General features: G+C 65.7%; 46 protein-coding genes and 1 tRNA gene (1 of these 47 running past the window's edge). 26 read left to right on the top strand and 21 right to left on the bottom strand.

The window, feature by feature from the left end; genetic code table 11:
- The coding region annotated (locus ACFU4Z_RS31845; RefSeq protein ID WP_379070560.1) for an amino acid adenylation domain-containing protein crosses the window boundary (this coding region is incomplete at its 3' end): on the bottom strand, positions 1–8719 show 8719 of its 16759 nt. Its footprint begins 8040 nt before the window's first position.
- Between the two features lie 327 nt (positions 8720–9046).
- Positions 9047–10723, bottom strand: a complete 1677-nt coding sequence (locus tag ACFU4Z_RS31840) for a GMC oxidoreductase (RefSeq protein WP_379070557.1) — start codon at positions 10721–10723, stop codon at positions 9047–9049.
- A gap of 481 nt (positions 10724–11204) precedes the next feature.
- Between ACFU4Z_RS31840 and ACFU4Z_RS31835 the strand changes: the two genes are divergently transcribed.
- Entirely contained in the window at positions 11205–12299 is a 1095-nt protein-coding gene (locus ACFU4Z_RS31835; RefSeq protein ID WP_379070554.1) for a cytochrome P450, read from the top strand.
- Between the two features lie 157 nt (positions 12300–12456).
- On the opposite strand, the gene ACFU4Z_RS31830 is transcribed toward ACFU4Z_RS31835, so the two are convergent.
- The 3 genes from ACFU4Z_RS31830 to ACFU4Z_RS31820 form a co-directional block, all read right to left on the bottom strand.
- Positions 12457–13005, bottom strand: coding sequence for a hypothetical protein (locus tag ACFU4Z_RS31830; RefSeq protein WP_379070552.1), 549 nt, complete (start codon positions 13003–13005; stop codon positions 12457–12459).
- A gap of 609 nt (positions 13006–13614) precedes the next feature.
- A complete protein-coding gene (locus tag ACFU4Z_RS31825; protein WP_379070549.1) occupies positions 13615–14370 on the bottom strand; it encodes a Mut7-C RNAse domain-containing protein in 756 nt (251 codons plus the stop codon).
- 181 nt (positions 14371–14551) lie between these two features.
- On the bottom strand, positions 14552–14965 hold the full coding sequence (locus ACFU4Z_RS31820; protein ID WP_379070546.1) for a hypothetical protein: 414 nt from the start codon (positions 14963–14965) through the stop codon (positions 14552–14554).
- A 495-nt stretch (positions 14966–15460) separates the two neighbouring features.
- Here ACFU4Z_RS31820 and ACFU4Z_RS31815 point away from each other — a divergent pair, with 495 nt between their 5' ends.
- The 4 genes from ACFU4Z_RS31815 to ACFU4Z_RS31800 all read left to right on the top strand — a co-directional run bounded on the left by ACFU4Z_RS31815 (position 15461) and on the right by ACFU4Z_RS31800 (position 19182).
- On the top strand, positions 15461–15823 hold the full coding sequence (locus ACFU4Z_RS31815; RefSeq protein WP_379070543.1) for a DUF1304 domain-containing protein: 363 nt from the start codon (positions 15461–15463) through the stop codon (positions 15821–15823).
- Positions 15824–15916: 93 nt separating this feature from the next.
- Complete coding sequence (locus tag ACFU4Z_RS31810) at positions 15917–16597, top strand: hypothetical protein (protein WP_379070540.1); 681 nt, start codon at positions 15917–15919, stop codon at positions 16595–16597.
- A 236-nt stretch (positions 16598–16833) separates the two neighbouring features.
- Positions 16834–17748: an esterase/lipase family protein gene (locus tag ACFU4Z_RS31805; RefSeq protein WP_379070537.1), complete on the top strand. Its 915-nt coding sequence runs from the start codon at positions 16834–16836 to the stop codon at positions 17746–17748.
- A 42-nt stretch (positions 17749–17790) separates the two neighbouring features.
- Positions 17791–19182: a VWA domain-containing protein gene (locus tag ACFU4Z_RS31800; RefSeq protein ID WP_379070534.1), complete on the top strand. Its 1392-nt coding sequence runs from the start codon at positions 17791–17793 to the stop codon at positions 19180–19182.
- A gap of 42 nt (positions 19183–19224) precedes the next feature.
- Here the strand turns inward: ACFU4Z_RS31800 and ACFU4Z_RS31795 are convergent, their stop codons facing one another.
- On the bottom strand, positions 19225–19500 hold the full coding sequence (locus ACFU4Z_RS31795) for a hypothetical protein (RefSeq protein WP_366527918.1): 276 nt from the start codon (positions 19498–19500) through the stop codon (positions 19225–19227).
- A 282-nt stretch (positions 19501–19782) separates the two neighbouring features.
- On the opposite strand from ACFU4Z_RS31795, the gene ACFU4Z_RS31790 reads away from it, so the two are divergent.
- The 4 genes from ACFU4Z_RS31790 (at position 19783) to ACFU4Z_RS31775 (ending at position 23208) form a co-directional block, all read left to right on the top strand.
- On the top strand, positions 19783–20076 hold the full coding sequence (locus tag ACFU4Z_RS31790) for a hypothetical protein (RefSeq protein ID WP_379070532.1): 294 nt from the start codon (positions 19783–19785) through the stop codon (positions 20074–20076).
- 133 nt (positions 20077–20209) lie between these two features.
- Positions 20210–20845 (top strand): TetR/AcrR family transcriptional regulator, encoded by a 636-nt coding sequence (locus ACFU4Z_RS31785; protein ID WP_379070529.1) that lies wholly within the window; start codon positions 20210–20212, stop codon positions 20843–20845.
- A gap of 87 nt (positions 20846–20932) precedes the next feature.
- Positions 20933–22363, top strand: a complete 1431-nt coding sequence (locus ACFU4Z_RS31780; protein WP_379070526.1) for a DUF1254 domain-containing protein — start codon at positions 20933–20935, stop codon at positions 22361–22363.
- 2 nt (positions 22364–22365) lie between these two features.
- The gene (locus ACFU4Z_RS31775) at positions 22366–23208 is read left to right on the top strand and encodes a hypothetical protein (protein ID WP_379070523.1); all 843 of its coding nucleotides are present in this window, start codon (positions 22366–22368) and stop codon (positions 23206–23208) included.
- Between the two features lie 4 nt (positions 23209–23212).
- Here ACFU4Z_RS31775 and ACFU4Z_RS31770 read toward each other — a convergent pair whose 3' ends face one another.
- Positions 23213–23680 (bottom strand): hypothetical protein, encoded by a 468-nt coding sequence (locus ACFU4Z_RS31770; RefSeq protein ID WP_379070520.1) that lies wholly within the window; start codon positions 23678–23680, stop codon positions 23213–23215.
- A gap of 213 nt (positions 23681–23893) precedes the next feature.
- On the opposite strand from ACFU4Z_RS31770, the gene ACFU4Z_RS31765 reads away from it, so the two are divergent.
- A complete protein-coding gene (locus ACFU4Z_RS31765; RefSeq protein ID WP_379070517.1) occupies positions 23894–25123 on the top strand; it encodes a cytochrome P450 in 1230 nt (409 codons plus the stop codon).
- An 8-nt stretch (positions 25124–25131) separates the two neighbouring features.
- A complete protein-coding gene (locus ACFU4Z_RS31760; protein WP_379070512.1) occupies positions 25132–25851 on the top strand; it encodes a TetR/AcrR family transcriptional regulator in 720 nt (239 codons plus the stop codon).
- 63 nt (positions 25852–25914) lie between these two features.
- Here the strand turns inward: ACFU4Z_RS31760 and ACFU4Z_RS31755 are convergent, their stop codons facing one another.
- Positions 25915–27843 (bottom strand): TerD family protein, encoded by a 1929-nt coding sequence (locus tag ACFU4Z_RS31755; RefSeq protein ID WP_379070509.1) that lies wholly within the window; start codon positions 27841–27843, stop codon positions 25915–25917.
- A 239-nt stretch (positions 27844–28082) separates the two neighbouring features.
- On the opposite strand from ACFU4Z_RS31755, the gene ACFU4Z_RS31750 reads away from it, so the two are divergent.
- Entirely contained in the window at positions 28083–28574 is a 492-nt protein-coding gene (locus ACFU4Z_RS31750; protein WP_379070506.1) for a hypothetical protein, read from the top strand.
- 163 nt (positions 28575–28737) lie between these two features.
- Here ACFU4Z_RS31750 and pabB read toward each other — a convergent pair whose 3' ends face one another.
- The gene (gene pabB, locus ACFU4Z_RS31745) at positions 28738–30936 is read right to left on the bottom strand and encodes an aminodeoxychorismate synthase component I (protein WP_379070503.1); all 2199 of its coding nucleotides are present in this window, start codon (positions 30934–30936) and stop codon (positions 28738–28740) included.
- An 89-nt stretch (positions 30937–31025) separates the two neighbouring features.
- Between pabB and ACFU4Z_RS31740 the strand changes: the two genes are divergently transcribed.
- The 3 genes from ACFU4Z_RS31740 to ACFU4Z_RS31730 all read left to right on the top strand — a co-directional run bounded on the left by ACFU4Z_RS31740 (position 31026) and on the right by ACFU4Z_RS31730 (position 34112).
- On the top strand, positions 31026–32081 hold the full coding sequence (locus tag ACFU4Z_RS31740; protein ID WP_379070500.1) for a phosphotransferase family protein: 1056 nt from the start codon (positions 31026–31028) through the stop codon (positions 32079–32081).
- 141 nt (positions 32082–32222) lie between these two features.
- Entirely contained in the window at positions 32223–32807 is a 585-nt protein-coding gene (locus tag ACFU4Z_RS31735) for a DinB family protein (protein ID WP_379070497.1), read from the top strand.
- Between the two features lie 174 nt (positions 32808–32981).
- A complete protein-coding gene (locus ACFU4Z_RS31730; RefSeq protein WP_379070494.1) occupies positions 32982–34112 on the top strand; it encodes an NDMA-dependent alcohol dehydrogenase in 1131 nt (376 codons plus the stop codon).
- Positions 34113–34124: 12 nt separating this feature from the next.
- Here the strand turns inward: ACFU4Z_RS31730 and ACFU4Z_RS31725 are convergent, their stop codons facing one another.
- Positions 34125–34469, bottom strand: a complete 345-nt coding sequence (locus tag ACFU4Z_RS31725; RefSeq protein WP_379070491.1) for an iron chaperone — start codon at positions 34467–34469, stop codon at positions 34125–34127.
- A gap of 126 nt (positions 34470–34595) precedes the next feature.
- The gene (locus ACFU4Z_RS31720) at positions 34596–35789 is read right to left on the bottom strand and encodes a serine hydrolase domain-containing protein (protein WP_379070488.1); all 1194 of its coding nucleotides are present in this window, start codon (positions 35787–35789) and stop codon (positions 34596–34598) included.
- Positions 35790–35933: 144 nt separating this feature from the next.
- Between ACFU4Z_RS31720 and ACFU4Z_RS31715 the strand changes: the two genes are divergently transcribed.
- Positions 35934–36764, top strand: a complete 831-nt coding sequence (locus ACFU4Z_RS31715) for a serine hydrolase domain-containing protein (protein WP_379070485.1) — start codon at positions 35934–35936, stop codon at positions 36762–36764.
- 122 nt (positions 36765–36886) lie between these two features.
- Positions 36887–37420 (top strand): DUF3145 domain-containing protein, encoded by a 534-nt coding sequence (locus ACFU4Z_RS31710; RefSeq protein WP_379070482.1) that lies wholly within the window; start codon positions 36887–36889, stop codon positions 37418–37420.
- Positions 37421–37764: 344 nt separating this feature from the next.
- On the opposite strand, the gene ACFU4Z_RS31705 is transcribed toward ACFU4Z_RS31710, so the two are convergent.
- The 5 genes from ACFU4Z_RS31705 to ACFU4Z_RS31685 form a co-directional block, all read right to left on the bottom strand.
- Entirely contained in the window at positions 37765–38688 is a 924-nt protein-coding gene (locus tag ACFU4Z_RS31705) for a glycoside hydrolase (RefSeq protein ID WP_379070479.1), read from the bottom strand.
- 372 nt (positions 38689–39060) lie between these two features.
- A complete protein-coding gene (locus tag ACFU4Z_RS31700; protein WP_379070476.1) occupies positions 39061–39570 on the bottom strand; it encodes an HXXEE domain-containing protein in 510 nt (169 codons plus the stop codon).
- Positions 39571–39893: 323 nt separating this feature from the next.
- A complete protein-coding gene (locus ACFU4Z_RS31695) occupies positions 39894–40790 on the bottom strand; it encodes an RNA polymerase sigma-70 factor (protein ID WP_379070473.1) in 897 nt (298 codons plus the stop codon).
- Positions 40791–41070: 280 nt separating this feature from the next.
- Complete coding sequence (locus ACFU4Z_RS31690; RefSeq protein ID WP_379070471.1) at positions 41071–42270, bottom strand: NAD(P)/FAD-dependent oxidoreductase; 1200 nt, start codon at positions 42268–42270, stop codon at positions 41071–41073.
- A gap of 113 nt (positions 42271–42383) precedes the next feature.
- Positions 42384–42767: a DoxX family protein gene (locus ACFU4Z_RS31685; protein ID WP_379070468.1), complete on the bottom strand. Its 384-nt coding sequence runs from the start codon at positions 42765–42767 to the stop codon at positions 42384–42386.
- 144 nt (positions 42768–42911) lie between these two features.
- On the opposite strand from ACFU4Z_RS31685, the gene ACFU4Z_RS31680 reads away from it, so the two are divergent.
- The 3 genes from ACFU4Z_RS31680 to ACFU4Z_RS31670 all read left to right on the top strand — a co-directional run bounded on the left by ACFU4Z_RS31680 (position 42912) and on the right by ACFU4Z_RS31670 (position 46023).
- On the top strand, positions 42912–43568 hold the full coding sequence (locus ACFU4Z_RS31680) for a TetR/AcrR family transcriptional regulator (protein ID WP_379070465.1): 657 nt from the start codon (positions 42912–42914) through the stop codon (positions 43566–43568).
- A gap of 173 nt (positions 43569–43741) precedes the next feature.
- The gene (locus tag ACFU4Z_RS31675) at positions 43742–45247 is read left to right on the top strand and encodes a carboxylesterase/lipase family protein (RefSeq protein ID WP_379070462.1); all 1506 of its coding nucleotides are present in this window, start codon (positions 43742–43744) and stop codon (positions 45245–45247) included.
- Between the two features lie 263 nt (positions 45248–45510).
- On the top strand, positions 45511–46023 hold the full coding sequence (locus tag ACFU4Z_RS31670; RefSeq protein ID WP_379070460.1) for a DUF2199 domain-containing protein: 513 nt from the start codon (positions 45511–45513) through the stop codon (positions 46021–46023).
- 27 nt (positions 46024–46050) lie between these two features.
- On the opposite strand, the gene ACFU4Z_RS31665 is transcribed toward ACFU4Z_RS31670, so the two are convergent.
- Positions 46051–47232: a type III polyketide synthase gene (locus ACFU4Z_RS31665; protein ID WP_379070457.1), complete on the bottom strand. Its 1182-nt coding sequence runs from the start codon at positions 47230–47232 to the stop codon at positions 46051–46053.
- Between the two features lie 457 nt (positions 47233–47689).
- Between ACFU4Z_RS31665 and ACFU4Z_RS31660 the strand changes: the two genes are divergently transcribed.
- Positions 47690–49492: a serine/threonine-protein kinase PknD gene (locus tag ACFU4Z_RS31660; protein WP_379070454.1), complete on the top strand. Its 1803-nt coding sequence runs from the start codon at positions 47690–47692 to the stop codon at positions 49490–49492.
- A gap of 245 nt (positions 49493–49737) precedes the next feature.
- On the opposite strand, the gene ACFU4Z_RS31655 is transcribed toward ACFU4Z_RS31660, so the two are convergent.
- From ACFU4Z_RS31655 to ACFU4Z_RS31640, 4 genes are all read right to left on the bottom strand, one after another.
- Positions 49738–49809: transfer RNA gene (locus ACFU4Z_RS31655), tRNA-Val, on the bottom strand.
- Between the two features lie 29 nt (positions 49810–49838).
- On the bottom strand, positions 49839–50318 hold the full coding sequence (locus ACFU4Z_RS31650) for a peroxiredoxin (RefSeq protein WP_379070451.1): 480 nt from the start codon (positions 50316–50318) through the stop codon (positions 49839–49841).
- A gap of 75 nt (positions 50319–50393) precedes the next feature.
- Positions 50394–50816 (bottom strand): DUF3052 domain-containing protein, encoded by a 423-nt coding sequence (locus ACFU4Z_RS31645; RefSeq protein ID WP_328412851.1) that lies wholly within the window; start codon positions 50814–50816, stop codon positions 50394–50396.
- Positions 50817–50953: 137 nt separating this feature from the next.
- The gene (locus ACFU4Z_RS31640) at positions 50954–51511 is read right to left on the bottom strand and encodes a hypothetical protein (RefSeq protein WP_379070448.1); all 558 of its coding nucleotides are present in this window, start codon (positions 51509–51511) and stop codon (positions 50954–50956) included.
- A gap of 338 nt (positions 51512–51849) precedes the next feature.
- Here ACFU4Z_RS31640 and aceE point away from each other — a divergent pair, with 338 nt between their 5' ends.
- The 5 genes from aceE to ACFU4Z_RS31615 all read left to right on the top strand — a co-directional run.
- Entirely contained in the window at positions 51850–54648 is a 2799-nt protein-coding gene (gene aceE, locus ACFU4Z_RS31635; protein ID WP_379070718.1) for a pyruvate dehydrogenase (acetyl-transferring), homodimeric type, read from the top strand.
- Positions 54649–54659: 11 nt separating this feature from the next.
- On the top strand, positions 54660–55994 hold the full coding sequence (locus tag ACFU4Z_RS31630; RefSeq protein ID WP_379070446.1) for a PucR family transcriptional regulator: 1335 nt from the start codon (positions 54660–54662) through the stop codon (positions 55992–55994).
- Positions 55995–56121: 127 nt separating this feature from the next.
- Positions 56122–57036, top strand: a complete 915-nt coding sequence (locus tag ACFU4Z_RS31625) for an ACP S-malonyltransferase (RefSeq protein ID WP_379070443.1) — start codon at positions 56122–56124, stop codon at positions 57034–57036.
- 122 nt (positions 57037–57158) lie between these two features.
- On the top strand, positions 57159–57461 hold the full coding sequence (gene acpM / locus ACFU4Z_RS31620; protein ID WP_327114205.1) for a meromycolate extension acyl carrier protein AcpM: 303 nt from the start codon (positions 57159–57161) through the stop codon (positions 57459–57461).
- Positions 57462–57471: 10 nt separating this feature from the next.
- On the top strand, positions 57472–57671 hold a 200-nt coding region (locus tag ACFU4Z_RS31615), incomplete at its 3' end, for a beta-ketoacyl synthase N-terminal-like domain-containing protein (RefSeq protein ID WP_379070439.1).

Here is a 57671-nt window from a genome sequence, read left to right as displayed (position 1 = left end):
ACTCGAGGACCAACTGCACCAGGTAGGCATCCATCGACTCCTCGGACACCAGCGCATGGAACAGCAATCCCTCCTGCAATGGAGTCAATGGCCAGACGTCGCTCAACGCCGGATAACTGTCCTCGAGGCGCTCGATCTCGGACTGTCCGAGCCTGACCAGATCCAGATCCGACGGCGTCCGTCCCCCGGCCCAGGCACGGTGGATATGTGTCGCCAACGCGGTCAATACCCGGCACCACGACTCTGCCACCTCGCGCACCTCGTCGGCGGTGAGCACCCCGGCGGGATACGACCAGATCGCCCGCAACCGCGGACGACCCTCATCGTCGAGGAAGAAGGCATTGATGTCGAGCACTGCCGACATCGGCATATCCGGATTCTGCGCACCGGCGAATTCGGCACCCGCGAGGTAGCCGTCGGGCATCCATCCGGCCGACTGTATTCCTTCGGGAATCCTCGTGGAGATGTAGTTGAACCCGATCTGCGGCGTCGGCTGAGTTCGGAGTATCGGTCCGGTGTCTTCGTTGAGATACCGCAACAAGCCGTAGCCGATGCCATGGTCAGGGACCGCGAGGAGCTGTTCCTTGACGGACTTGACCGCTGCTCCCATAGCCGGCCCACCAGCGCACGCGTCGTCGAGATCGATGCCCGACAGATCCAGGCGCAATGGAAAACTCGTGGCGAACCAGCCGACCGTCCGGGTCAGATCCGAGCCAGGGACGGCGCCTTCCTCGCGGCCGTGCCCGTCGAGACCGATCAGCACGTCCGCGAGCGGGCCACCGGAGGCCTCCGTCCCACGCGCGCGCCGCCACTTCGTCACCGCTACCGCCAGCGCGGCCAGCAGCCCGTCGCCCACACTGCCGTGGAATGTCGCGGGCACGTCGGTCAACAGCGCCTCGGTCACCTCGGGAGAGACCTCGACCTCGACCGTGCGTGCGGTGGCGGCCACGTCGATCGCGGGGTCGAGGGGCCGGGACCCGATCACTGGATCATCCCCGACTGCCATCGCTTGCCACACTTCGAGTTCGGCGGTCCGCTCCGGGCGTTGGGCCGCCTCGACCAGCCCGTGCGCCCACCTGCGCATCGATGTCGCGACCGGGGCCAGATCGGGTGGCTCGCCGGACTCGATCCGCGCCCACGCGACCGCGAGGTCCGGCAACAGCACCCGCCAGGAGACCCGGTCGATCGCCGACTGATGCACCAGCACCAGCACTCTGCCCGGCTCCGCCGCGTCGACCGGTTCGAACCAGACCACCTGCATCACGATCCCGGCGCCCGGATCGAGCCGGTCCGCGGCGGCATCCAACTCCGCCGCCGCCGACGCACGGAACTCGACGCTTCCCGGCCTCCCCTGCATCGTCACCCGGTGGACGACGTCGTCGGCTCGAACCATCCCGACCGGCAACACCTCCCACGTCCAGCTCCCCTCGGCGCCCTGGCGCAGCCGCGTGCGCAGCATGTCGTGCCGATCGAGTACCGCCTGCACCGTGCCCGTCAGCTGCCGCTGGTCGATCCCCGCCGGCAGATCCAGCACCACTGCCTGCGAGAAGCGGTCGAACCCCGACTCCGCGCGTTCGATCAGCCATCGCATGATCGGCGTCACCGGTATCGGCCCGACACCCCCGCCGGGCAGTTCCTTCGGAAGGCCGGTCGCCGCGGTGCTGTCGCGGACGGCGATCTTGGCCAGCCCGGCGACTGTTTTGCGCTCGAATACGTCGCGCGCGGAGAACACCACATCCGCCGCCCTGGCCCGGGTGACCAGCTGGATCGACCTGATGCTGTCGCCGCCGAGGGCGAAGAACGAATCATCGAGACCGACCGTGTCGATACCTAATACACCGGCGAACGATTCGGCGATCGTGCGTTCGATGGGTGTCTGGGGTGCTCGGAATGGCTTGTTGTCGGTGAATAGTGGGTTCGGTAGCGCGTTGCGGTCCAGTTTGCCCACCGGTGTCAGTGGGATCCGGTCGAGCACCATGATCGAGGCCGGGACCATGTAGGAAGGCAACCGGCTGGTGAGGTACTCGGTGAGGATCTCGGTGTCGATCGAGCTATCGGGTGCGGCAAGGACATACGAAACCAGCGACTCGGCCCCGGAGTCGTTGTGATGGCCGATGGTGGTGGCGAAGCCGACGGTCTGGTGGGCGGCGAGCGTCGCGTCGATCTCGCCGAGTTCGATGCGTAGACCACGAATCTTGACCTGGAAATCGGAGCGGCCGAGGTGTTGGATCGTTCCGTCGGCTGTCCATCGGACCACGTCCCCGGTGCGGTACATACGCTCGCCGGACATCCAGGGGCACGCAACGAAACGCTCGGCCGTCAAAGCGGCCCGGCGATGGTACCCACGGGCCAGCAGAGCGCCGCCGATATACAACTCACCCACCACACCAACTGGCACCGGTTGCAGCCGTTGATCCAAAACCCATTCCGAGACCCCCTGAATCGGGGCACCGATCGTGACCAACTCACCCGCCACCAACGGAGCGCTCTGGTTTGTCGTGATCGTGGCCTCGGTCGGTCCATATTCGTTCACCATGTCGCGAGCGCTGCTCCAGCGCTGGATCAACTCGGTGCGGTAGTCCTCGCCACCGACTGCCAGGTGTCCCCAACTCGGTAGTGGCCAGCGGGTGTGGTCGATGGTGGACAGTGCGGTGGGTGTGATGAGGACGTGGCTGACGTGTTCGTGGTCGAGGAGTTCGGCGAGTTCGTCGCCGCCGTAGATGTCGTTGGGTGCGATGATCATGGTCGCGCTCGCGGATGTGGCCAGCAGTAGTTCCAGTACTGATACGTCGAAGCTGGGGGAGGCCAAATGCAGTGTGCGAGAGTTGGATTCGATGTTCATTGCGTGTCGGTGTTCGGTGGCGCAGTTGTAGAGTCCGCGGTGGGTGACTGCGACGCCTTTGGGTAGTCCGGTCGATCCGGAGGTGTAGATGACGTAGGCGATGTCGTCGACGCGTAGTGGGCGTATTCGGTCGGTGTCGGTGACGGGGCGGTTCTCGACCTCGTCGAGATTGTCCGGTGTCAACCAATCGATATCGTCGGGTAACCGCGTGCGCACCGAGGGCACGGTCAGGCCGATAACCGCTTTCGAATCGGCCGTCATGTGGGTGATGCGTTCGAGGGGGTAGGTCGGATCGATCGGCAGGAACGCGGCTCCCGACTTGGCGACCGCCCATACCGCGAGTATGGAATCGGGGGAGCGCGGCATACCGATCGCGACAACATCTTCCGGACCGGCACCACGCTGGATGAGCAGCCGGGCCAATCGGTTCGAACGCTCGTCCAGCTCTCGATAGCTGAGCTGCTGCCCATCGAACACGATCGCTGCGGCGTCGGGATCCCGGGCGGCAGCTGTGGTCAGCAAGTCGGCCAAAGTGATGGGCGCTGTCATGGGCGCACCAGAATGTGCCAGCAGATCAGCTCGTTCGGCGGACTCCAGTATCTCGATGGCCCCCACCGCGATCGTGGGATCGGTGGCTACCGACTCGAGTATCCGAATCCACCGATGCATCAGAGAATCGATCGTCGCGGCATCGAACAGATCCGTGGCGTAGGTGACCGCTACCGCCATCTCGCCGCTGTCGTGGTTGTCCGACAGCATGACCTGCAGGTCGAAGCGAGACACCTCGTTGGGCAGCTCGACTACCGACACCTCGAGACCAGGCAACTCCAGCTTCACCTGTTCCAGATTCTGGAATGCCAGCATCACCTGGAACAGCGGATGCCGGGACTGCGACCGATGCGGAGCGAGTTGATCCACCAGTTGCTCGAACGGCACGTCGGCGTGTCCGAAGGCTTCCAGATCGACCTGTCTGATCCGGTCGAGCAGGTCGGTGAACGATTCATCGAGATCGATGTCGGTGCGCAACACCAAGGTGTTGACGAACATGCCGATCACGTCGTCGAGTTCGGCTGCGCCGCGTCCGGCGATCGGTGTGCCGATCGGAATATCGGTCGTACCGCTCAACCGGGCAAGCAGGACTGCCAGCGTGCTGTGGATCGCCATGAAAAGTGACGAACTATGTTGCTGCGCAAAACTTTCCAACGTCCGCATCAACTGGGCATCGAAGGTGTAGTCGATGGTGGCACCCCGATTGGACGCCACCACCGGCCGCGGCCTGTCAGTCGGCAGGCGAAGCTCCTCGGCGACTCCGTCCAGAGTTGCGGCCCAGTATCGGATCTGCTGGGCGCACAGCGATTCCGGATCGTCGGGCGAGCCGAGGGTAGCTCGTTGCCACAGTGCGTAGTCCGCGTACTGGACAGGCAGTGGTGTCCAGGAAGGGAGTTCTCCGCGAATCCGTGTGGTGTACGCAGCCGTCACGTCGCGGGCCAGCGGTGACATGGAGAAACCGTCCGCGGCGATGTGGTGCACCACGACGGCGAGCACGTATTCGGGCTCCTCGCTACCGGCAGCGCGGAACAATCGGGCACGCACCGGCGCCCGGGTGCTCACATCGAAGCCTTCGGTGACGAATTCGGTTACCGCTGCGTCCAGTTGGCTCGGTGGAACCGATACCAGGGCCAGTTCGGGTTCTACCTCGTCGGCGGGTTCGATCAGCTGGATCAGCATTCCGTCGTGGTCCGGGTACCGCGTCCGCAAAGACTCGTGTCTGCGCAGCACGTCGACCACGGCCGATCGCAGGGCGTCGACGCTCAACTCGCCACGCAACCGAATGGCGATCGGCACATTGTATGCCCCCGAACTGGTGTCGTACTGGTTGAAGAACCACATCCGTTGTTGGGCTGGCGCCAATGGCACCAGTTCGGGGCGCGGCCCAGCGATCAGTGGCGGGCGTTGTCGCCCCGTGCCGGAATGCCGCTCTATACGGGTCGCGAGCGCCGCCACCGTGGGCGCCTCGAACAACAGCCGCACCGGAATCTCGGTATCCAGCGCGGCCCCGAGTCGCGCTGCGACCCGGGTCGCGACCACGCTGTCGCCGCCGAGGGCGAAGAACGAATCATCGAGACCGACCGTGTCGGTTTTCAATACGTCGGCGAAGGATCTGGCGATCGTGCGTTCGATGGGTGTCTGGGGTGCTCGGAATGGCTTGTTGTCGGTGAATAGTGGGTTCGGTAGCGCGTTGCGGTCCAGTTTGCCCACCGGTGTCAGTGGGATCCGGTCGAGCACCATGATCGAGGCCGGGACCATGTAGGAAGGCAACCGGCTGGTGAGGTACTCGGTGAGGATCTCGGTGTCGATCGAGTTATCGGGTGCGGCAAGGACATACGAAACCAGCGACTCGGCCCCGGAGTCGTTGTGATGGCCGATGGTGGTGGCGAAGCCGACGGTCTGGTGGGCGGCGAGCGTCGCGTCGATCTCGCCGAGTTCGATGCGTAGACCACGAATCTTGACCTGGAAATCGGAGCGGCCGAGGTGTTGGATCGTTCCGTCGGCTGTCCATCGGACCACGTCCCCGGTGCGGTACATACGCTCGCCGGGTCTCCAGGGGCACGCTATGAAACGCTCGGCGGTCAGGCCCGCCCGGCGATGATATCCGCGGGCCAGCAGGGCGCCCGCGATATACAGTTCACCCGCCACACCAACGGGTACGGGTTGCAGCCGGTGGTCCAGTACCCATTCCGAGACCCCGCGAATCGGTCCGCCGATCGTCACCAACTCACCCGCCACCAACGGGGAGGTCAGCGTCGCGGCGATGGTGGTTTCGGTAGGCCCGTACTCGTTGTACACGCTACGGCCGCCATTCCAGCGCTCGACCAACTCGGTACCGTAGTCCTCGCCACCGACCAGCAGATATCTCAAATCCGGTAGTGGCCAGCGGGTGTGGTCGATGGTGGACAGTGCGGTGGGTGTGATGAGGACGTGGCTGACGTGTTCGTGGTCGAGGAGTTCGGCGAGTTCGTCGCCGCCGTAGATGTCGTTGGGTGCGATGATCATGGTCGCGCTCGCGGATGTGGCCAGCAGTAGTTCCAGTACTGATACGTCGAAGCTGGGGGAGGCCAAATGCAGTGTGCGAGAGTTGGATTCGATGTTCATTGCGTGTCGGTGTTCGGTGGCGCAGTTGTAGAGTCCGCGGTGGGTGACTGCGACGCCTTTGGGTAGTCCGGTCGATCCGGAGGTGTAGATGACGTAGGCGATGTCGTCGACGCGTAGTGGGCGTATTCGGTCGGTGTCGGTGACGGGGCGGTTCTCGACCTCGTCGAGATTGTCCGGACACAGTGGGCGTACCTGGTCACTGTCGGTGACAGGGCGGTCGGCCTCGTCGAGGTCCTCTGCTGCCAACCAATCGATGTTGTCGGGTAATCGCGCGCGCACCGAGGGGACGGTCAGGCCGATGGCCGCTTTCGAATCGGCCGTCATGTGGGTGATGCGTTCGAGGGGGTAGGTCGGATCGATCGGCAGGAACGCGGCTCCCGACTTGGCGACCGCCCATACCGCGAGTATGGAATCGGGGGAGCGCGGCATACCGATCGCGACAACATCTTCCGGGCCGATACCGCGCTGGATGAGCAGCCGGGCCAATCGATTCGAACGCTCGTCCAGCTCTCGATAAGTCAGCTGTCGCCCATCGAAAACAACCGCTGCGGCATCGGGGTCCTGCGCAACCGCCGTGGTCAACAAGTCGGCCAGCGTGGTCGGTTCGGCTGTGGGCGTACCGGTGCGCGACAACAGATCGGCTCGCTCGGCGGGCTCGAGGACTTCGATCATCCCGACCGGAACCGTCGGATCGATGGCCACCGACTCGAGTATCCGAATCCACCGATGCATCAGAGAATCGATCGTCGCGGCATCGAACAGGTCCGTGGCATACGTGACCGCTACCGCCATGCCCCCACCGTCGTGGTTATCCGACAGCGCGATCTGCAGGTCGAGCGGAGATCCCTCGTTGGGCAGGTCGGCTACCGACACCTCGAGACCGGGCGACCCCAGCTTCATCCGTTCCAGATTCTGGAATGCCAGCATCACCTGGAACAGCGGATGCCGGGACTGCGACCGATGCGGAGCGAGTTGATCCACCAGTTGCTCGAACGGCACGTCGGCATGCTCGAAGGCATCCTGATCGACCTGTCTGATCCGGTCGAGCAGGTCGGTGAACGATTGATCGAGATCGATGTCGGTGCGCAACACCAGCGTATTGACGAACATGCCGACCACGTCGTCGAGCCCGGCCGTGCCACGCCGGGCGATCGGCATGCCGATCGGAATATCGGTGTTACCGCTCAATCGGGCAAGTAGAACCGCGAGCGTGCCCTGAATCATCATGAAAAGTGACGAACTATATTGCCGCGCGAACCTTTCCAACGTCTGCATCAACTCGGAATCGAAGGTGTAACTGACGGTGGCACCCCGATTCGACATCACCACCGGCCGTGGTCTATCGACTGGCAGACGAAGCTCCATGGGAAGGTCCGCGAGCGCGGCTCGCCAGAACGCCAGGTTCTCGCGGCGGCGGCGAATCCGGGCGCCGTGGCGGGCGCTGTCGGGGTGGACCTGCCCGAGATCAGTGTCCGGTGCGGCGGCGGCGAACGCGTCGAGGAACTGCCCGAATCTGGTGTAATGCGCGGACAGTTCGGGCCCGGTGTAGAGGTTGGGATTCGCCAAAAAATGGAGGATCGTCTGCGGCGGGTCTCCGGTCTGATACAGGTCGACCAGCAAATCTTCGACCGGCCCGGAGCTGAGAATATGGAATTCCGCGGTCATCGACCCGAGCCGGAGCTCTTGGGGGAAGAACATGACATTCACCACCGGGCCCGCGAAACGCCGCTGCCCGTTGTGCCCCACGGCGGCGCGAATGTCGATGAGGCCGCACCGCTGGTGCCGCAACGCTCCTATCAGGTCGGACTGCACCCGCCGCACCAGCGTCGCGACCGTGTCCCCTTTGCCGAGCACGATCGGAAGCGGCACAACGTTGACGAAGACTCCCCCCGACCGCCGCAACACCGCGGTGGTGCGACCCGATACGGGAATATTGACCACGACCTCGTCCCGGCCGGTCATCCGGGCCAGATAACTTCCGAATGCGGCGATCACCACCGCGGCCGGGGTCGCTCCCATCGCTTTCGCGGAATGATCAATGCGCTCTACCGTCATGGTGGGCAGTTCGGCTCTTGCGACCACACTGTCCGCGCGCGCCGGCGCGTATCCGGCGGCCAGGCTGGACTCGTCTGCTACGCCGGCGAGTCTGTCCACCCAATATGCTTGGTCGCTGGTGAACCGCGTGGACTCCCGGTAACTGCGGTCTGCCTCGTAGAGGGTGCGCAGGTCCGCCGCCCGGTTCGGCTCTGCTGCCTGGCCTCCCAGCGCCTCTGTGTATAGCGCCGCGACCCGGTTCACTATCGTCATCGCGGCGTAGCCGTCCAATGCGACGTGGTGAATCCTGAGGTACCACAGGAAATGTCGATCCCCGACCTGCACAACCACCCATGCGACCAGCCGGTCTCGGGTCATATCCAACGGCGCGGTGTACTCCCGGCGCATCCATTGCAAGGCCGCCGCCATGGGGTCCGGTTCACCACGCATATCGATGACCGGCCCCGGCGAAGCCAGCGACGGGTCGAACAACTGATGCGGCTCACCGTCGACCTCTACCAGCCGCAGATACCCCGATTGGAATTCGTTGCCCGTTTGAATCGAAGCCTTACGCAGTATCTCGAGATCCAGATCCCCATGGAACTCGAGATACTGCGCCTCACATATCGGCACATTCGGGCTCAACTGTTGCGCCAGCCACAGCCCCCGCTGCCCCGCAGACAGCGGCACAGGCTGAGTGACCGACACGTTTGGCTCGGAGTTCCCTCCCGACCCCGGATCGGGCGGGAACTGCCGTGGCACCGCGGTCATCACTTGCCTCCAGACCCGACCGCGCCCAGTATAAGCCGACTGATTGGTATGCGTATACCCCGGACCAGGGATCCACATTGCGAAATAATGTCTAAATTTATGAAAGTGATAGATGGCGCTCTGTGGCTTATTTGGACATACATAACAAGCGCAGGTTCAGTGCGCTTCTCCTGATCTTGCGTCTTGTTTGTCCGTATTCGACGATAATGATGCGGGCACCCGTCCCAGCGGGGCGGCGTCGGTTGTCTACTCCCCAGAGATAATGATCTGTTCGATATTGCGTTCAGCCAGGGCGCTGATCGTCAACGACGGGTTCACTGTTCCGGTGCTGCCGGGCACGGCCGCCCCGTCCATTACGTATAGGCCACGATAACCGAGCACCCGGCCGTACCTGTCCGTCGCGCGTCCGATCACTGCGCCGCCCAACGGATGTGAGGTGAACGAGGCGTCCCCGCCCACGGTGGGTGGGGCGATGGTCAGGCAGTGGCAGGCGGCCTTATCGTTGATTTCCAGCGCTCGCGCGAGGTAGCCGGCAGCACCGTTCTCTGGCCACTGCAGGTCCACCCGCTCGTTGGTCGGGTTGTAGACGAACCGGCCGCGGGTGTCGTCGAGCACCATGCCCAGCGATGCGAGAGTGCCGATGTCGTACGGAGTCGCACCGGGGATGTACCAATTCTCCAGCGACACAGGTGTGCCCGCCTCGTCCAGAATCCGGCTCGCGGACGGCGTACCCTGCGTACCCAGGTCGAGCGAGCTGAGCGGCCGCGCCAAGCCGACATCGCCGTTGCTGCCCCAGCCTTCGCCGATGTGCTCGTTCAGGTTCGGCAGCGCGCCGGTATCCCGAGCGCGCACCAGCAGTTCGGAGGTGCCGATGGAGCCCGCACCGAGGAAAAGCTTGTCGCAGGTCAGCGTCCGTGTGCGGAGCACTTCGCCGGTAGGTGCGAGTTTGGTGACGGTGACGGTATAACGACCCGACGCTCCCGGTTCCTTGGCGATGGCGTCCACGCGGTGGCCGGGGTAGATACGGGCAGCGCCGGTGTCCTCGGCATAGCGCAGGTAGTTCTGGTTCAGATCGAACTTCGCGCCGTTGGAGTTGCCGAGGTTCGAACAGCCGACCGTCGCCGACGGCGTCGATCGGCCGGCCAGCTCATCGCGCAGGATGTTCCAATTCCACATGCCGTCGATGCGCTGCGGCATGTAGCCGGCCGCGCGGACCTGATCGTCCCAGGCCCGCGCGTGCGCGAACGCGCGGGAATTGTAGATGTCGTCCGGTATCGGGCTCGGCCGCAAGGTATTTCGGACCCTGGGGTAGTAGATGTCGTGCATCTCGCGGTAGTCGACCACGCCGCCGAACACATGGTCGAAGAACCGCTGCTCCGGCTCGATCATCACCCCGGTGAACACCACCGAGCCGCCGCCCACGCATGCTGCGCGCCACACGTCGATGCCTGGGTAATTGGAAACATCGAGGACCCCGCCGAACGGATCGAACGACACAGGGACCCTGGTCACGCCGGTAAAGGTGGTGCGATGCCAGAAGCCGCGGCCATCCGGAATCGAGTCGACGGCGAAGATGTTGCGCCACAGATCATTCGGCCAGCGCGACCCGCGCTCGAGCACCGCGACCTCGGTCCCGGACTGTGCCAGGCGCAGCGCGGTGATCGACGCTCCGAACCCCGATCCGACGACGATCGCGGGCACATGGTCGGCCGGATCGGGCAGCGGCGCGAAGATCTCCGGTACCAGTGTGCGGTACACCGCCGAATTAGGGCTCGGACTGTAATCTTCGGCCAACGCCGGAGTGGGGGCCGTCGTCAGCGTGCTTCCGCCCGCGAACCCCAGCATCGTAGCGGCCAGGCCGACGCCCTTGACGAAACAGCGCCTGTCCATCGTGCCCCGCGCCTGATCCGAACGTCGCTCCATCACATCCCCCTACCTGTTGGTGACCAGGAAACTCAGTGGGTGGCCGGCCATGACGATGATCATCGCGATGCGCATCGTCGAGGGTTGCTGATCCAGGCAAAATCGGTTCTACCAGGCTACCCGCGTGGCGGGACCACGAAGCCGGGTTCGGTGGGTTCGACCACGGTGACCGCCGTAAGCAGCGTCCTCCGGCCTCAGTCGCCACCATCGCCGACGACGGCTAGCCGGGGATTAGCCAACGGTGCGGGGGGTGGCGCTCTACCATGAGGAGATTCCGGCGTGGGAGGTGACAATGTTAGCGCGCGCGTGGATTCGGTGGCTGGTCCTGCACCGCCTCGCACGGTCCTATCTCCTGTGGTCGGCGCGTCGGGGCGATCCCCTCGCAGAGATCCTGGCTGGTCCGGATCGTGGGCTCGGATCGCCACGCTCCATCGAGGAGATCCGGCGTCGGGGCCGGATGCCCACGATATCGAGGATTCGGGTGACCGCTGACCACGAACTGTGTCGGCTCATCCTGCGGGACCGTCGCTTCGGCGTGGTCACGCCCAACAATCGAGCCCTGCCGAAACCGATCCGCTGGGTGCTCACCAAGACGGATCTGGAACTTCCCAACCTCGCGGAACCGCCCTCGATGCTGGTGACCGATCCGCCGGAACACGCACACTACCGACGCCTGGTGGGACAAGCATTCACTCCGAAGGCGATAGCCAAACTGGGGGAGCGGGTTGTCGAAGTAACCGATGACCTGCTCGAACGCCTGAAGTCGACGCCGCGACCGGATCTGATCGACGACTTCTGCGCGCAGTTGCCCATCGCGATCATCGCCGAGATTCTCGGGTTGCCCGCCGACATGCATTCGACCCTGCTGAAGTGGGGGGATACCGGTGCGCCGCTGCTCGACCGAGGCCTGACCTGGACCACATTCCGCCGCGCCGTCGAAGATCTGGCCGAGGGGCAGCGGTACTTCGACCAGCACATCGATGGGCTTACCGCAGAGCCGGGCGACGACGTGCTCAGTATGCTGGTGACCGGTGGCGAGCTCACACGTCGTGAGCAGGTGGCCAACGCGGCCCTGCTGCTGGATGCCGGATTCTTGACGACGGTGAACATGCTCGGCAACGGAATCGCCCTGCTGACAAGCCATCCGGACCAGCTGGAAATGCTGGGGGAGCGGCCCGAGCTTTGGCCGGGCGCGGTCGAGGAAATTCTGCGCTACGACGGTCCCATACGGATAACGGGCCGCATCGCGAGCTGTGATGTCGACATCGCCGATCAGCACGCCAAATCCGGTTCCCTGGTCCTGTTGCTGCTGGCGGGCGCCAATAAGGACCCCACCGTCTTCTCCGATCCCGAACGATTCGATGTGACCAGGGCCAACGCCGCCGAACATCTCTCGTTCAGCAGCGGGGTGCACGGCTGCCTGGGAGCCAGCCTTGCCCGACTGGAAGGCGCCATCGCACTGCGCGCCCTCTTCGAGCGGTATCCGGATCTGCGTCTGGACGGCCCGCCGATCCCGCGTGGCCTGGTGAACCTGAACAGCTACCGCTCGATGCCCGCCAAACTAACTGCCGACTAGCTGTTGCAGATCAGGACGTTGTTGAAGAGCGGGATGGGCGGGCGCACCAAGACTTTCCTGGGGTGGTTGTTCGGAGTGGAGCCGCCGACGAGCCGGGCGGCCGATGGGCGCCCGGCCGGCTTGTCATCGTGTTCGGTTACCTCCACTGGGTGACCCGTCACGCGGCTGGTGCCATGAAGCCGAACATGGCGCCGATCATCCAGCCCACGGCGCATCCGATGATAGCTCCGACCAGGAAGAACCAGATTCCGATCATCACGCCGATCACGCAGCCCATGACTGCACCCATCATGACCGACATCGGTCCCATGGCTTGCTGCACGCCGGGCACCTGGTACGCGACAGCCTCTGGCGTCGGCCCGCCGACCGGTGTCAGGGTCAACTGTGTGCCGGAGCTGTCCAGCCGAGGGGTGATCGCGAGATTCTGTCCGGCCTCCGTGCGCAGTGTCGTCGGGATGGCGCCGACTACCGCACCGTCGTTCGCGAGGACCGTGACCGAGTCGGGCGTGACGACGAAACTGCCGGAGGCGAGGGTCACCAGGGCGCTCGAGTGATCGCCCGCGAAACTCGCCGTGTAGGCGACCGGGCCATCCACGCCGGTGACGTCGACATTCGCCAGCGTCGCCTCTCCATGTGCTGTCGCGGTGGCTATGCTCGTCGCCGCTATGGCCATGAATGCAGTTGCTATCAATTTCTTGATGAACATTTGCGCTCCTGTCGCTGCCGATTCTCTTTACATTCCCCGACGAACGGTCCGGATGGGTATAATGGTGCGTCGTCGAATTGATCGTTGTCGATGAGTACTCGGATACCGAATTTCCAAAATTGTAGTCGTTTTTCATCCCTGGGGATATATATTTGAATCGGAAGTACCGTTGGTATACCGGCCGACGAGGACGCGGCCGGAATTTATCGTTCGGCGACTCTGTGGAGAGGCGACAGCGCGATTAACTAGGTAAGGCCTTCCGCATGGCCGTTACCAACCCTGCTGTGGGCCGAGTTCGCCCGCGACCGACGACACCACTTCTCCTCACCCGTCCATTCGACGGCAAAGGCTCACGATCTGAGACCGTGTCCCACGTCGCTCCTCGCCGAACTCGGCCGTCCATGCCGAGCCCGCCGCCGGCTCGGGATCACGCTGCGGTGAGGCGAGGGAAGAGGGCTTCAGCGCTGCTGTGGTTGATCGCGTCGAGTTGGCCGGGCGAAGCTCTCGTATGTGGTCGACCTGATCGACTCCGCCCACGCGCTCTCGTACGGGCGTGCTGGTGTCGGCTCGGGTACCGCGCCGTGTCTGACCGGCGACGCGACGAAGCCTCTATCTCGGCCTGATCGCGGTGCGGATCCGGGCCACGAGGTCGTTCAGCCGTTGCTGATGTGAACCCTCCCAGTAGATCCGGCCGCAATCCGGGCAGTGCCGGAAGGTGTCGTAGTAGCGGCGGGTGAGTGGTTCGAGCCGATTGATGATGTCCTGCTTGGCGACTGCGGTGACAATGCCGCCGCAACGCAGGCAGCGACTGAACGGTGCCAGCCGGTCGGTCAGGTCGAGCCGGCGGATCACCTCGACGATCTGCTCGAACGGCCGGTCCGAACGCACGAAGACGCCGTGGGTCACGTTGCGTCGTTCGAGAAGTCCGCGGTCGCGGGTGAGCAGGACTCGATGCTCGGCGGCGGCTGTTTCGGCCAGTGCGGCGTCGTCGGCCGTCCACTCGTAGCGGGTGTCGAGTCCCATCAGTCGCATGAGCCGCGCGAGCCCGCCGAGGTTGACGTCGACGACGAAACGTGGATCGCGCAGCGGGCGGGGACGTACCCGGGTCAGCGGTCCTATGTCCAGGGTCTCGAACATCGGGTAGGCGGCGATCCGATCGCCCGGCCGCGGGCGGTGGCCGAAGTCGACGGATTCACCGTTCACCAGCATCAGGTCGACTTCGGGGTGCGGGATGCCGGCGGCCTCGACGAGGTCTTTCACGGTCTGGTGCGGACGGATCGGCCGCAGCTGCGTCGTATACCGCGCCTCCGGGCGCAGGAAGTCGTTCAGTTCGGCGTATACGCGCAGTTCGACACTGGCGGTCATACAACCATTGTCGTCCCGGGCTCGCGGTCCGGCTCAGGTCGGCGCGCGATCCGGTCGCGCTGTTCAGGGGGCGCACCGACGGTCGAATGGGTCGGGTGGGGAGGAACGGCCATAACGGGCCGTCTCGGAAAGGTGCCGCCCCGCAGGGGGATTCGCTGTGCAGCGGGGCGGCTCGGTGGTGTCAGCTGATCTGGGTGCCCGACCAGCCGAAGCTGAAGCTATGTCCCTTCGAGGTGCAGAACAGGGCGCCTCGACCACCGCCGGTGCAGCTGGCGCCGCCGTTGGTGAGGGTGCCCGCGATCGGCGGGCTGCCGGCGCGGCCGTGGGGGCCGGTCAGGCCGAAGGTCGGGTGGGCAGGCAGGAACGGCAGGTCGATCGCGAGATCGGTCACCATGAAGCCGAAAAGGTTGGTGCCGCCGGGGATATCGCAGCCGACGTCACCGTTCGAATGGATGGCGCAGTTCGCGCCTGCATAGCCGAAGTACACGGTGTCGTCGTCCACGGTCTGCGCCGGGGCCGCGCCTGCGACCGCGGCGCCTGTCATGGAGAGTGCGACGGCCGCTACGGCCGCGCCGGCAAAGGTGCGGAGATTCATGCCACGTAATGTAGCCAAAGTTGCGCATGGTTCACCGTCCACTGTCCCTGCCCCCCGATGGACCCCGCGACCGGGGTCGCAAGCGCGTGGGAGTAGTTCGTACCTTTGGTCGGATCTGCTCCCGGAGTTGCGCACCGAGAGCGGCTCGACCTCAGCTGCTACCGCTAGTAACGTGTATCGCAACCCCTAATTTGCTGCGACGGTGCTGTGTATCGGACTCTGGCTCGCTATGTTCGATTTGCTGGTGTATCGGCGCATTTCGATGAGAATCGACGGAGGCGTCCGTAGCGGCCGATGCAGCAGTTATGAGCTGCCCTTCAGCTCGTACCGTCTCGGCGATCACCGCCAGAGGCGGATCTCGGATAGTCGGCGCCGGCGGGTAGCGATTCAGCCGCGGTCCCGGCGGCGCCGACCCAGGAAGGGGCAATGGCATCGGATTCGGATGGCGAGCGTTTCGTCGGCCGATGTGGCACTCCGGTGAGTACTGTTCGAGCAATGGCGATTATCGCGAACATCCTGGTCGGCTTGGTGGCCGTGTTGCACGCGTACATCCTGGTGCTGGAGATGTTTTTGTGGGAGCGGAAGCCGGGGCGGGAGTTGTCCGGGTTCGATGCCGAGATGGCCGAGGCGACTGCGCCGTTGGCTGCCAATCAGGGGCTCTACAACGGGTTCCTGGCGGCGGGGTTGGTGTGGGGGTTGATCGCGGCGGACCCGACGGGTTTCCGGGTGCAGGTGTTCTTCCTGGCGTGCGTGGTGATCGCCGGGGTATATGGCGCGGTCACGGCGAATCCTCGGATCTTGTTCGCGCAGGCGGTGCCCGGGGCTGCTGCGCTGACCGCGGTACTCATCGCGGGCTGACCGGGCCGGGCGTGTATTGCCCGATTCGATCCGATGATCGTCGAAACATGTTGTGCTGGTTCGGATGGTCGTTCAAGGACCGAAGGGATCGGGATGATCACGTCGCGAGTCATGGCCGCGGTTGCGGTTGTGTTCGTCGCGTCAGGTCTGGTCGGGGGAGCTGGGTCGGTGCAGGCTGCGCCGACCGCCTGTGCGGCGGGAAATCCCCTGCGGCCCACCGCGGAATTATTCGCCACCGACAACACCGCGACCATCACCGATCCCGATGATCAGCGGCTGCGCATGCGGCTGGATGGGTTCGAACTCGCGGTCGCCGGGATCGCGGTGCAGAACATCGGCCTTCCGGTGGGCTCCACACTCGTCAGCGGCGTCTTCTGGTCCGAAGAGCGACAGCAGGCGACCTACGAGCGCTCGCGCGAGTTCCACCTGGCCTGTGTCGACGCCGCCGATCTGCGCCGCATCGCCGACCAGGTGCGCACCCGCTTCCGCCAGGAATCGGTGCTGACCTTCCAGCACTTGGCGCCCGGCGCACCGGAAATCGACGCGTTCACCATCGAGGTTGCCGGTGTCGATATACACCGATTCCGCGACGCCTTGGTCGCCGACCCGACCGCTCGGGACCGCCTCGTCGGCGGCTCCCTCACCGACCGAGGCGCCCTGATCCTGGTAGCCGACCTCGCCGACCTGACCCTCACCCGGCAATTCGTCACCAGCATCGGCGGCACCTGGACCCCCGACTCCCTCCAGTACGGCGACCGCGAATTCGTCGCCTGACATCCTTTGTGGCGAACGGGACTTGGCCGAGGCAAACGGCGAATGACCGCACAGCCGGGGTTCTGTTCGCCCAACCGGGGTCGCGGGAGTGGTGTTGACATCTGGGGTGGGAGCTGTTGGCATGTGGGCGAAGGGACTCGGTCGGGAGTCGGAGTTCGATGGGTTCGCGCCTGTCGCCCTGGCCGATTCGGTTGGCGCCAGCGGGGCGACCGGCATGTCGAAAGGCTTTGCAGGACATGATTTTCAGGCGTCAGAAGTGGATCGCCCCGGCGCGGGCGGGGATGGTGGGGGTCATGCTCGCCGTGGCGCTCACGATGGCAGTGGCGCCGGTGGGGGCCGCCCCTGGCAGCGGTTCGGCCGCGCCGGTCGTGTCCGCGGGGACGGTGATCGAACCGGCGATCGACTGCCTGCCGAACAGTGCCCGGCCGAATCCGGTGATAGTGCTGCCGGGTGCGGACGGCGGCACAGCGGACACCGCGGCGCAATGGGGGCCGATGGTTTCGGCGCTGCGCAACGAGGGGGCCTGCGCGCTGGTGTTCCAAGGCGGAATCGTCGACGGAAAGCGGTGGGCGGGCGACATGCCGAGCGCGGCTCGGCAGCTCGCGCAGTTCGTCGCGAAGGTCAAGGCGACGACGGGGGCGGCCAAGGTCGATATCGTCGCGCACTCGGCGGGCACGTTCGTCGCGAACTACTTCGTCAAGGTGCTCGGGGGCGCCGCGGATGTGCCGAATATGGTGCTGCTGACTCCGGAGGCCCGTGGTTGCGACGGCGTCGGTTTCCTTGCGCAGTACGGCTTGAAAGACTTGCCGATTACGCCGGTGCAACTCGTGACCGCCTTGCCGTTCCTGGTGCCGGTGCTGTCGACGCTGATGCCGAGCATGGCCAACGCGCTGCAGCTGACTCCGGCCTCCGAGGTCTACAAGGCCGTCATGGACGGACCGCTGGTGCAGCCGGGCGTTCGGTATTCGGTGCTGGCGACGAAGAACGACGGGGTCGCGACACCGCCTGGAGTGTGCTCGTTCATCACCGAGCCGGGTGTCGACAACGTCTTCTACGAGGACCTGTTCCCCGGAAGCCCCGCCGTCGACCACTCGACTCTCCGGTCGAGCCCGGACACCGCGAAATGGGTTGTCGAGCAGCTTTACTCGTAATCGCACGGCACGGGCGGGCGGTCACTACTGGCGGGAGAATCGGTGGGCACGGCGCTCGTCAAGGGACAGAACGGGCCGCTCGCGGTGGCGACGGTCGTGGTATCGGTTCGGGTCGCCGCGGCGGCCGACGTCTCGGGGCTGCTGGTGACGGAGTCCGGCCGGGTGCGCTCCGACGCGGACTTCGTGTTCTTCAATCAGCCGAGTGCGCCCGGCGTCGAGTTGCGGGCGGGAACGCCTGCGTCGCTGGTGGTTTCCTTCGCGGATGTGCCCGGGGACATCACGCAGATCCGGGCGGTGATCACCCTGGACGATCCGACGGCGAACTTCGGGCACAGTGCGCCGCCGATTGCCGTCGTCGGTGACGCTGCCGGAAACGCGTTGTACGAGTACGTGATCGATGGTCTCGGCGCCGAGTCGGTGGTCATCGCACTCGAGTTGTACCGGCGCAGTGGCGAATGGAAGGTTCGTGCCGTCGGGCAGGGCTATGCGGGTGGGTTCGCGGCCTTGGTCATCGACCACGGCGTCAGCGTGGACGACGAACCGTCCGCGGCGGCGATTGGTCCGCCTGCGCTCGACGTGCAGTCCGCACCCGATGCGACACGTGCGCCTGCGGTCTCCAGCAGAGCGGGCAATGGCGCCGTGGTGCCATCGCGGATCGTGTCCGCACCCCCGATGCACCCCGGAGCTGCGACGCCGGCGGCCCTCGACGTGCGCACCGTGCCCGGTGAGGCCAAGCTGTCGTTCGAGAAGCGCGGGCAGCTGGACATGCGCAAACGAGAAGTGGCGAAGGTGTTGATCACCAAGAACGCCTTCGGGGTTCGCGCGCGCGTGGTGCTGGTCATCGACAAGACCGGCAGCATGGTTCGGCAGTATCGCCAACAGGTGGTGCACCGGGTGGTGCAGCGGATGATTCCGGTGGCGACGCAGCTCGATGCGGACGGGACGCTCGAGGCATACCTCTATGCGTTGTCGTTCGCGAAGCTGCCGGACATCACGGTCGAACACAGCGAGCAGTGGGCGCAGACGTTCCTGCATCTGTCCGGAACACACGCCGGAATCGACTACAACGCGATGGGTGGCCGTAACGACGAGTTGCCGATCATGCGCGACATCATCTCGTCGCTGCGTTCCGGCGATCCGCCGACGCTGGTGCTGTTCTTCACCGACGGCGGCTTCGCCAAGAAACGCGAGATCGCGGCACTCATGCGGGAAGCGTCTCGCCTGCCTGCCTTTTGGCAGTTCGTCGGCCTCGGTAAGGCCAACTACGGTCTGCTGCGTTCGCTCGACGAGATGTCCGACCGGCTTGTCGACAACGCCGGCTTCTTCGCGCTGGACGACATCGACACAGTGGACGACGCTCAGTTGTACGGACGGCTGCTCAGCGAATTCCCGGACTGGCTCCGCGCGGCGAAAGCCGCGGGAGTCCTGCACTGATTCGCCTGCGCAGCCGCTACCCGCTGGCGGCGCGGCCGTGCGTCAGCCGATCACCGCGTTCATGATGGTGCCCGCGCTGGTGGCGACGACACCACCGATCATGGCTCCGGCCACCATCTTCGGTGATTCCAGGCCGCCGCCTGACCACTTCTCCCAGGCGAATCGACCGCCCGCGTAGATGATGGCGCAGACACCGGCCAGGAGTACGAACCAGGTCATGTAGCGGACCAGTTGGAGGAACTTGTCCGAGATGGGCGGGGCTTCTGGGGTCGGATTGCCGATCTGTGCCCAGGTGTCGTAAACGGCGGCCAGGATCATCGTGGTGCTGCTCATTCTGGATGTGGGACAGGATGGATTTCGCTCACAGGGATGGTATCGGTTAATCCGCAGTGGCGCAGGCACGCCGAGGCAATAGTGCGATGCGCGACACCTTGCGATAGTCGATGCCGGTGGGATGATGAGAAGCGCGTGTGTGGTCGAACAGTGGCCGCCGCGAGCCGGTGATCTCGCCGATGGGGGTGATGCTGCCACTGTGGGGGCTGTTCCTCGAGTGAGGCGAATTCGCCGGTGTCCGAACAACTGTCGACCGGAGGAGCAGACGTGAGCACCATCCTGATGTCGGTGGCAGACACTTTTACCACACTGGCTCAGATCGGTAACCCGACCCCGGAAGCGCCGCCCCTCTCGGACAAGATCATGCAGTTCGTGCGGTACATAACCTGGTTCGCCACCCTCTCCGGGGTCCTCAGCATCATTTACGCCGGTGGCCACTTCGCCTGGGAGAAGTGGTCCGGCGGCGGCCTGCAGTCGCCGAAGATGGTAGCGGGGGCCATGATCGGTGGTGTTGTCGCCACGAGTGCGGGCACCATCATGAACGCCGTCATCGGCGCCTGAAGCCGGGCATCCGGTCAGCAACCGCAGGCTGCTCGGCGGTGGCGCGCTCCGGTCGGGCGGCATCCGCGCCTTCGCTCGGCCCGGCGCGGCGGTCGGCGGACGTTGTCCCACAGCACCATTAGGCTTGTCGGTGATGAGCGTGATGGAGTCCGATCGCAGCTACGGCGGCCTGCCGGTGGCGCAGCGTCGAGCGCAGCGCCGCGCGCGATTCGCGGAGGCGGCGTTGACGGTCTTCGCCGAAAGGACCTACGCGAAGAGCTCGGTCACCGATATCTGCGCTGTTGCGGGACTGTCGCGCAGGCAGTTCTACGAGGAGTACGCGAGCCGCGAGGAACTGCTGGTCGCCGTGTACGACGACATCCAGCAGGACGCGCGCACCGCGGTACGCGCGGCGGTCGCGTCGGTGGGATCGGCGGATCTGTCCGCGATCATCGTCGCGGCGGTGACCGCCTATGTGTCCGCCATGGCGACCGATACTCGGCGGTCCAAGCTGGCCTTCGTGGAGATCGTGGGGGTCGGCGCCGAGGTCGAGGCGCATCGGCTGCTGGTGCGCCAGGAGTGGGGTGAGGTGCTGGCCGAGCTGGCGGGCGCCGCGGCGGTGCCGCCCGGCGGCCGGCGGATGGCGACCACCGCCTTCATCGGCGCGGTCAATGCCACCGTTCATCAATGGAGCCTGGACGATCCACGTCCGCCGATTGCCGATCTGGTCGAGGTTCTGACAGCCATGCTGCTCGCACTGATGGCCCGCATGCCGGACGCCGCGCGCTAAAACCGCAGGTCTGGCAAATATGTGGCTATACTTCCGCCTGGATCTCTCGAAGGTGTCCGGCTCGATCGGAGAGTAGGGAGAAAGACCATGGTCGACGAGCGTTCACTCGCGCAGCTCTCGCGCCGGACCATGTTCGGCGTGGCCGCCGCGACCGTGGCGAGTGCCAGCCTCGCGGCCTGCGGTACGTCGGAGAAGAGCTCCTCGACCAGCGAGAATCTCCCGCCGGAAGATCCGAAGGCGATCGCCACGGATGCCTATATCTTCGGCTACCCCCTGGTGCTGATGGATGTGACCAGGGTCGCGGCCGAGAAGATCACCCCGACGAACACCTTCCAGCATGCCGCCGGGCTGCCGACGTCGGACCGCCGCGATGCGGTTCGACCGAATCTGGACACGCTGTACTCCGCCGCATGGCTCGATGTGTCCACCGAGCCCATGGTGCTGCAGGTGCCTGCGATCGAGCCCGGCCGATACTGGCTGATACAGCTGCTGGACGCCTGGACCAATACCGTGCACAACCCGAGTAGCGTTCGACCACAGGTGAAGCCGGATGCGCCCGCGCCGCCCTACATCTATGCCGTCACCGGGCCGCAGTGGACCGGGAGCCTGCCCGAGGGCGTGACGCAGTTGTCCATGCCGACGCCGACGGTGTGGTTGATCAGCCGGATTCAGGTCAACGGCATCGACGACGCCCCTGCCGTGCAGGCCATTCAGCAGCAACTGAAGGTCATCCCGCTCGCCGACTGGGTCGCGGGCAAAGCCGCGCCCGCATCCGCGACGACGCCGACGCGGGACTCAGCGGATCCACCGTCGAAACAGGTTGTCGAGATGGACGCGAGCACTTTCTTCAAGCGGCTGTGCGCGGTGATGGTGGTGAATCCGCCGCGGCCCGAAGATCAGCTCGCGATGAACCGCTTCGCGGCCATCGGGATTCGGCCGGGAGGCAGCGTCACCGGTATTTCTGACGAGGATCTGACTGCCGCCGCGGACCGGGCGAAGCAAGTGATCCCCGCAAACGCCGACCCGAGCGCGGTGAACCAGAACGGGTGGGTGTTCGACCGCGAGATCGGCACGTACGGCACCAACTACCCGTTGCGCGCCAACGTCGCATGGCACGGCTTGGGCGCCAACCTGCCCGAGGACGCGATCTATCCGACCCTCTTCGGCAGCGCCGACCTCAACGGCGTGCCCGCGAACTTCCGGCTCCACTTCCCGCCGGGTGGGCTGCCGCCGGTCGAAGCGTTCTGGTCGCTGACCGCCTACGGCGTGGACGGTTTCCTGGTGCCCAACCCGGCGAACATCTATTCGATCGGCCATCAGGTGCCGGTCGTCCTCAACACCGACGGTTCACTGGATCTCGCGATCCAGCACCCCGATCCCGGTCCGCGGGTGCCCACCGGGAATTGGCTGCCGATACCGGAGTCGGGGCAGTTCTCGCTGACGATGCGTCTATACGTGCCGAAAGCTGTTGCGCTCGATGGACAGTGGAAGCCGCCCGTGCTGAACGTGGCGCCGTAGGAATGGCGATTGGCTGCCGGGCTGCCGTCTTCTCGGTCCTCGCCACGGGGACGCTGCTTGCGCTCGCGGCGCCCGGCGCTGCCGCCGATTTCCCCGGTGCGCAGGTGCGCGGCCCCGCGGGAGAGTCCTTCGGCGCTGCCGCGGCCGTGACCGACGCGGTCGGTGTCGCAGCCGAAGTACTCCGCGGCATACCGGACGCCGCCGACCCCGGTGCGGTCCCGTCGCGCACCGCGATCTCGTTCCGGTCGATAGTCCCCGGCATCGAGTGGGGTACGGCCAACGAGCACGAGATCCGCACCGGGCTGTCGATGGTGAAGCTCTACATGGTCGACTACGCGCTGCGACGCGGTGACGGCTCGCCGTCGGATCGGACGCTCGCCGAGCGCATGATCCGTGATTCGGACGACGGCGCGGCCGAGTTGATGGCAGCCAAGTATCCGCAGGCGATCGACGCCGTCGCCGCGGAATACCGGCTCACCGCGACCAGGGCAGGCGCCAATTGGGGCATGTCGTACACCAGCACCGCGGACCTGGCCACCTTCTTGCACACCAAGCAGCGCACCGATCCCGAATCGCCGATCTTCGGCTGGATGGCGGCGGCCGACGCCACGGCCTCCGATGGCACCGCCCAGGATTGGGGCACCGGCAGGTTGCCCGGCGTCATCGGAACCAAGTGGGGCTGGTCGGATTCCGGTCCGCAGGAGGTGGCCTCGGCCTCATTCGGGCAGGGTTTCGCCGTGGCCGCCCACACCCGCGGCACCCCGGACGAACAGACCGCCGATGTCACCGGTGCGCTGACACAGATGATGATCGATCTGATAGCCCGGAGGATCCCGCGGGGCTAACGGTTCAGTCGTCGCCCTCCCAGGTCCATCGGGGCACCTCTCGAATCGGGTGCAGTTCCTCGTCGGTCTCGGCGTGCGAGTTCTGTTGTGCCACTTGCGCACCGAACTCGGCATGCGAGCGCACGGCGGCAAGGAAGGCCTCGTTGTCGAGCAGGCCCGCTTCCTCGAACGCCTCGATGTACAGTTCGGCGAACCGCTGGCGCTGCTCATCGGTGATCGCTAGGCCGCGGTGCACGGCGATGATGTAGTCGAATCCCAATTGTTCGGTGAAACGGGCTGGGCCACCGAAGGATTCGGCAGTGAACCAGGTGAGGTGGTCGACGTGGCCGGGGACCCGTTCGGTGAACTGGGTTTTCAGCACAGGATCGGCGAGGACCTTCTCGTAGAACGCCGCTTCGACGCGGTGCAATGCCTCGTCGCCGCCGGCGTGCTCGTACAGGCTGGTCATGGTGAGAGCCTCCGAAAGGAGCATCGAGCGAATCTATTACCCCCATTACAAGCCTTGGCGGCGGTCGCCGTGCGCTGTTCGGGCGAACTGTCAGGGTTTTCCTGGGTACGGCCAAAGAAAAGTAAACAGGTTTTAGTAAACACTGTTCACAAGAGGGTATGCTGTGGTTCTATCTCCTATGGAACGTGTTCCACACATCGTTGTGAGGTCTGCAGCCCAGACCGCTAGGAGATAGCCGTGACCACGCCTTCGATTCCCGCAGGATTCGACTTCACCGACCCTGACCTGCTCGCCAGCCGTTTGCCGATCCAGGAATTCGCCGAGCTGCGCCGCACCGCCCCGGTGTGGTGGTGCGCCCAGTCCGACCGGTCCAGCGGCTTCGACGACGGCGGCTACTGGGTGGTGTCCAAGCTCGACCACATCAAGGAGATCTCGAAGAATCCGGAGGTGTTCTCCTCGCATGAGAACACGGCGATCATCCGGTTCAACGAGGAGACCACTCGCGAGCAGATCGACATGCTCGGCAACATGCTGATGCTGAACCTCGATCCGCCGCAGCACACCAAGATCCGCCGCATCATCTCCAAAGGCTTCACCCCACGCGCGGTCGAGAGCCTGCGCGCCGCACTCACCGAGCGGGCCGCCAAGATCGTGCACGACGCCAAGAAGTCCGGCCGCGGTGACTTCGTCGAGCAGATCGCGTGCGAGCTGCCGCTACAGGCCATCGCCGAGCTCATCGGCGTCCCCCAGGACGACCGTAAGAAGCTCTTCGACTGGACCAACCAGATGATCTCCTACGACGATCCGGAGTTCGACGGCAACCATCACACCGCCACCGCCGAAGTCATGGGCTATGCCTGGAACATGGCCGAAGAGCGGCGCAGGTGCCCGGCCGACGATATTGTCACCCAGCTGATCAGTGCCGATATCAACGGTGAGAACCTGGGCTCCGACGAGTTCGCGTTCTTCGTCATCTTGCTTTCGGTGGCGGGGAACGAGACCACCCGTAACTCGATCACCCACGGCATGAAGGCATTCGTCGACAATCCGGACCAGTGGGAGCTCTACAAGCAGCAGCGGCCCCGCACCGCGCCCGACGAGATCGTGCGCTGGGCCACCCCCGTGACCGCGTTCCAACGTACCGCGACGCGGGACACCGCGATCGGCGGCCAGGAGATCAAGAAGGGGCAGCGGGTCGGATTGTTCTACGGCTCGGCCAATTTCGACGAGGACGGGTTCGAGGATCCGTTCACCTTCGACGTGCTGCGCAACCCGAACCCGCACGTCGGCTTCGGTGGCACCGGCACCCATTACTGCGTCGGCGCGAATCTGGCCAGGTTGGAGATCGACCTGATGTTCAACGCCATCGCCGACGTGATGCCGAACCTGCGCCAGGTGTCCGACCCGGTGCGGCTGCGCTCGGGCTGGCTCAACGGCATCAAGCGCTGGGAAGTCGAATACGCTTGAATCTCAGTATGAGTAAACCGCGCGGCCGTGCGCCGGTGGTCTCCGACGGAGACATCCGGCGGGTGGCCCGTGCGCTGCTGGTCGAGCAGGGGCCGGAGGCGGTCACGTTGCGGGCGATCGCCCGGGAACTCGGGATCACCGCTCCTGCCCTGTACCGCTACTACCGGTCGCTCGATGATCTGCTGGAGAGCCTGCGCCTGGAGTTCTGCGCGGATCTCGCGGCCGAACTGTCGGCCGAGATCGACACCCTGCCCGATGACGGCGCGGTGCAATTCGTCGCCATCTGCAAGGGTTTCCGACGCTGGGCGCTGGCGCACACCAGGGAGTTCACCCTGGTGTTCGCCTCGCCCGGCGCCGGCCGCTCGGGTGTGATGCGGCGCTTCGACGAACCGTTCGGCCGCATTTTCCTGGCCGCCGCGGGCCGCCTGCTCGCGACCTACGACGTCGTGACGCCGCCGACCGATGTGATTCCGGGGGACCTGCGCGAGGATCTCGTCGGCTTCCAGACCGAGCTGCTCGCCGCGATGTCGGAGGCAGGCCAGAAGTTCCCTGCCGAAAAGCTGGACCTCGGGGTGACCTATCTGATGATTCAGATCTGGGCCCGCCTCTACGGCCATGTCACCCTCGAAGTCTTCGGCAATTACCCGATCCCGCTGTCCCACCCCGAGATCCTTTTCGACACGATGCTGGCAGAGCTGGGGCGGGCCGCCGGATTCATCGCGGACTAGGCAATTGCCGGGCAGCGCGGCCCTCGGCGCCGGTCGGTTGCCGGGTGTGTGTGCCCGCGGCGGTCAGATGCGGGCGCCCTTGGTGCGGTTGCATGCGCGGCACAGGATTTGGAGGTTCGACGCGCTTGTCGCACCGCCGCGGCTGAGCGGAATGATGTGGTCGAACTCGAGGTAGTGGCCGTCGCCGCATTCGACGCACTTGCCGCCGTCACGTTGCCACACTTCGGCTTTGACCTCCTGCGGGATGCTGCGGGTGTCGCGTTGGCCCGGGGTCAGGATCAGTCGTTTGGCCACCCGCAGCGCACCTTCCAAAGCCGCGGCGACGTAGTCGGGATCGGCGACTTCGAAGGTCGCGCCGCCGCGTGCCGAGGTGGCGGCGAGCACCACCGCGTTCTGTTCGCGGTGCACGGAAACGACTCGCGCCCAGGGCAGTTCGATGCCGGTGTCCGCCCCGACGAAGCGGAGTTTCTTATTGCTGCCGATCAGTCGGCCGTCGGTGAGTTTCGGACCGCGCGCCAACTGCCGGACATGGATCGCGGGCAGATCGAGGTGCACCTTCTCCTCGGGATCGAGGTGTAGTCCCGGAGTGCGGATCATCGGCAGGTCGCCCGCCCGCAGCCGAGACAGGGTGCGGCCGCGGTGCATTCGCCTGCGCAGGTCTTCGATCAGCGGCCCACTCAGCGCCAGCTCCGCGATGGCATGCTCGAAGGCCTCGAACTCGGCCGGCTCCACCTCGCCGTCAGCGAAGGCGAAGGTGACCAGCCGCTCCACATAGCTGAGTGCGCCATCGCGCAGGGCCTCACGCCCCGCGCCCTCGTCGATGCGCTGATATCGCAGCGACGCCCACAACGCGGCCCAGTCGTCGCCGCGTGGCCCCGACGCCGTGAGCACCCGCCAGGCCTGGGTGTGCCAGTGGGTGAGGAATTCCTCGATCTCGAGCGCACAGGCCTGGCACGGCGCGAGACCGCCGAAGAGTTTGCGGCGCAGCGGGTTGGCGCACCGAGCACAGTCGCGGGGACCGAGTTGCCTGCGCGGGTGGGTGGCCCCGGTCCATTCGTTCCCGTCCCACCAGCGCATCCGAGCGGAGTCTTCCGGGTCCGGATGCCAGTCTGCGCGTTGCGGATTCGGGGGCGGCGGTGACGCTTGTTCGACCGATCCGCGGTGGCGCTCGAGGTCGACCGGCCGGGATGCCGCCGTTGCTCGACTTCCGTCCGGTGGGTCGCTCGACCGGTCGGCGCTTGTGGGTAGTCCTGCGTCATCGAAGGAATCGGCGCGCGCGGGCATTCCGGCATCCTGCGCGTGGTCGATGGATCGGGACGCACGCTCGGACGCGCGAGTCCGGTCGAGCGGAGCCACCGATCGGGGAGCGGTCGCCGCCGACCGGTTCCCGCCGGAGGCGCCCACGAGTCGGGATGTGGTCGGAGGGTGTGTCCTGCCGAACGGGTTCGCGGCTCGGGCGGCGGGCGGGCGCGCCGGGGTCCGCTCGGCCGGATCGTCGACGCTGACGCCGAATTCGGTGACGAGCCCCGCCAACCCACTCGACCACCCCTGTCCGATGGCACGGAACCGCCACTGACCGTCCCGTCGGTAGAACTCGCCGAACATCATCGCGGCCACCGAGTCGGTGTCGGTGACTTCGAACTGCGTCACCGGGCCGTCGGCGGCATGGACGGTGAGCGTCAAACCGGTGATGTCGCCGAAAGTGCCTCCGTCGACCGAGCCCGCGATGACGATTCGCTGCACGTCGGTTTCGGTGCGCGGCAACGAGACGCTCAGCCGGGCCGTGCCCGGCGCGGGTTCCTGGTCGAGTGTCACCGCCTGCGAGACATGCCGTGGCGCGTTGAAGAACACGAGATCGCGATCGGTCCGTACCGAGCCCGAGTCGCTCAGCAACAGCGCATGCGCATCGACGACATGATCCGACCGCCATGAAACAACCACGGCAAGAAGGGATGTCGGTACCGGTGCGTTGGCGCCTTTGCTGAGTTTCATCGTGCTGGAACTATGCCACGCGGGTCCGACACGCCGAATTCGGCGAGGTCGACGCTCGGCGGTGCGCGACGCGGCGGAGTCGACGAAGGCAAGCCGGGCATGCGTCGCCCGATCCGCAAGGATTCACCCGTGGAGCGCTGGCAGTACTCGGATACAGCGCAGGCCTTGTCCGAAATCGGTCACAGACTGACCGGTACGGCTTCCGTTCGATCGGCTGTCCGGTACGGCACAGTGGAGTCATGAGCACCCCAAAAGGGTCAGGCCGTAAAACGACGACTTCTAAAGCGCCGGGTCCGCGTGTGCCGAGTGCGGGCGACATCCTGGCCGCTGCTCAGTCGGCGGCGGCCGCGGCCCAGTCGGCGGCGGGCGCGGCGCTGGACGCGGCGCAGCTGACGGCGGGGCAGGCATTCGACGCCGCGGTGCGGCTGCCACCGGCGTCGGCACAGTTGGCGGCTCAATTGCCCGACCTGATCGAGAATCTCTCGACCGCGGTCGACCGACTCAACTCCACCATCGACCGCCTCGACCGCACCCTGGCACTCGCGGATCCGGCATTCGCGGCCTACGACCGGCTGTTGCCGAGGCTCGAGGCGATGATCGGGCTCGGCGAAGACCTCTTCACCGCGCTGTCCCGGTTGCCGGGCGTCTCGATCCTCGGCCGATTCGCCGGTCGCGCTCCGGAGCCGCCGGTCGAGCCCGAACCACCACGAACACGCGGCCGAAAGAAGTAACCGGGCCGGGCCGTTCTCGTGGCCATCCGGGTGACAGGCAGGTCGTCAGCATGCGTCAACTGTCGGCGTGCACGCCCGCAATAGGTGCCCGCAACCGGTGCGGAGCCCCAGACGGGGCGGCCGATAGGACATCGCGCGGATTCGAGCCGGAAGCCGATGCCGGTTATCGCGCGGCCCGGTAGGTGGCGGCCGCCTTCAGGAGCGTTTCGTGGTACTCGTCCTCGGGGTCGGAGTCGAGGACGATGGCGCCGCCCGCGCCGATGCGCCACAGACCGTTGTGGCGCACGGCGGTGCGGATGACGATATTGAGGTCGGCGGTGCCTGCCAGGCCGAGGAAGCCGATGGTTCCCGAGTAGACGCCGCGCGCTTCGGTTTCCAGTTCGTCGATGATTTCCATGGTGCGCTTCTTGGGCGCGCCGGTCATCGAGCCGCCGGGGAAACAGGCGCGCAGGCAGTCGACCGCATCGACGTTCGGGCGCAGCGTGCCGCGGACGGTCGAGACCAGTTGGTGCATGGTCGAATACGTCTCGGTGGCCATCAGCTTCGGGACGTGCACGCTGCCGATCTGGCACACCCGGCCGAGGTCGTTGCGCAGCAGGTCGACGATCATCAGGTTCTCGGCGCGGGTCTTGGGGCTGTCGGCCAGCTCGCGGCGCAGCCGCTCGTCCTCGGCCGGAGTACTGCCGCGGGGCGCGGTGCCTTTGATCGGCTTGCTCTCCACGGTGCGTGCCCGATCGACCTTGAGGAAGCGTTCCGGTGAGGAGCACGCGATTTCGAGGTCGTCGAAGCGCAGGTATGCGGCGTAGGGCGCGGGATTGCAGCGGCGAAGGCGGCGGTAGAAGTCGAGACCGTCGGATTCGGCGGCGGCGAAGGTCGCATTGTCGGTGAGGCAGATTTCGTAGGATTCGCCTGCGTGCAGCCGGTCCTGGCAGACGGCGATGTCGGCCAGGTAGCGGTCGCGGCCCCTGGTGAACAGCGGCGCCACGGCGGCGGTGTCGGAGAACGCTTCGAGCGTCGGTGGATTCGCCCATGTGGGCAGGGATTCCAGGATCTCATGGGTATCGCGCAGCCAGTCCGCGCTCGCGCGCAGCGCCTCGGGCACGGGATCGGTGAGCGCGACCACGTGGGTGCGCCCACCCACGTGGTCGACGACCACCATCCGATCGGCGAAGATCCACTGCGCGTCCGGCGTCGGTGCCCGGTGCGCCGCCTCGGCTCCGCACTCGGCCTTCACCTCGTAACCGAGGTACCCGACATAGCCGCCTGCGAAATCGAAAGGCAGATCGGGAAGTTCGACAAATCTCCGGCGGGTCTCGGCGGCGAGATAATCGAGGATCGTGCCGGGGACACGGCGTCGGCTCCCATCGGAGGACTCGACGGTGACCGCGCCCTCGCCGACCCGATAGCGAACCACCTCGGCCAGCGGGCCGCCCGCATCGCCGAGGAAGGAAAACCGGTCGAGGCCGGGTTCGACGTGCTCGCTGTCGAGCCAGAATGCGGTCGGCGAGTCGGCATACAGCCGGAGGAAGGCGGCCTCGGCATCGATGGCTCGTTCGATGACGCTGTGTTCGATCTGCCGAGGGCGCACGGGTTCGCCGTAGCCGAGCCGGGCCCCCCGCTCGGTCGCGGGCGCGAACCGCGTGGTTGCCCGGATGAATCCCGTTGTGCCGGAAGCGTGTTGCTCGCGCACCCTGGTGATGGATCCGGATTGTCCGATGATCGAGGGCCGCCCGGTTCCCGATCTGCCTGTCACGAACCGGTGCACATGTGGTGCCACCGGTTGGGCCGCGGTGAGTTCGGCGAAGTTTCGCAGCAGCGCCGCGCCGTGTTCGCCGGCTATCGATTCGGGATGGAACTGCACGCCCCACTGCGGTCTACTGCGGTGACGGACGCCCATGATCACCCCGTCGGCGGCGACCGCCGTGATTTCCAGGCTGTCGGGGAGCGGACGCTGGGCGCACAGCGAGTGGTAGCGCACGGCGGTGAAGCCGCCGGGGAGTCCGGCGAACAGGTCGCTGCCGTCGTGCTCGATGTGGTCGAGATAGCCGTGCCGGGCCACGGGCGCGCCCGTGACCACGCCGCCTGCCGCGACCACGATCCCTTGGTGCCCGAGACATACACCGAGCAAGGGCAGCTCCGTCTCGCGGATCACTGCTGCCGAGATGCCGACATCGCGGGCGACGTCGGGCCGGCCGGGGCCTGGGGAGATGACAATGTTGTCGAAACGGGCGAGATCCAGCCGCGTGAGATCGTCGACCTCGTCGTTGCGCACCACCGTCGGTTCTACGCCGTTCACTTCGCTGATCAGCTGATACAGGTTATAGGTGAACGAGTCGTAATTGTCGATCAACAACGTGTGCATGGTGTCTGGAACCCTACGCGCAGCCCGGAACGGCTAACTGTTGTCAACTGCCTTCAGTTGGAGTGAACCGATGAGGCACAATGTCGGACATGTCTGTTGCGCAGCCGGTCGACGTGGATCGTGACGTTGTCGACTTCACCGTGGTCGGGAAGTGGATGGATGAGCAGGGCCTGCCTGGTGGTGAGTTCGAGGGGGTGACATCGCTCGGCGGCGGGACGCAGAACATCATGCTGCGCTTCGCCAGGGGCGGCCGGGACTACGTATTGCGCCGCGGCCCCAAGCATCTGCGTGCCAAGAGCAATGAGGTGATCCGGCGCGAGGCGAGGCTGCTCGGGGCGCTCGACGGCGCCGATGTGCGCGCGCCGCGAGTGATCGCCGCCTGCCCCGACGAAACGGTCCTCGGCGCCGTCTTCTATCTGATGGAGCCGATCACCGGATTCAATCCGCAGAACGAGCTGCCCGAGTTGCACGCGGGCGATCCGGAGATTCGGCGGCAGATGGGTCTGTCTGCGGTGGAGGCGATCGCACGGCTCGGGGCGCTGGACTATCAGGCGCTCGGACTCGCCGACTACGGCAAACCCGATGGCTTCCTGGAACGGCAGGTGCCGCGCTGGCTCGGTGAACTCGAGTCCTATTCGTCCAACGAGGGTTACCCGGGCCCGGCGATCCCGGGTGTGCGGCAGGTCGGCGAGTGGCTCGATCGCAATCGGCCCGCGCGGTGGACGCCCGGCATCCTGCACGGCGACTGCCATTTGGCGAACATGATGTTCTCCTTCGATGGCCCCGAGGTGGCGGCGATGGTGGACTGGGAGATGTCCACCATCGGCGATCCGCTGCTCGACCTCGGCTGGCAGATCGCCACCCGTCCGGTGCCGGGCACCGCGGGTGCGGCGCTGGTCGGCAAGCTCGGCGCGGTCGGCGGGCTGCCGACCCCGGAGGAGATGATCGCGCACTACGGCAAGTTCTCCGACCGTGATCTCAGCGTGGTCCCGTGGTACACCGTGCTGGCCTGCTTCAAGCTCGGCATCGTGCTGGAAGGCACCCATGCTCGCGCTTTCGCGGGCAAAGCGCCCAAGCAGGTCGGCGATTTCCTGCATGCCATCACCCTCGAGCTCTTCGAGCGTGCGCAAAGCTTGATGGAGTAGTCCGGCCAGTGGATGGCGGCTGTCTGTGTATCCGGGGTCGCCCTTCGTTCGGATCTCCATGCCGTTGGTTGTCGGAATATCGCGCACATGTGGCTGTATTTATGTGGCTGATGATATTCGGCCAACAATAGGCTGGGTCGCATGCCAATCGTGCCTGACGTGAAGAACTGGACCTGGGTCCTCGAGCGGTCCTGTCCCGAATGTGGATTCGACGCCGCGGCGACGCCGTACGAAACGGTCCCGGGGCTGGCTCGGGAGTATGCCGGTCGGTTGGCGGCGAGATTGACGTTGCCGGACGCGCTCACACGTCCGGACGAGGGGACGTGGTCGGCGCTGGAGTACGCCGCCCATGTGCGCGATGTGTGCCGAATCTTCGCCTATCGGACCGCGGTCGCGGCCCGCGGCGAGGCGGTCGACCCCCGAGTGCCCGCCTTCGATGCGCGGGGGATCGATGCCGCGGCTGCCGCCGACGGGGTGCCGGTGTTCTCGAACTGGGACCAGGACGAAACGGCGATCGCCGACGGATACGGCGAGCAGGACCCGGCCACCGTGGCCGCCGAGCTGACCGAGGCTGCCGACGGGGTGGCGCGCGCGCTCGAATCGGTGCCCGTTGCCGACCGTGGATTCCAGGTGCGGCGCAGCGACGGCTCGACCTTCACCGTGGAGACGCTCGCCGGCTATTTCGTGCACGACGTGATTCATCATGTGCACGACGTGCGCGGCTGAAATCGGGCAGGATCTGAAGCGAGCAGGGCAGGGGGCGACGGGAATTGGAACCTGTTCGAGTGTTCGGCTGATCCGCGCCGACGAATTTTCGACCCGGTACTAGAACGCGTTACAGTTTTCTCGTAGTGTGGGTGCAGTCACATAGAAGCCCGTGCATGCGAGAGGTCTACACGAATGAAGACGAAAGGCGCGATCCTGTGGGGGATCGACCAGCCGTGGTCGGTGGAGGAGATCGAGGTCGGTGACCCGGTCGCCGGTGAGGTCCAGATCCGGATGGAAACCGCCGGAATGTGCCACTCGGACCACCACATCGTGACCGGTGCGACCCCGATGCCCGGCTACCCCGTGATGGGCGGCCACGAAGGCGCGGGCGTGATCACCAAGCTCGGGCCCAACTGCCCCGCCGACCTGGAGGTCGGCGACCACGTGATCCTGTCGTTCATCCCGGCCTGCGGCCGCTGTCCGGCGTGCGTGAGCGGCAATATGGCGCTGTGCGACCTGGGCGCCGGGCTGCTGATGGGTCAGGCGATCAGCGACGGCACCTATCGCATCCAGGCGCGCGGTGAGAATGTCATCCCGATGTGCCTGCTCGGCACCTTCGCGCCGTACATGACGGTGCACCACACCTCGGTGGTGAAGATCGACCCGACCATCCCGTTCGAGGTCGCCTGCCTCGTCGGCTGCGGCGTGCCGACCGGCTTCGGGTCCTCCACGCATGTCGCCGAGGTCAAGCCGGGCGAGACCGTGGTGATCGCAGGCATCGGCGGTGTCGGCATGAGCGCCCTGCAGGGCGCGGTGCTCGCCGGCGCCTCCAAAGTCGTTGCGATCGACCCGAACCCGTGGAAGCGGGAGCAGGCGCAGAAGTTCGGCGCCACGCACACCTACGAGAGCATGGCCGCCGCGATCATGCCGCTGATCGAGGCCACCGAGGGCCGGATGGCGCAGAAGGTCATCCTCACCATGGGGGAAATGCACGGCGACTACGTCGAAGAGGGCCTGATCCTGACGGCCAAGGCGGGCACCCTTGTGATCACCTCGATGGGCCGCATGGACGCGGGTGACGTCAAGATGAACACCTTCCTGCTGTCCATGCTGCAGAAGACGGTGAAGGGCTGCATCTTCGGCGGCGGCAACGCCCGCCAGGACGCGCCGCACCTGCTGTCGCTGTACAAGGCGGGCCAGCTCAACCTGGACGACATGGTGACCCGCAGCTACTCCCTGGAGGAGATCAACCAGGGCTACCAGGACATGCTGGACGGCAAGAACATTCGCGGCATCATCAAGTACACCGAGGCCGACTGGTAACAGTCGCGGCGGTCACCGCTCGGCGAGCATGGCGGCGATTCGTGCGACGAGGTCGTACGGAATCGGCTCGCCGAGCGGGAATTTCACTGTGCCCTTGCCGGCCCGGTACGGCGCGATCTCGAGTTCGAACGCGGCATCGCCGTCCGGGATCGGATACAGGCTGACGTGCTTTTTCCAGCCCGCGAAATGAACGACGTTGTGGCCGTTGCGCTGGAAGGTCGGGATGTCGTAGGCGATCGCCTCTGTCGCGTCTGGCAGCACCCCGGTGATGGTGCGCCGGATTTCCGTGAGGACCGCTGCGACATCCTCGGGGAACGACTTGATGTAGGCGTCGATATTCGCTGGTTTCGCTGCCACGAGCTCCTCGATTCCGTGCGGGGTTCCCGATGGATAGATTCGGCGAGCTTGTCGAGCAGCATCAGTCTAATTCCGCGCGGTGCGCCACCCGCGCAGCGGCGGCGAGTAGCGCGCGGCGAGATATGGTCAGGCGTAAGAGCGCAGCAGCGCCGCGCGCAGATTGCGGCTGCGGACGTCGTCGAGTACCGCGAGACCGAGGCGGTTCATCGAGTAGCCGAAGCCGAGACCGGTTACCGGATCGGCGAATCCGAACGAGCCGCCGAGACCGGTTGTGCCGTAGGCGCGCTTGTCGGAGCCGAAGCTGAACGAGCCGCGCGACTTGCGGAAACCGAGGTGGTAGCGACTCTTGGTGTGCAGCACCAGATCCTCGGCGGGCACATCATCGGCCGTGTTCGCGGCGGCGAGACTGTCGAGCACGTTGTTGTCGATCGGCAGCGCTCCGGTGCGGCCTGCGGCGGCGCCGTACGCCATGGCCAGCGACCTGGCATTGCCGACACCGTTGGAGCCGGGCATCTCGACCTCGAGGAACTCACGCCGAGCCGCCCTCGCCGGCGCGCCCACCCGCGGATTGTTCAGCGCCGCATAGGAAAACCCGCGCTTGGCGAATAATTCGGCGCCGATCCGCACGGGGATGTCGCGCTCGTAGCGCAGGATGTCCAGGCCCTCGGTAGCGGCGAGGGCCGCGATGCGATCCATGCTCTGCTCGGCGGGCAGGCCGATGAAGAAGTCGAGTCCGAGCGGTTTCGCGATCTCCTCGGCGAAGAACCGGCCCAGCGAGCGGCGCGCGGGATCCACGCGGCGCACCAGTTCGCCTTGATAGAGGCCGAGGGTGATGGCGTGATAACCGTGCTGGGTGCCGGGGCGCCATGCGGGTTTCTGCGCGGCGAGAATGGTGGCCAGTCCGTCGAGGTCGGCGAGTTGAGGGAGACGGACCACGGTGTCCAGGCCGGACAGGCCCGCCTGATGGTCGATCAGCTGCCGGACGGTGACCGTGTCCTTGCCGTTGACGGCGAACTCCGGCCAGTATGTCGCGACCCGCTCCTCGTAATCGAGCAGGCCACGCGACACCAACGTCGCGATGACGAATCCGGCCATGCCCTTTGTCGAGGAGAACACCGGGACGATAGTGTCCCGCTCCCACGGCAGCGTCCGGCGCCGGTCACGATGACCCGCCCACAGGTCTACGACCGGGCGTTCGCCCGCGTAGACGGCTACCGCGGCGCCGATTTCGCCGTGCTGGGAGAAGTTGCGGCGAAATGCGTCGGCGACGGGTCCGAAACCGGACTCCACCTCGCCGTGGATAGTGGGCTGTGCGCTCATGGTTCGTAGATGGTACTGGCGGTACCGGAGTCTGTCGGTGTCGGTCGGTACGGACCCGGTCGAGTATCCGGCGACGTTTCCGTCGCGGAATCGGTGGCAGTGTCCGCTTACCTCGGTCTGCCGGGTGTCTCGTACGCTCGCCTGGTGCGTTCACTCGAGCAGATCAGGGACTGGCCGGTTCGGCATGCGGGGGCCGGTATCGTCACCGGCGCGGGCGCGACGACCGCGGGCGATGTCGAGCGAGTGTTTCCGCTCGCGTCGGTGACCAAACCGCTGGTCGCCTATGCGGTGCTCGTCGCGGTGGAGGAGGGCGCGATCGAGCTCGACCAGCCCGCGGGCCCACCGGGATCGACGGTGCGACATCTGCTGGCGCACACCTCCGGTTTCGCCTTCGACACGACCGATGTGCTCGCCGCGCCGGGCACTCGGCGGATCTACTCCAGTGCCGGCTTCGAGGTGCTCGCCGCGTTCGTCGCCGAGCAGTCCGGTATCGGGTTCCCCGAATATCTGCACGACGCCGTCTTCGAACCGCTCGGCATGACCGCCTCCGTGCTGACCGGCCCCGCCGGACACGCGGGCCGCTCCACCGTCGCCGACCTGACGCGCTTCGCCGCGGAGTTGCTGAATCCGCAATTGATCTCCGCGCAGACGCACGCCGAAGCGACGTCGGTCCAATTTCCGGGTCTCAACGGTGTGCTGCCCGGTTACGGTTCGCAGCGGCCGAACGACTGGGGACTCGGTTTCGAGATCCGTGACGGCAAATCGCCGCACTGGACCGGTGGCGGTAATTCGCCTGGTACCTATGGCCATTTCGGGCAGTCCGGCACATTTCTGTGGGTCGATCCGAAAATAGGGGTGGCGAGTATCGCGCTGACCGACGAGAATTTCGGCGACTGGGCGCGGGAGGTTTGGCCGGTCTTCTCCGATGCGGTGATCGCGGAGTCGACGTTTGCACGAAATGAGGCACCTGAGTAACACCACGGAACATGGTTCCGAAGTAACACGTGTAACTCCGGGCACTCCAGTACACTCAGGCAACGCCGGATTCGACGGGTCGTTGGGGAAGACGTCCCTCGTCGAAGCTGGAGGTGTTAGTGGTGCGCGCATCGAGTCAGTTCGCGGACGCGACGGCGGGTGTGGTCTACATCCACTCGTCGCCTGCCGCGCTGTGCCCACATATCGAATGGGCACTCACCTCGGCCTTGGCCGCCCCTGCGAAACTGCGCTGGACCGCGCAGCCCGCCGACGGCCATTTGCGCGCAACCAGTGACTGGGTCGGGCCGGTGGGCACCGCGGCCCGGATAGCCCAATCCTTGCGGTCCTGGCCGATGCTGCGCTTCGAGGTCACCGAAGACCCCAGCGACGGCGTCGACGGCGAGCGCTACAGCTTCGTGCCCAACCTCGGCCTCTGGCACGGTTCCACGAGCGCTAACGGCGATGTCACTCTGGGCGAGATGCGCCTGCGCGCCCTCCTGCAGGCCTCCCGCGAACTCGGCAAGTACGCGGGCTACGACCTCGCCGCCGAAATCGACCGAGCCCTGGGCACCGCATGGGACGAGGACCTGGAGATTTACCGCTGCGGAATCGAATCCGGCGCGGAAGTCACGTGGCTCCGCCGGGACGTGGGGTAGATCGGAGTCTTTCTCCGCCCCCTGGGCGCCGCCATTCGAGACGCGGATGGAGTCCAGCGCTACTTGTGACCGCGAGCGTTCGCAGAATTCAACGCGCGCCGCGATGCGGTACCACCCGAGGAACAAATTCATTTGTGTGATCGGTTCGAGGATGAGGACAAACTCGGCACCGATCAGCAGTACCGGAAGGATGGCGAGGAACGAGAAATCGGGGCGAATACGGGGGTGAACTCCGAGTCGCTTCGCTGACGATGCTGAGTCGTATGTTCTTGCATCGGCGGCGAGCAGGGTCGGGCAGCGACAGATCGCTGTTCTGATGGGCGCAGCGCGGATCGAACCGCCGCTCAGGTTTCGGATTCAGGCAGGTTCTCCGGAAACACGGTGACGTGGCGGATGGTTCCGGACAGCCCGGGGAGTTCGCGGGGCGCGGTCCAGGTGCGGAAACCGTTGTGGCTGTCGCTGTAGAAGTATTTGTCTTCGGTGTAGGCGTCGAAGTAGATACGCCAGCCGCCATCGGGCAGCCGGATGAGTGACTGGCCTTCGCGTGGGGTGCCCCAGCCTGCCCAATTGCCCGTCGCGACAAAAACATACGGGCCGACCGGATCGACGGCGACGGCGAGTTCGATGTATTTGGTGGTCTCGTTCTTGGTGAACGCGAAGTACTTGCCGCCGTGTGCGACCACGGTGGTGTCGATATAGCCGATCGCGGTGGTGTCGAACGGGTTGAGTGGTGCCAGCCCCGCCATCGGTGTCAGCACACTCCACGACCGCAACGACGCGTCGGTGGCCGTCATCAGATACGGCGTGAAACGGCGCCCGTTGGTCAGCGACACGATGATGCTGATGCGGCCATCGACATCGACGAACCACTCGGGCGCCCAGCATGCCTCGACCCCGAGCATCGGGACCGTGAAGTCGAAGAGGTGTGTCCAGGCGACCCGATCGCTGCTCCGCGCGAACCCGATGATCTGACCGTCCCCGGACGCGGTGTAGGCGAGGTAGTAATCGCCGTCGACATTCCGGAAGATGCTCGGGTCACGCATCACTCCGCTCGGCGGCCGGTAGGCCGAGCCGCGCAGCAATTGGAATGCGGTCGCATCGGTGGATTCGTAGACATACAAATCGGTTTCGCTGCTGTTGGTGAATGCGGACATTGTGTACCGCACCGTCGGTTCGCCTCCCACGGCTCGCCCTACCGACAGTGCGGTCAACGGCAGACCGGCCGCCAGCGCCAGCACCGACCTCCGACGGACCCGTCCCGACGTCATCGTCCGAATTATTCAGACCGGATCGTCCCGGAGCCGCAGACACGCCGCGTGCGATTCTCCGTGGAAGGGGCCCGAGCCGGGAACGGTTCGCCATACCGGTCGGAGTCGAACGGAGACCTTGGCGCGGTCAGGGTTCTGGCGACATCGCGGCTGCGTGCGAGGGCGATCCCGGGGGGACGAACACCGGCTCCGTGCGCCGAGGAACGTGCCACTGAGATCGCCGAATCAGGGTCGGCTGCCTACTCGACGCCCATGTCGTCGAAGGCGATGGTGACCTTCTCCACCGGTGGTGAGGCTTCGCCGGCACCGAGCTCAGGTCCTGCCCAACCAGTCGCCCAGGCGTTGCGTAGCAGGATTCGGTAGTGGGACTAGCTATCCGAGCCACAGCACACTGATGGCCGCCGCCGCGATCGCCGTGCCGATCACCACTGCCAGCACTAGTTGCCTGGTGCTCAGGAATCGTTCGTGCCGAACCCGGGTGAAGAACCACGCCGTGGCCGGAAGTGCGACCGTGGCCGCGGTGACCATGCCCGGTGAGTAGTCGCCGAACACCGCGGCCGTACCCAGATGGAAGACGGCGTTGACGGCGAACTGCCACTGGAACGCCACCGCCATGATCACCCACCCGACTCGGGCATCTGGCCGCGATGCCTGCCAGGAACACAACAACACCAGCAAGATCAGTGGAATGTGGCTGACCGCGAACTTCTCGGTCGTCATGTGGGCGAAGTGTTGCGACACCCAGGCCGCGAACTGCGGCATCTCCTCCAAGGTGTGCACCACGAACACCGCGAACGGCGCGAAGAACAACACTCGCACTCCCGCCGCCGAGGCGAAACCCGCCCCACCGGCAGGTCGCATCACTACCGACTGCTCAGACATCCACGTCAACTCCTCAATCGAATGCATACATGCGCATTGCACTATATATCAGAACTGCGCAATGTGGCACCGCCTGTAGGCGTGTTCCCAAGCTGGCGTGGGTCCACGATCCATCTTCTGCTGAGTACGGGTTTCGATGAACTGTCGGAGTTATGGACACGTCGATGCACAGCGCGGGTGACCGTCGAGCAGTGGTCAGAACCTGTGGATGACCCGCCGAGGACGCGAACTCGCGACCCTGAGTCGGGTGCTCACGACACCGGCCGCCGCGTGCTGTCTCTGCGTTGCACCTGATTCTCGGATGACTGTTCCGCCACCGGTATTCATCGCAGGGTGAGCGGGGTCGCGGATTCGACGCGGGTCAGCTTCTCCGGGTTGCGGACGTAGTAGAGGCCGGTGATGTGGGCGTCCTCGATACGGATCGCCATGATGCCGTCGAGCTCGCCGTCCAGGTATACGAGGAGCGCCGGGCTGCCGTTGACCACGGTGGGGTCGATGGTGAGCGTGGCTGCGAACTTGCCGGTGCCGCCGAGGATGTAGCGGACCACCTTCTCGGCGCCGATGACGGGCCGCAGCGCAGCTCGCTTGATGCCGCCGCCGTCGCTCATCAGGACGACCTCGGGGGCGAGCACGTCGAGCAGGCCCTGCGGATTCCCGGTTTCGAGCGCGCGCTGGAACGACTCCAGCGCCGCCCGGGTCTGGCTCGGGGAGACCGCCGAGCGCGGGCGTCGGGCATCGACGTGCCGGCGCGCGCGGTGCGCGATCTGGCGGACGGCCGCGGGCGTCTTCTCGAGGGCGGCCGCGATCTCGTCGTAGCTGACATCGAAGGCCTCGCGCAGCACGAAGACGGCACGCTCGGTCGGCGACAGCGTCTCGAGGACGAGCATCAGCGCCATCGACACACTTTCGGCGAGCTCGACGTCCTCGGCCACGTCCGGCGCGGTGAGCATCGGCTCGGGCAGCCATGGGCCGACGTACGCCTCCTTGCGGCGCTTCATGGTGCGCAGCCGGTTGAGCGACTGCCGGGTCGTGATCCGGACCAGATAGGCGCGCTGGTCGCTGACCTGCCCCATGTCGACCTTCACCCAGCGCAGCCAGGTTTCCTGGAGGACGTCTTCGGCGTCGGCCGCCGATCCGAGCATCTCGTAGGCGACGGTGAAGAGCAGGTTGCGGTGGGCGACGAAAGTCTCGGTCGCGGGGTTGGTGGCGTGGTCGCTCATCTCTCGAGCCCTCTCCCTCGCGGCCGACCCTGATTGCCTACAGCCTTCAAGCATGCATCCACAGCAAGGTCCTTATCGTTGGTAGCCGTTCGATCCGACCTACAGGGCGATCGAGAGTGGGACTCCACTCGGCGCGCGGCTGTGACCGCCGAGCTGCCGGGTCCGTTGCTCAGCGGACCGCCGATGAGCGCGTGTGGCGGCGCCCCGTAATCGGGGCGTCGCCACACGCCGTGCAGTCCGGATCCGTTGATAGTCAACCGGACCGACCATGAGTGCGTGGCTAGGCCGCCCGCTCAGCGGTGGCCTGCGCCTCCCCACGCTTGGCCTGCAGCAGCTGCCTGCGCTTGTCATCCTTGGCCCACCAGGTGCGCGAACCGGGCTTGCGTGCCTCGTACGCCAGCTGCCAGACGGTGCTCTTGCACACGAATTCCTTGAGCTTCGCGCCCGGGCGGCCGCCGAGGTAGTACTTGTTCGCGGTGTCGTCTTTGGAAGCGAACTGGAAGATGCCTGCGCGACGACCCAGACTGATGCACTGACCGGCGAACCCCACGTCGATGGGCGCGGGCTGCTCACCGGCGAGTCGGCTGAGCACTGTCTCGGCGGCCTGCGGGCCCAGCTGCACCGCGGACTGGCAGCCCATCCGGAACGGCAGGTCCGACGGCGCCGCCGAATCCCCGGCCGCGACGATGCGCACGTCGTCCACGCTGGTCAACGTCTCGTCCGTGAGCAGGCGACCCATGGCGTCGGTGCTGAGCCCGCTACGCGCGGCCAGGTCCGGCACGCCGAATCCGGCGGTCCAGATGGTCACGTTGCTTCGCAGGGTGTGGCCGCCACTGAGCCGCACGGTGTCGCGAGTCACACCGGTCACCTTCGCGTCGGGGCCTTCGAGCACGATCACCCCGAGCTCGGCCAGCCGCTTGGCCACCGCGCGTCGACCCCGAGGGTGCAGGTACGGGCCGAGCGCCTCGCCGCAGACCAGGGTCACGGTGCGGCCCTGCTCCGCCAGCTCGGCGGCGGTCTCGATACCGGCCGGACCGGCTCCGACAACCGTCACCGCGGCGGTGGCGGGCGCGGCGTCGAGGACCGGCCGCAGCCGCTGCGCCTCTTCCAGGTCGGCGATCGGGTAGGCGAACTCGGCCGCTCCTGGCACGCTCGGGTCGGCGCTGCCACTGCCCACCGCGTAAATCAGGTAGTCATAGCCGACGGTGCCGCCGCTCGCCGATGTCACGCCGCGCGCGGCCGGGTCGATCCGTGTCACGGTGTCGACCACCAGCCGCACTCGCTCACTCAGGACTTTGCTGTAGTCGACGACGGCGTCGTGCGAGCCGCCCGCCAGTTGGTGCAGGCGGATCCGCTCGACGAAACTCGGGCGCGGGTTGATCAGAGTCACTGTCACGTTGTCGCGCTGCGTCAGGCGATTGGCCGCCATGACACCGGCGTATCCGCCGCCGATCACGACCACATCGGTGTTCCCAGTCATGGTGTCTCCTTCGTTTCAAGGGGTTCGGGCACAAGACACCGCGTGATCGATCGTTGTGACAATTGCGTGAGGCAGGTCACTACACAGGTGAGGTCGGCACGCGGAGTCGTTGGTCAGGCGGTGAAGGACTCAGCGCCGAAGCGGCCCAAGGCCACGAAGGCGGCCAGGGCGAGGTAGGCCACGTTCACTGCCACGAACTTGAACTCGCTAGAGCGGAAGTGAGTGATCATCGCGCCGACCATCAACAAGATCCAGCAGACGGCCGTCACCGGCACCAGCACCGGTGCGATGTCGAGCACAGCGGGCAGGATCAGGCCGACCGCAGCCAGGATCTCGAGGATCCCGAGGGGCTTGACGAAGCCGGCACTGGCGTGTGCTGTCCATTCCCCGCCAGGGGCCTCGGCCAGTTTCGCCTTGGGCACGAACGCCTTGCTGATGCCGCTGGCCAGGGCGACTACGGCGAGCAGGCCAGCGGCGATCCACAGTGTGAGGTTCATCAGGTTCTCCATCGTTTCTAGCGGTACAGCGGTGCAGTAATTGCACACTAGTGCAGTTACTGCACGAATGTATACTCATGAATCGAGGGTGGCGTCAAGCGCGGGCCGCCGACCGATAACCGACATCGAGGAGTAATAGGAACGATGACCAGCGAAGACTCGATCCGCCGCGGCGGACGTGAAGCGCAGCGCCGCCGCACCCGCAAAGCGATCCTCGCCGCGGCAGTCCAACTCAGTGCCGATGGAGCGACGCCGTCCATCGACGAGATCGCCGCCGCCGCCGACGTGTCGCGCCGCACGATTTACACGTACTTCCCAGCCCTGGATCACCTGCTGATCGACGCAACCGCCCGCGCGCTCAACGAACCCCCGGTCGAAGAGGCGCTGGCCGACCCCGCACTCGCCGACGACCCCGCAGGTCGCGTAGACGCCCTTATTCGGACCCTGCTGGCGCACTCACCGCAATCGCTTCCCCTGGGCCGCCGACTGATCCGCCTGACTGTCGACCCGCCGGCGAGCGACACCCGAGACCCGGCCACCCCGATCCGCGGCCATCGCCGCGTGGAATGGCTGGAGCAAGCCTGTCAACCGCTGCGGAACACCCTGAGCGAACAGTCGTTCCAACGCCTGATCTCTGCCCTGACCATCATCGTCGGCTGGGAGGCCCAGATCGCCCTGCGCGACGTGCGCGGCCTGGACCCGCAGGCGGAACAGGAGGCCGTCACCTGGGCCGCACGGGTCCTGGTAGAGGCTGCGATCAAGGAGAACGACGCGAACACCGCGCGCGGCAGCGCAGATTGATGCACCCGACCAATTCGCCGGAGAACTACGGCGAGGTGGCATCCCCGATATGCCAAGCAGCGCTGGTGAACAGCGCGGCCGGGATGCTGTGGTTCAGGGGAGGTGCGGCGGCCTGACATGGCCGGCTCTGTGACGCAGCCGATGACCTACCCAAGGAAAGTGAGTACCCCCAGGTGAACATCGAACCTGAAATCCGCACGGCTGCCGGAGTTGTGCGTGGCAGGTGGGAGATCTCTGTCGCGGTCTTCCGGGGAATCCCCTACGCCCAGCCACCGGTGGGCTCACGTCGGTTCGCGGCCCCTGTTCCGGCACAGCCGTGGAACGGCGTCCGCGACGTGCTGGAGTTCGGTCCATCAGTTCCTCAAGCAGGCTGCGCGATGTCGTCGGTGTCCGGCGATACCGGTGATGGTTCCGGCAACTGTTTGACCCTCAATGTCTGGTCACCTGACCTCGGTGCCGCCGGGCTTCCAGTGATGGTGTGGATTCATGGGGGCAAGTACCTGGAGGGCACCTCCAGTAACCCGCACCACGACGGTGCGACTCTCGCCGGGTCCGGTGTGGTGATGGTCAGCATGAACTATCGCACCGGTGTAGAAGGCTTCGCCCACATCGCCGGGGCCCCGAACAACCGCGGCAGTCTCGACCAGGCCGCCGCGTTGCGGTGGGTACAGGACAATGTCGCCGCGTTCGGTGGCGATCCGGGCAAGGTCACCGTGTTCGGCCAGTCCGCCGGCGCGGGTTGCATCGCGGCACTGCTCACTATGCCGATGGCCGCTGGGCTGTTTCGTCGTGCAATAGCTCAGAGCGTCCCGGGCACCTTCTTCTCCACACGGCTCGCCGCCGCGATCTCGGCAACGGTCGCCGCGGAACTCGGTGTGCAAGCCACCGTCGGTGAGCTGGCCGGTATCCCCCCGCGCGCGCTGCTCAACGCAACGGACGCAATCATCCAGAAGATGCCGGAACTCGTCGAATCATGGGGACCGATGGCCCTGACCCCGACACCGTTCTCACCTGTCGTCGACGGTGACGTCCTCCCATACGCGCCATGGCGCGCGCTCGCCAGCGGCGCCGCGCGGGGCATCGACCTTCTCGTGGGGCACACCCGTGACGAATACCGGCTGTTCAATGCCCGGTTCGGGAGCGAGATGACCGATGACGAGGTGACCGCCACACTCGATCGTCTCGCGCCCATCTCGGACAGCAGCCGCGCTTACCGCGCCGTTTACCCCGAGGCCACCCCCGGGCAACTGTATGAACTCGTCAACTCCGACTGGCTGTTTCGGATGCCCAGCCTGCATATCGCGGACGCCCAGCACGCCGGGAGCGGGCGGGCCTGGACCTACGAACTCTGCTGGAGCTACAACCGGGAGGAGGGCGCCTCGCACAGCCTCGACTGCCTGCTCGTACTCGGCACACTCAGCATCGACGATGTGCGCAACCATCCGTCCGCTGTTCCGAACGCCGCCGACGAGGCCATCCGCGTCGCCCACCGCATGCGCACTGACTGGCTGAATTTCGCGACCACAGGCGCCCCCGGCTGGGCGCCCTACAATCCGGACACCCGGTCCACCCGGGTCTACACCGCCGAGCCGATCACCCAGCCCTATCCCGAGGAACGCTCGCGCCACATCTGGTCAACGCACCAGTTCGACACCTTGGACCTACTTCATAGCGAGTAACGGGTGTCATGTCGCTCGACGGTCAGCAGGAACCGCTCGGAATCCGACACAATAACTGAGACAACCGCCAGATCATCGCCAACGCCGCGAACGACTCCCTGAACGGTCGCTACGGAAACTACGTCCGCGTTCTGTAGCCGCCCCAGCTGCACTGCATCTGGCATATACGACAGGGACCAGTCGAAAGATTTCCACGGGCGCTTCCTTGCCGGGAGCGACGCTGCGATATGAAGGCGCGGTGTCCGGTTTCTATGCTGTCGGGCATGTCAACGGATCTAGGGTTCCTCTGTTCGCGCTGCGGCCAGGAACACGATGGCCTGCCATTCAGCTATGGCTCGGTCGCGCCCGACTACTGGAACGAGGGCCTGGAGGGGACTTCGGGGAACGTCCTCGGCGACGAGCAGTGCGTGATCGGCGGGGAACACTTCTTTATCCGGGCTCGCCTGATTCTGCCTCTCGTGGACGCGGAGAACGACTTCGAGTGGGGTGTGTGGATTTCGCTGAGCGAGACCAACTTCGACCGCGTGGCGGAGTTGTGGACAAGTCCGGAGCGGGTGCAGGAGCCACCGTATTTCGGCTGGCTGTCTACTGAGCTGCCCACATACGAACCGACGACTCTGAACTTGAAGACCAAGGTGCACAGCCAGGCCATCGGCGTTCGACCAACGGTTGAACTGGAACCCACTGACCACCCGCTGGCCGTGGAGCAGCGAACCGGCATCACTCTCGCCCGCGCACAAGCCATCGCCGAACTGCTGTTGCACCCTCGCCAGTGACGATCCGCCGTTGCCCGACCAACTGCACTACCTCGGCGTACGCCTGCGAACGACGTCGAAGACGAATCCCTCGATCGTGATTCCTGGCGCGAACGAGAACGCGACGCCCGTCGAGATCGGCTTGTTCATCCCGGTCCGACCGGCGAGCCGTTCGAGCACGAAGATCAGCGAGACGCTCGACATGTTTCCGTACTCACCAAGAACATCCCAGCTCGTCGACGCGGCTTCCGGCGGGAGGCCAAGCGATCGAGCGGATTCGAGCAAGATCTTCGGCCCGCCCGGGTGGATTGCCCACACATCAATGTCGGGCTGCCGCAATTCATTGCGGCGCAGGACGTCTCCGACGACGGGAGCAACGCCGTTATAGATGTACTGGGGTACGTTCTCGGACAGCTCACACGTAATGCTGTCGTGGTTGACGCCGACCGCGATGCCGTCTTCGGTGCCCTCGAACAGGTGGGTGAAGTTGTCCCGGATGACGATCGTCCCGGCTTCGGCCTGCTCTGCCCCTTGGTTGGTCCCGATGACGACCGCGCCGCAGCCGTCTCCGAACAGGCTGTAGCTCACCGCGTCGTTGACGTCTTCGACGGGGACGACATGCACCGAGTTGAGCTCGATGCACAGGACTATCGCCTTCTTGTCCGGGTTGGCCCGGACGAAGTCCGAGGCGGTGCGAATTCCGTTCATTGCTGCCGCGCAGCCCATGAAGTTGACCACCAGGCGAGCGACCGACCGGGGCAGTCCGAGATCTTCGACGACTGCGACGTCAACGCCGGGCGCGATGATGCCGGTGCTCGTGGCGAACACGAGAAGTCCGACGTCGGCCGGGTCGACGCCTTCGAGCGCGCGCCGCGCCACATCGACCGCCAGTGGAACGGCGTGGCGGTAGAACAGCTGCATGCGATCCCGGATCGTCGCTGGTTTGCCGCCGGGCGCATGACGTCGAGGATCCAGCGGGTCGACCGCGAATCGCCGGGTGTCGATCATGGTCTTACGGAAGATGCGTCTGATCCGGGTCTGCTGCTCCGGATCGGTGAATTGCCCAGCCATCCAGTCCGCTGCGACGGATTGGTCGAGGACCTGGCCAGGCGCACCGGTCGCGATTGCCTCGATGACGGGTACGGTCGTCGGCGGCGCCGACGGAGTTGTGTGCTCGCGCGCTTGCGCAGTCGTGCGGGTGAGAAGTGCCTGGTCGAGAGCAGTGGACATGGAGCCCGTTCTTCCTCGCTCGAGCGATTGGGGATGCGTTCTCCTATCGTCGAGTAGCAAACGCCCCGCAAATAGGCACCCAAGGGGGTGTGGATCCCCACCCCCGGCGTCCGGTGTTTCTCGGAGTGCGATGCCTATGCCTGCCGTCAGGCGCTCGCGGTCACGCTCCGCTGATGCTGCGCGTTGCGGCGATGGCGAAAATTCCCGCACGCGTCGGAGGTCTTGCCGGCCACGGTGATCCGCGTCGGGCGGAGCTCAGCTCGGCTGCACCTCGGCCAAAGCCATGGTAGACAGTCCAGGATGTCCGTTGCCGGGGCATCGCTGGGAAATTCGCGCGCCGACGTTAGCGCTGATTTTCGACTGTCTGGCCTGGCTGAATCAACTAGTGTGGGGCTACCCGCTCGGGCGGGGTTGGAATGCAAGCACGTACACCGTTTGCCAGTCACAGGACGGCACAATGGATGACACGGAAGTGAGTGGCGGGGACGCCACTTGGGGGCCGGCGGAGGCGTTCGGACGCTATCGGCTCCTGTCGCTGCTGGGTCAGGGCGGTATGGGCCAGGTGTGGCGGGCGCATGATTCGCTGACCAACCGGGTGGTGGCGCTCAAGGTGTTGCCCGAGCGCTTCGCCGATGACGAGCAGCTGCGCGAGCGGTTCCGCCGGGAATGCCGGGCGGTGGCGCAGTTGACCGAGCCGCATGTGATCCCCATCCACGACTTCGGCGACATCGACGGTCGGCTCTATCTGAATATGCGCTTGATCGAGGGCACCGACCTGCACAAGGTGATCACGCGAGACGGGGCCTTGTCGCCGCGGCGGGCAGTGGCGATCATCGCGCAGGTGGCCGGCGCGCTGCAGGCGGCCCACGATGTCGGGCTGGTCCACCGCGATGTCAAACCCACCAACATCCTGCTAGGGGCCAATGAGTTCGCCTCCCTGATCGACTTCGGGATCGCCCACGCCGCCGACGACCGTACGCTGACCACGATCGGCGAGGCCATCGGCACCGTCGCCTACATGGCGCCGGAGGAGATCAGCGCAGAGGCCAAGGCCGATGCCCGAGTGGACGTGTACGCGTTGGCGTGCGTGCTGTATGAGTGCCTGACCGGCCGACCGCCGTTTACGAGCGAAATGGGGATGCAGGGTGTGATCGCCCAACACCTGCACACCCCGCCGCCGCGTCCCAGTACCACTACACCCGATGTACCGACTGCGTTCGATGCGGTCATCGTCAAGGGAATGGCCAAAAACCCCGACGATCGTTACCAGACCGTGCGCGAGCTGGCCGCGGCGGCCCGCGCCGCGGTGGGCGATTCCGTGGTCAGCGCCACCGAGCCCGTGGCCGCGCGCCATGGGCGGCGAATCAGATTGTCGCCCAAGACCGCCTGGCTGCTCGCCGCCGCGGTCGCGGTTACGGTGGTGGCCGCCGTAGCTGTCGTCATCGGTGTCCAACGGGAATCAGGCGGCGGTGGCAACTCGCCCGCATCTATCGCCCCGGCCTACTCGTCACAGACTCCGCTGCCGTTTACCGGCGTCAGCCTGCCCACCGATGTGGCGGTCGACACGGCGGGCAACGTATACGTCACCGACATGGGTAACGATCGGGTGGTGAAATTGGCGGCGGGCGCGTCGGCGCCGACCCCACTGCCGTTCACCGGCCTGAAGAATCCCCAGGGTGTGACGGTCGACACGGCGGGCAACGTATACGTCACCGACACGAGTAACAATCGGGTGGTCGGGTTGGCGGCGGGCGCGTCGGCGCCGACGACGTTGCCGTTCACGGGGCTCAAAGATCCCCGGGGTGTGGCGGTCGACACGGCGGGAGACGTGTACGTCGCCGACCGGGCTAATGATCGGGTGGTGAAATTGGCGGCGGGCGCGTCGGCGCCGACGACGTTGCCGTTCACGGGGCTCCAGGATCCCCAGGCTGTGGCGGTCGACACGGCGGGCAACGTGTATGTCACCGAATTGGGCACCGATCGGGTGCTGTGGTTGGCGGCGGGCGCGTCGGCACCGACCACGTTGCCGTTCACCGGGCTCAAAGATCCCCGTGGTGTGGCGGTCGACACGGCGGGAGACGTGTACGTCGTCGACTGGGGTAACGAATGGGTGGTGAGGTTGGCGGCGGGCGCGTCGACGCCGACCACGTTGCCGTTCACCGGCCTGAAGAATCCCCAGGGTGTGACGATCGACATGGCGGACAACGTATACATCACCGACCTGGGCCCCAATCCGGTGTTGAAACTCCCGGTCGGCTGAACCCACGTTCCGCGTACTTGGGTTCTAGTGGTCGTCGCAACACCCCGAACCTGGAGTGGTGCATGACACATCGCTTCGCTGTGCGATCGGATGTGTGAGTGTTCGGAATCTGGGGTGGCAGCGGGCGATGGCGCGGCCCGTGGTGGTGGTAGACGGCTTGGCTGGAATGATCACGTGCTCCACGTTATGCGCATGGAGCAGAAGGTCGGGCGGAGAAAACCCTTGTCCAGGTGGTACTTCATCTGTGGGCGCAGAGGGGATCGAACCCCCGACCGCTGGTGTGTAAAACCAGTGCTCTACCGCTGAGCTATACGCCCGTGCTCGCCGGAGATCCGGCGGCGACGGATTATGAATCTAGCGCGGCGAGCGCTTTCTCCCAAGCCGCCTGGTCACGGGGCTCTCCGGGGCCGTTCATTTCGGCGAATCGGATGATTCCGTCCTTGTCGACGACGAAGGTGCCGCGGTTGGAGTAGCCGGACTTCTCGTTGAAGACGCCGTAGTTCTGGGCTATTGCGCCGTGTGGCCAGAAGTCGGACAGCAAGGGAAAGACGTAACCCTGTTCGGCCGCCCAGATCTTGTGGGTGGGTGGGGGACCGACGGAGATCGCGAGGATCTCGGCGTCGTCGTTCTGGAACTTCGGTAGTTCGTCGCGGACCTTGCACAGTTCGCCCTGGCAGATCCCGGTGAAGGCCAGCGGGTAGAAGACGATGAGCACGTTCTTCTTGCCGCGGAAGTCCGACAGCGTGACTTCCTGGTTGTTCTGGTCCTTCAGCGTGAAATCCGGCGCGACCGAGCCGATCTCGAGCGGGCCAATCTCAAGTGGCATCGCGAATCCTCCATCGAGTCGGGTTTGCGCCGGGCGGCGCGAAGGCCGCCCGGCGAAACCATAGCGAAAGACCGGTCAGCGCTGCTTCGAGGGCGCTTTCGGCTGCACCAGGCGGCTGCCTGCCCAATCCCCGAGACTGATTGCCGAGGTTTGCGTGAAGCCCGCGGGCGGTGCGGATTCGGCGATCTCGCTGGGATCGACGTGCCCCGAATTTCCGGTCTTCGGGGTGAGCACCCAGACGAATCCGTCGTCCGACAACTGCCCGGTGACTTCCATCAAGGCATCCACTAGATCCCCGTCACCGTCGCGCCACCACAGCAACACGACGTCCATGACCTCATCGGAGTCATCGTCGAGCAGCTCGCTGCCGATGGTTTCTTCGATCTCGGCTCGCAGGTCGTCGTTGGTGTCCTCGTCCCAGCCCAGTTCCTGGACAACCATGCCGTGAATAATGCCAAGCTTCTGAGCGTAGTTCTGCGCGTCCGCCGCGGCGACCACGGTGGTGTCCTCCTCAACTCCAGACAATAGGTAGTTGCAAGCGAACATGGTTATCGGCTCGAGCGCAAGCTGATCGGACGAAATACCCGTCGAATGTCGTGTGACAAGATCGTTGCGAGCCGATTTTCCTGTCCGATTCAGCGTTTCGGGCACGCGTCGCGAACGGCGTTGCGGGCGTCGTTGACCCGCTTGCTCGCGTCGTTGAGCGGTCCGACCGGTGCGGTGTAGGTCATCTTGCGGGTCTCGGAGGCAAGCAGCCGTGCGGCCGCGACGTATTCGGTGAACTTCGCGGCCAGGTCCGACGGCAGCGAGTCGCTGTCGGAGTTCACTCCGATCTCGACCTTGTTGGCCGCCTCGTCGAGGGTCGTTGCGGCGGTATCGCGCTTGCTCGCGTAGTCGGCCGCGTTGGAGTCGTGTGCGTTGATGAAATCGTTGTACTTCGAGACGCCGACGCCGGTCGTGGTGGGGAACTGCGAGCAGTTGTCGTTGATAGCGCGCGTCTGCGCCGCGGCCTTGCGTGAGGAGGTCGCGGCGGCCGAGGAGGAGGCCGCAGCGGTCTTGTATGCCGCTAAGTCCGCCGCGTTCGGATTCGCAGCTCCCTCTACCCGATTCGCGCATCCCGCGATCGTCAATCCGGCGACGACCGTCAAGGTCGCGCACACCAATCCGAACCCGCGTGGGTCCAGCACCTTCATCGTCCTCCCCGCTTCGGTTGTACTACGGCGGTCCCGACTCACGTTCCCTGCAGAACGGTACTGGATTTGCTGCTGACATGATGACCTGGGACACATCATCCGCAAGGATGGAGGTGCGCCCGAAACTTTCGTGAAGCGGGCGGTCCGCCAACCATGCGTGCCTGCCCGGGGAAACCGACGCCATCACATGTCCACCCCCTGTACGAGGAGCAGATTTGACCGACCTGATCCACTCTTCCGCTGCAGCGAAATCCGCTGTACCGAACTCCGAGACCGCCCCTGTCCTAGGCCGCGATCCGCACGGATCGCCTGCCGCGCCGGCAGGCGGCCGTGTCCGGGTGATCCGCGAAGGGGTGGCGTCCTACCTACCGGACATCGACCCGGAGGAAACCTCCGAATGGCTCGAATCGTTCGATGAGATGCTCGACCGGGAAGGTCCGGGCCGCGCGCGTTATCTGATGCTCCGGCTGTTGGAACGCGCCGGTGAGCGTCGGGTCGCCATCCCCGCTTTGACCTCGACCGACTACGTCAACACGATTCCCACCGAGAACGAGCCGTGGTTCCCCGGCGATGAGGAGGTTGAGCGGCGCTACCGTGCCTGGATCCGCTGGAATGCGGCGATCATGGTGCATCGCGCGCAACGCCCGGGAATCGGTGTCGGTGGCCATATTTCGACCTACGCGTCCTCGGCGGCGCTCTACGAGGTCGGTTTCAACCACTTCTTCCGCGGCAAGGACCATCCCGGCGGCGGCGACTCGATCTTCATCCAGGGCCACGCCTCCCCGGGCATCTACGCCCGCGCCTTCCTCGAGGGCAGGCTCAGCACCGATCGGATGGACGGCTTCCGGCAGGAATACAGCCACGGCGGACCGGGCCACGGCCTGCCGTCGTACCCGCATCCCCGGCTGCTGAACGACTTCTGGGAGTTCCCGACGGTGTCCATGGGTCTCGGCCCGATGAACGCCATCTACCAGGCGCGGTTCAACCACTACCTGCACGATCGCGGCATCAAGGACACCTCCGACCAGCATGTCTGGGCGTTCCTCGGCGACGGCGAGATGGATGAGCCGGAGTCGCGCGGCCTCGCGCAGGTCGCGGCCATGGAGGGCCTGGACAATCTGACCTTCGTCGTCAACTGCAACCTGCAGCGCCTCGACGGGCCGGTGCGCGGCAACGGCAAGATCATTCAGGAACTCGAGTCCTTCTTCCGCGGCGCGGGCTGGAATGTCATCAAGGTGGTCTGGGGCCGTGAGTGGGACGCGCTGCTCGGCGCCGACCGCGACGGCGCACTGGTGAACCTGATGAACACCACGCCCGACGGCGACTTCCAGACCTACAAAGCCAATGACGGCGCCTACGTCCGCGATCACTTCTTCGGCCGCGACCCGCGGACGAAGGCACTGGTCCAGGACATGTCCGACGAAGGCATCTGGAACCTCAAGCGCGGCGGTCACGACTACCGCAAGGTCTATGCCGCCTATGCCGCCGCGATGGCGCACAAGGGCCAGCCGACGGTGATCCTGGCCAAGACCATCAAGGGCTACACCCTCGGCAAGCACTTCGAGGGCCGCAACGCCACCCACCAGATGAAGAAGCTGACCCTGCAGGACCTCAAGGATTTCCGTGACCTGCAGCGGATTCCGATCAGTGACGCCGAGCTGGAGAAGGATCCGTACCTGCCCCCGTACTACCACCCGGGCATGGAGGCGCGCGAGATCCAGTACATGCTGGACCGGCGCAAGGCGCTCGGCGGTTTCCTGCCCGAGCGGCGCACCGCGGCAAAGCCTCTGCAACTTCCCGGCGACGAGGCGTACAAGTCGGTGCGCAAGGGTTCCGGCAAGCAGAACGTGGCCACCACCATGGCGCTGGTTCGGCTCATGAAGGAGCTGCTGCGGGACAAGGAGATCGGCAAGCGAATCGTGCCGATCATCCCCGACGAGGCCCGCACCTTCGGCATGGACTCGTGGTTCCCTTCGTTGAAGATCTACAACCGCAACGGCCAGTTGTACACATCGGTCGACGCGGAATTGATGCTTGCCTACAAAGAGAGCTCCATCGGGCAGATCTTGCACGAGGGCATCAACGAGGCCGGATCGACCGCGTCGTTCACCGCGGCGGGCACCTCGTACGCGACCCACGGCGAGCCGATGATCCCGCTGTACATCTTCTACTCGATGTTCGGCTTCCAGCGCACCGGCGACGGTCTGTGGGCGGCGGCGGACCAATTGGCGCGTGGATTCGTGCTCGGAGCAACTGCCGGGCGAACCACGTTGACCGGTGAGGGCCTGCAGCACAACGACGGCCACTCGCTGCTGCTGGCCTCGACCAATCCGGCCGTTGTCACCTACGATCCCGCGTTCTCGTTCGAGCTCGCGCATATCGTGCGCGACGGCCTGCGCCGGATGTACGGCGGCGGGACGCCGGAGGCCGGGCCGGGTGCGGTGCCGGGCGCCATTTCGCACGGTGGGCAGCCGAACGGCGGCTTCGGCGGCGAGGACATCTTCTACTACATCACCCTGTACAACGAGCCCTACCAGCAGCCGGCGGAGCCCGACGACCTCGATATCCAGGGTCTGCTCAAGGGTATTTACCTCTACAAGCGCGGTGCGGCCGGCGATGTGCGCGCCCAGATCCTCGTCTCCGGTGTCACTGTGCCGGACGGTCTGCGTGCGCAGGCGCTGCTCGCCGAGGAGTGGGGTGTGCAGGCCGATGTCTGGTCGGTGACGTCGTGGGGCGAACTCCGCAAGGAGGCGCTCGGCAAGGAAATCGCGAAGCTGCGCAACCCGGGCACCGATGTCGGCGTCCCGTACGTCACGCAGGCGCTCGCGGCGGTCGAGGGTCCGATCATCGCCGCGACGGACTGGATGCGCGCGGTGCCGGATCAGGTTCGGCAGTGGGTGCCCGGTGACTTCACCACCCTCGGCACCGACGGTTTCGGTTTCTCCGACACCAGGCCTGCCGCGCGTCGCGTGTTCAATGTCGACGCGCAGTCCATCGTGGTCGCGGCGCTGGCCGGACTCGTCAGGGCCGGGAAGATCGACGCCGCCACGCTGACCGAAGCGGCCGCGAAATACCGCATCGATGATGTGGACGCCGCGCCGAAGTCGGTGGCAAGCGGCGACGGCGACGGCGAGTAGCGGACGATTGGATGGTGGACCGTAAACCGCCGCGGCCGCGACGGATCTCCGAAGGCTCTTCTGAGCACGAGGTGTATCTGCCGACGGGCGCGCTCTCCCCGAACCGGCAAACCCGGGACCCGCTGCCCGACACGTTGCTCAAACGTGTCAAGCAGTTCTCCGGTCGACTCTCCACCGAGGCGGTGGGGTCGATGCAGGATCGGTTGCCGTTCTTCGCCGATCTGGACGCCGCGCAGCGCGCAGGCGTCCAGATGCTGGTGCAGACCGCGGTGGTGAACTTCCTGGAGTGGCTGCAGGATCCCGACAGCGACATCAGGTTCAGTCTGGATGCCTTCCAAGTGATTCCACAGGATCTGGCGCGGCGGCTGACGCTGCGCCAGACCGTGGACATGGTCCGTGTGGCCATGGAGTTCTTCGAGCAGTGGCTGCCCGCGCTCGCGCGCAACGACCGGCAGCTCGTCGCGCTCACCGAGGCGGTGTTGCGGTACGGGCGTGAGCTCGGGTTCGCCGCCGCCTCGGTGTACGCGAGCGCCGCGGAATCCCGCGGCGCGTGGGACACCCGCCTCGAGGCGCTGGTCGTCGACGCCGTTGTGCGCGGCGATACCGGCCCGGACATGCTGTCGCGGGCCGCGACGTTGAACTGGGACGCCACCGCGCCCGCGACCGTGCTGGTCGGGACCCCGCCGGGGGATCAGGGTGTCGGCATGGTCGGGTCGGTGCACACCATCGCCGCACGGCATGGTCGTGCGGCGCTCGCTGTTGTCCAGGGCTCGCGGTTGGTGATGGTCGTCAGCGGCAATCTCGGCGAGAGTTCCTATATATCGCCGTTCCTGGCGGACCTGCTCGCCGAGGTGTTCTCCGATGGGGCGGTGGTGATCGGACCGACCACCCGCACCCTTGGTGCGGCGCATGCGAGCGCGGTGGAAGCCCTGGCGGGCATGGAGGCCGTTGTGGGCTGGCGGGGGGCGCCTCGACCGGTGCACGCGACGGAATTGTTGCCCGAACGCGCATTGCTCGGCGATCGAGGTGCGATAGACGCGTTGAACGAGTATGTTGTCCTACCGTTGGCCGCGGCGGGTTCTTCGCTGGCGGACACTCTCGATGCCTATCTGGATTGCGGTGGCGCTGTCGAGACGTGTGCCCGTCAGCTGTACGTCCATCCAAATACTGTTCGGTATCGCCTCAAGCGGATTGCCGAAGTCACCGGACGCGATCCGATGAATCCGCGGGACGCCTATGTGCTCCGGATCGCATCCACAGTGGGTCGTTTGACACGAACGCGTAACGAATCGTCAACACCTACCCCAGAGGCAACTCACCTCGCATCTGGTCACGAGGGCCTGTAACGGATCTGCGAGTCCGTCGATCGGGACGACTCACGTGGCCTTTTGTGGGAGTCCCACAAAAGGCCACCGCAAGCTTCATTCGCGTCGACATCTCCTGCGGCCTGCCTCACAGTGTTTTCTTAGAGATGTGATCGCGTTGTTCGCCCCTGGACAGGGGTCCCAGACACCTGGCATGCTCGCGCCTTGGCTCGACCTTCCCGGCGCGACAGATCGACTCGCCCTCTGGTCCAAGGCCTCCGGCCTGGATCTGATTCGTCTCGGTACCACCGCGACGGCCGAGGAGATCACCGACACTGCCATTACCCAACCACTCGTTGTCGCCGCCGCGCTGCTTGCCTTCGCGGAAATCGACCCGAGTTCACTTCCGGCAGCTACGATCGTCGCCGGGCACTCGGTCGGCGAACTTGCCGCAGCCGCCGTCGCCGGGGTCATCACCCCCGACGAGGCGGTCACCCTGGCAGCCATCCGCGGTGCGGAGATGGCCAAGGCGTGCGCGCTGGAGCCGACCGGTATGTCCGCGGTGCTCGGTGGCGATGAGGCTGCCGTGCTCGCACGACTCGCGGAGCTCGACCTCGTTCCGGCCAACCGGAACGCGGTGGGTCAGATCGTCGCCGCGGGTCGACTGGACGCCCTGGCGGAACTCGCCGCGAACCCACCTGAGAAGGCTCGGGTGCGTGCGCTGCCCGTCGCGGGCGCTTTCCACACAGCTTTCATGGGCCCGGCCCAGGATGCTGTGACGGAAGCCATAAGCCAGATCACCCCGAATGAGCCGACCCGGACCCTACTGTCGAACTTCGACGGCAAGCCGGTCGCCTCGGGAGCGGACGCCATCACTAAGCTCGCGGCGCAGGTCACCCGGCCTGTCCGTTGGGACCTGTGCACCGAAACCACCAGGCAAGCCGGTGTTTCGGCAGTGGCGGAGCTGCCACCGGCGGGCACACTCGTCGGTATCGCAAAACGGGAACTGAAAGGCACGCCCACGCTGGCCCTGAAGACCCCCGAAGACCTCCCCGCGTTGGCCGGGCTCACCACCTCCGGCTAGCTTTCCCCCGCGGCCGTGCAATAAAAACGCACGATCGTGACCGAGCAGACGGTAACCATCGGCTGTCTCGAACCGAAAAAAACAGTGAAGCCCTACAAAGAGATCAAGAAGGGAGCCACGAAGTGGCCGCTCTGACCCAGGAACAAATCGTCGAGGAACTCGGCAAGATCATCGAAGAGGTAACGGGTATCGAACCCTCTGAGGTGACGATCGAGAAGTCCTTCGTCGATGACCTGGACATCGACTCGCTGTCCATGGTCGAAATCGCAGTGCAGACCGAGGACAAGTACGGCGTGAAGATCCCCGACGAGGATCTGGCCAGCCTGAAGACGGTCGGCGACGCAGTCGCCTACATCCAGAAGCTCGAGGCGGAGAACTCGGATGCCGCCGCGGAGCTCAAGGCCAAGTTCGACAACGCCGAGTAGGGCCGACACTGTGACCACTCCTTCCACCTTGAACGGGAACTTCCCCAACGTCGTCGTCACGAGCATGGCGGCGACCACGTCGATCGCTGGTGACGTCGATGCGACGTGGAAGGGACTCCTCAACGGCGAGAGCGGTATCGACGTTCTCGAGGACTCCTTCGTCGAGGAATACGACCTTCCGGTCCGCATCGGCGGTCACCTGAAGGTCCG

This window comes from Nocardia sp. NPDC057440, from assembly GCF_042802915.1.
Classification (GTDB): domain Bacteria; phylum Actinomycetota; class Actinomycetes; order Mycobacteriales; family Mycobacteriaceae; genus Nocardia.
Note: the sequence above shows the minus strand (reverse complement) of the source record. Positions and strands in the feature narration are given on the sequence as shown.

What these genes read in the sequence shown, in the direction of transcription:
- ACFU4Z_RS31795 (WP_366527918.1), bottom strand. Translation starts at nt 19,500, where the DNA reads ATGATCCTGGCCGCCGTTTACGACACCTGGGCACAGATCGGCAATCCG.
- ACFU4Z_RS31830 (WP_379070552.1), bottom strand. Translation starts at nt 13,005, where the DNA reads ATGTTCATCAAGAAATTGATAGCAACTGCATTCATGGCCATAGCGGCG.
- ACFU4Z_RS31780 (WP_379070526.1), top strand. Translation starts at nt 20,933, where the DNA reads ATGGTCGACGAGCGTTCACTCGCGCAGCTCTCGCGCCGGACCATGTTC.
- ACFU4Z_RS31700 (WP_379070476.1), bottom strand. Translation starts at nt 39,570, where the DNA reads ATGTCTGAGCAGTCGGTAGTGATGCGACCTGCCGGTGGGGCGGGTTTC.
- ACFU4Z_RS31685 (WP_379070468.1), bottom strand. Translation starts at nt 42,767, where the DNA reads ATGAACCTCACACTGTGGATCGCCGCTGGCCTGCTCGCCGTAGTCGCC.
- ACFU4Z_RS31805 (WP_379070537.1), top strand. Translation starts at nt 16,834, where the DNA reads ATGATTTTCAGGCGTCAGAAGTGGATCGCCCCGGCGCGGGCGGGGATG.
- ACFU4Z_RS31640 (WP_379070448.1), bottom strand. Translation starts at nt 51,511, where the DNA reads ATGAAGGTGCTGGACCCACGCGGGTTCGGATTGGTGTGCGCGACCTTG.
- ACFU4Z_RS31815 (WP_379070543.1), top strand. Translation starts at nt 15,461, where the DNA reads ATGGCGATTATCGCGAACATCCTGGTCGGCTTGGTGGCCGTGTTGCAC.
- ACFU4Z_RS31705 (WP_379070479.1), bottom strand. Translation starts at nt 38,688, where the DNA reads ATGACGTCGGGACGGGTCCGTCGGAGGTCGGTGCTGGCGCTGGCGGCC.
- ACFU4Z_RS31690 (WP_379070471.1), bottom strand. Translation starts at nt 42,270, where the DNA reads ATGACTGGGAACACCGATGTGGTCGTGATCGGCGGCGGATACGCCGGT.
- ACFU4Z_RS31665 (WP_379070457.1), bottom strand. Translation starts at nt 47,232, where the DNA reads ATGTCCACTGCTCTCGACCAGGCACTTCTCACCCGCACGACTGCGCAA.
- ACFU4Z_RS31660 (WP_379070454.1), top strand. Translation starts at nt 47,690, where the DNA reads ATGGATGACACGGAAGTGAGTGGCGGGGACGCCACTTGGGGGCCGGCG.
- ACFU4Z_RS31680 (WP_379070465.1), top strand. Translation starts at nt 42,912, where the DNA reads ATGACCAGCGAAGACTCGATCCGCCGCGGCGGACGTGAAGCGCAGCGC.
- ACFU4Z_RS31755 (WP_379070509.1), bottom strand. Translation starts at nt 27,843, where the DNA reads ATGAAACTCAGCAAAGGCGCCAACGCACCGGTACCGACATCCCTTCTT.
- ACFU4Z_RS31820 (WP_379070546.1), bottom strand. Translation starts at nt 14,965, where the DNA reads ATGAATCTCCGCACCTTTGCCGGCGCGGCCGTAGCGGCCGTCGCACTC.
- ACFU4Z_RS31730 (WP_379070494.1), top strand. Translation starts at nt 32,982, where the DNA reads ATGAAGACGAAAGGCGCGATCCTGTGGGGGATCGACCAGCCGTGGTCG.
- ACFU4Z_RS31650 (WP_379070451.1), bottom strand. Translation starts at nt 50,318, where the DNA reads ATGCCACTTGAGATTGGCCCGCTCGAGATCGGCTCGGTCGCGCCGGAT.
- ACFU4Z_RS31720 (WP_379070488.1), bottom strand. Translation starts at nt 35,789, where the DNA reads ATGAGCGCACAGCCCACTATCCACGGCGAGGTGGAGTCCGGTTTCGGA.
- ACFU4Z_RS31825 (WP_379070549.1), bottom strand. Translation starts at nt 14,370, where the DNA reads ATGACCGCCAGTGTCGAACTGCGCGTATACGCCGAACTGAACGACTTC.
- ACFU4Z_RS31695 (WP_379070473.1), bottom strand. Translation starts at nt 40,790, where the DNA reads ATGAGCGACCACGCCACCAACCCCGCGACCGAGACTTTCGTCGCCCAC.
- ACFU4Z_RS31630 (WP_379070446.1), top strand. Translation starts at nt 54,660, where the DNA reads ATGGTGGACCGTAAACCGCCGCGGCCGCGACGGATCTCCGAAGGCTCT.
- pabB (WP_379070503.1), bottom strand. Translation starts at nt 30,936, where the DNA reads ATGCACACGTTGTTGATCGACAATTACGACTCGTTCACCTATAACCTG.
- ACFU4Z_RS31840 (WP_379070557.1), bottom strand. Translation starts at nt 10,723, where the DNA reads ATGGAGCGACGTTCGGATCAGGCGCGGGGCACGATGGACAGGCGCTGT.
- ACFU4Z_RS31785 (WP_379070529.1), top strand. Translation starts at nt 20,210, where the DNA reads ATGAGCGTGATGGAGTCCGATCGCAGCTACGGCGGCCTGCCGGTGGCG.
- ACFU4Z_RS31735 (WP_379070497.1), top strand. Translation starts at nt 32,223, where the DNA reads ATGCCAATCGTGCCTGACGTGAAGAACTGGACCTGGGTCCTCGAGCGG.
- ACFU4Z_RS31775 (WP_379070523.1), top strand. Translation starts at nt 22,366, where the DNA reads ATGGCGATTGGCTGCCGGGCTGCCGTCTTCTCGGTCCTCGCCACGGGG.
- ACFU4Z_RS31760 (WP_379070512.1), top strand. Translation starts at nt 25,132, where the DNA reads ATGAGTAAACCGCGCGGCCGTGCGCCGGTGGTCTCCGACGGAGACATC.
- ACFU4Z_RS31770 (WP_379070520.1), bottom strand. Translation starts at nt 23,680, where the DNA reads ATGCTCCTTTCGGAGGCTCTCACCATGACCAGCCTGTACGAGCACGCC.
- ACFU4Z_RS31740 (WP_379070500.1), top strand. Translation starts at nt 31,026, where the DNA reads ATGTCTGTTGCGCAGCCGGTCGACGTGGATCGTGACGTTGTCGACTTC.
- ACFU4Z_RS31670 (WP_379070460.1), top strand. Translation starts at nt 45,511, where the DNA reads ATGTCAACGGATCTAGGGTTCCTCTGTTCGCGCTGCGGCCAGGAACAC.
- ACFU4Z_RS31810 (WP_379070540.1), top strand. Translation starts at nt 15,917, where the DNA reads ATGATCACGTCGCGAGTCATGGCCGCGGTTGCGGTTGTGTTCGTCGCG.
- ACFU4Z_RS31750 (WP_379070506.1), top strand. Translation starts at nt 28,083, where the DNA reads ATGAGCACCCCAAAAGGGTCAGGCCGTAAAACGACGACTTCTAAAGCG.